This is a genomic window from Seongchinamella sediminis (assembly GCF_003457605.1).
Taxonomy (GTDB): Bacteria; Pseudomonadota; Gammaproteobacteria; order Pseudomonadales; family Halieaceae; genus Halioglobus; species Halioglobus sediminis.
Map to the genome: position 1 here is coordinate 1 of NZ_QRAN01000013.1, position 57,671 is coordinate 57,671.

49 protein-coding genes and 1 tRNA gene (1 of these 50 running past the window's edge) are annotated in these 57,671 nt (G+C 62.3%); 24 read left to right on the forward strand and 26 right to left on the reverse strand.

All coding sequences use genetic code 11. From position 1 onward, the window contains the following. Positions 1–185: 185 nt before the first annotated feature. Positions 186–707: a nuclear transport factor 2 family protein gene (locus tag DWB85_RS12480; protein WP_162846109.1), complete on the reverse strand. Its 522-nt coding sequence runs from the start codon at positions 705–707 to the stop codon at positions 186–188. A gap of 218 nt (positions 708–925) precedes the next feature. Here DWB85_RS12480 and DWB85_RS12485 point away from each other — a divergent pair, with 218 nt between their 5' ends. After that, on the forward strand, positions 926–1,936 hold the full coding sequence (locus DWB85_RS12485) for a COX15/CtaA family protein (RefSeq protein WP_162846110.1): 1,011 nt from the start codon (positions 926–928) through the stop codon (positions 1,934–1,936). Here the strand turns inward: DWB85_RS12485 and DWB85_RS12490 are convergent. The 15 genes from DWB85_RS12490 to DWB85_RS12550 all read right to left on the reverse strand — a co-directional run bounded on the left by DWB85_RS12490 (position 1,884) and on the right by DWB85_RS12550 (position 19,655). Further along, positions 1,884–2,426: a TlpA family protein disulfide reductase gene (locus tag DWB85_RS12490; RefSeq protein ID WP_117955122.1), complete on the reverse strand. Its 543-nt coding sequence runs from the start codon at positions 2,424–2,426 to the stop codon at positions 1,884–1,886. The two genes, DWB85_RS12485 and DWB85_RS12490, sit on opposite strands and share 53 nt — an antisense overlap. A 183-nt stretch (positions 2,427–2,609) precedes the next feature. Next, entirely contained in the window at positions 2,610–3,998 is a 1,389-nt protein-coding gene (locus tag DWB85_RS12495; RefSeq protein WP_162846111.1) for a heme-copper oxidase family protein, read from the reverse strand. Then, complete coding sequence (locus tag DWB85_RS19550) at positions 3,995–4,489, reverse strand: hypothetical protein (RefSeq protein ID WP_162846112.1); 495 nt, start codon at positions 4,487–4,489, stop codon at positions 3,995–3,997. Before DWB85_RS19550 ends, DWB85_RS12495 begins: the two co-directional genes overlap by 4 nt. After that, positions 4,482–6,008, reverse strand: coding sequence for a hydrogenase iron-sulfur subunit (locus DWB85_RS12500; RefSeq protein WP_133300616.1), 1,527 nt, complete (start codon positions 6,006–6,008; stop codon positions 4,482–4,484). Before DWB85_RS12500 ends, DWB85_RS19550 begins: the two co-directional genes overlap by 8 nt. 5 nt (positions 6,009–6,013) lie before the next feature. Then, positions 6,014–6,826 carry an SCO family protein gene (locus tag DWB85_RS12505; protein ID WP_117955128.1) on the reverse strand — a complete coding sequence of 271 codons (813 nt, stop codon included), beginning with the start codon at positions 6,824–6,826 and terminating at the stop codon, positions 6,014–6,016. 26 nt (positions 6,827–6,852) lie between these two features. After that, positions 6,853–8,547 (reverse strand): cbb3-type cytochrome c oxidase subunit I, encoded by a 1,695-nt coding sequence (locus tag DWB85_RS12510; protein WP_117955131.1) that lies wholly within the window; start codon positions 8,545–8,547, stop codon positions 6,853–6,855. 10 nt (positions 8,548–8,557) lie between these two features. Further along, the gene (locus DWB85_RS12515) at positions 8,558–9,100 is read right to left on the reverse strand and encodes a cupredoxin domain-containing protein (RefSeq protein ID WP_117955134.1); all 543 of its coding nucleotides are present in this window, start codon (positions 9,098–9,100) and stop codon (positions 8,558–8,560) included. Positions 9,101–9,133: 33 nt separating this feature from the next. Continuing rightward, the gene (locus DWB85_RS19555) at positions 9,134–9,289 is read right to left on the reverse strand and encodes a hypothetical protein (RefSeq protein ID WP_162846113.1); all 156 of its coding nucleotides are present in this window, start codon (positions 9,287–9,289) and stop codon (positions 9,134–9,136) included. A gap of 208 nt (positions 9,290–9,497) precedes the next feature. Then, on the reverse strand, positions 9,498–10,886 hold the full coding sequence (locus DWB85_RS12520; protein ID WP_117955136.1) for a DUF1329 domain-containing protein: 1,389 nt from the start codon (positions 10,884–10,886) through the stop codon (positions 9,498–9,500). 100 nt (positions 10,887–10,986) lie between these two features. Further along, positions 10,987–12,633: a DUF1302 domain-containing protein gene (locus DWB85_RS12525; protein WP_117955139.1), complete on the reverse strand. Its 1,647-nt coding sequence runs from the start codon at positions 12,631–12,633 to the stop codon at positions 10,987–10,989. Positions 12,634–12,680: 47 nt separating this feature from the next. Next, positions 12,681–15,071 (reverse strand): efflux RND transporter permease subunit, encoded by a 2,391-nt coding sequence (locus DWB85_RS12530; protein ID WP_117955141.1) that lies wholly within the window; start codon positions 15,069–15,071, stop codon positions 12,681–12,683. Next, positions 15,071–16,225, reverse strand: coding sequence for a WD40/YVTN/BNR-like repeat-containing protein (locus DWB85_RS12535; RefSeq protein ID WP_117955143.1), 1,155 nt, complete (start codon positions 16,223–16,225; stop codon positions 15,071–15,073). The genes DWB85_RS12530 and DWB85_RS12535 overlap by 1 nt, the downstream gene beginning before the upstream one ends. A gap of 406 nt (positions 16,226–16,631) precedes the next feature. Continuing rightward, a complete protein-coding gene (locus DWB85_RS12540; RefSeq protein WP_239017317.1) occupies positions 16,632–18,146 on the reverse strand; it encodes an MDR family MFS transporter in 1,515 nt (504 codons plus the stop codon). Beyond that, on the reverse strand, positions 18,143–19,216 hold the full coding sequence (locus DWB85_RS12545) for an HlyD family secretion protein (RefSeq protein WP_205422729.1): 1,074 nt from the start codon (positions 19,214–19,216) through the stop codon (positions 18,143–18,145). Before DWB85_RS12545 ends, DWB85_RS12540 begins: the two co-directional genes overlap by 4 nt. Next, positions 19,203–19,655 (reverse strand): MarR family winged helix-turn-helix transcriptional regulator, encoded by a 453-nt coding sequence (locus tag DWB85_RS12550; RefSeq protein WP_239017318.1) that lies wholly within the window; start codon positions 19,653–19,655, stop codon positions 19,203–19,205. Before DWB85_RS12550 ends, DWB85_RS12545 begins: the two co-directional genes overlap by 14 nt. 259 nt (positions 19,656–19,914) lie before the next feature. On the opposite strand from DWB85_RS12550, the gene DWB85_RS12555 reads away from it, so the two are divergent. The 4 genes from DWB85_RS12555 (at position 19,915) to DWB85_RS12570 (ending at position 26,177) form a co-directional block, all read left to right on the forward strand. Then, complete coding sequence (locus DWB85_RS12555; protein WP_117955148.1) at positions 19,915–22,458, forward strand: TonB-dependent receptor; 2,544 nt, start codon at positions 19,915–19,917, stop codon at positions 22,456–22,458. Between the two features lie 62 nt (positions 22,459–22,520). Next, positions 22,521–23,822 (forward strand): M20 metallopeptidase family protein, encoded by a 1,302-nt coding sequence (locus DWB85_RS12560; RefSeq protein WP_205422730.1) that lies wholly within the window; start codon positions 22,521–22,523, stop codon positions 23,820–23,822. Positions 23,823–23,909: 87 nt separating this feature from the next. Continuing rightward, complete coding sequence (locus DWB85_RS12565) at positions 23,910–24,119, forward strand: hypothetical protein (protein WP_117955150.1); 210 nt, start codon at positions 23,910–23,912, stop codon at positions 24,117–24,119. A 30-nt stretch (positions 24,120–24,149) separates the two neighbouring features. Then, entirely contained in the window at positions 24,150–26,177 is a 2,028-nt protein-coding gene (locus tag DWB85_RS12570; RefSeq protein ID WP_117955152.1) for an NAD(P)/FAD-dependent oxidoreductase, read from the forward strand. A gap of 79 nt (positions 26,178–26,256) precedes the next feature. On the opposite strand, the gene DWB85_RS12575 is transcribed toward DWB85_RS12570, so the two are convergent. Both DWB85_RS12575 and DWB85_RS12580 read right to left on the reverse strand, forming a co-directional pair. Continuing rightward, positions 26,257–27,213, reverse strand: a complete 957-nt coding sequence (locus DWB85_RS12575; protein WP_117955154.1) for an alpha/beta hydrolase — start codon at positions 27,211–27,213, stop codon at positions 26,257–26,259. Between the two features lie 60 nt (positions 27,214–27,273). Next, positions 27,274–28,134, reverse strand: a complete 861-nt coding sequence (locus DWB85_RS12580; protein WP_117955156.1) for an SDR family NAD(P)-dependent oxidoreductase — start codon at positions 28,132–28,134, stop codon at positions 27,274–27,276. A 118-nt stretch (positions 28,135–28,252) separates the two neighbouring features. On the opposite strand from DWB85_RS12580, the gene DWB85_RS12585 reads away from it, so the two are divergent. Next, positions 28,253–29,242, forward strand: a complete 990-nt coding sequence (locus DWB85_RS12585) for an AraC family transcriptional regulator (protein ID WP_133300617.1) — start codon at positions 28,253–28,255, stop codon at positions 29,240–29,242. 16 nt (positions 29,243–29,258) lie between these two features. Here DWB85_RS12585 and DWB85_RS12590 read toward each other — a convergent pair whose 3' ends face one another. Continuing rightward, positions 29,259–30,746 carry a flavin-containing monooxygenase gene (locus DWB85_RS12590; RefSeq protein ID WP_239017319.1) on the reverse strand — a complete coding sequence of 496 codons (1,488 nt, stop codon included), beginning with the start codon at positions 30,744–30,746 and terminating at the stop codon, positions 29,259–29,261. Between the two features lie 474 nt (positions 30,747–31,220). On the opposite strand from DWB85_RS12590, the gene DWB85_RS12595 reads away from it, so the two are divergent. Beyond that, positions 31,221–32,630 (forward strand): Fic family protein, encoded by a 1,410-nt coding sequence (locus DWB85_RS12595; RefSeq protein WP_117955162.1) that lies wholly within the window; start codon positions 31,221–31,223, stop codon positions 32,628–32,630. Positions 32,631–32,823: 193 nt separating this feature from the next. Here the strand turns inward: DWB85_RS12595 and DWB85_RS12600 are convergent. After that, positions 32,824–32,900: transfer RNA gene (locus DWB85_RS12600), tRNA-Met, on the reverse strand. A 309-nt stretch (positions 32,901–33,209) separates the two neighbouring features. Between DWB85_RS12600 and DWB85_RS12605 the strand changes: the two genes are divergently transcribed. From DWB85_RS12605 to murQ, 6 genes are all read left to right on the forward strand, one after another. Continuing rightward, positions 33,210–34,004: a methyltransferase gene (locus tag DWB85_RS12605; protein ID WP_117955348.1), complete on the forward strand. Its 795-nt coding sequence runs from the start codon at positions 33,210–33,212 to the stop codon at positions 34,002–34,004. 10 nt (positions 34,005–34,014) lie between these two features. Further along, positions 34,015–34,770, forward strand: coding sequence for an esterase/lipase family protein (locus DWB85_RS12610; RefSeq protein WP_162846114.1), 756 nt, complete (start codon positions 34,015–34,017; stop codon positions 34,768–34,770). Positions 34,771–34,827: 57 nt separating this feature from the next. Beyond that, a complete protein-coding gene (locus DWB85_RS12615; protein ID WP_117955167.1) occupies positions 34,828–35,649 on the forward strand; it encodes an HAD family hydrolase in 822 nt (273 codons plus the stop codon). 147 nt (positions 35,650–35,796) lie between these two features. After that, positions 35,797–36,633 (forward strand): TIGR03619 family F420-dependent LLM class oxidoreductase, encoded by an 837-nt coding sequence (locus DWB85_RS12620; RefSeq protein WP_117955169.1) that lies wholly within the window; start codon positions 35,797–35,799, stop codon positions 36,631–36,633. Between the two features lie 154 nt (positions 36,634–36,787). After that, complete coding sequence (locus DWB85_RS12625; protein WP_205422731.1) at positions 36,788–37,408, forward strand: M15 family metallopeptidase; 621 nt, start codon at positions 36,788–36,790, stop codon at positions 37,406–37,408. A 258-nt stretch (positions 37,409–37,666) separates the two neighbouring features. Continuing rightward, complete coding sequence (gene murQ / locus DWB85_RS12630; protein ID WP_117955174.1) at positions 37,667–38,560, forward strand: N-acetylmuramic acid 6-phosphate etherase; 894 nt, start codon at positions 37,667–37,669, stop codon at positions 38,558–38,560. Between the two features lie 227 nt (positions 38,561–38,787). Here murQ and DWB85_RS12635 read toward each other — a convergent pair whose 3' ends face one another. The 4 genes from DWB85_RS12635 to DWB85_RS12650 form a co-directional block, all read right to left on the reverse strand. Continuing rightward, positions 38,788–41,868 carry an efflux RND transporter permease subunit gene (locus DWB85_RS12635; RefSeq protein WP_117955176.1) on the reverse strand — a complete coding sequence of 1,027 codons (3,081 nt, stop codon included), beginning with the start codon at positions 41,866–41,868 and terminating at the stop codon, positions 38,788–38,790. 2 nt (positions 41,869–41,870) lie between these two features. Then, positions 41,871–42,998 (reverse strand): efflux RND transporter periplasmic adaptor subunit, encoded by a 1,128-nt coding sequence (locus DWB85_RS12640; RefSeq protein ID WP_162846115.1) that lies wholly within the window; start codon positions 42,996–42,998, stop codon positions 41,871–41,873. 255 nt (positions 42,999–43,253) lie between these two features. Then, entirely contained in the window at positions 43,254–44,099 is an 846-nt protein-coding gene (locus DWB85_RS12645) for a tetratricopeptide repeat protein (RefSeq protein ID WP_117955180.1), read from the reverse strand. Further along, a complete protein-coding gene (locus DWB85_RS12650; RefSeq protein ID WP_117955182.1) occupies positions 44,096–45,814 on the reverse strand; it encodes a purple acid phosphatase family protein in 1,719 nt (572 codons plus the stop codon). Before DWB85_RS12650 ends, DWB85_RS12645 begins: the two co-directional genes overlap by 4 nt. A gap of 232 nt (positions 45,815–46,046) precedes the next feature. On the opposite strand from DWB85_RS12650, the gene DWB85_RS12655 reads away from it, so the two are divergent. The 4 genes from DWB85_RS12655 (at position 46,047) to DWB85_RS12670 (ending at position 47,905) form a co-directional block, all read left to right on the forward strand. Further along, positions 46,047–46,820: a cyclase family protein gene (locus DWB85_RS12655; RefSeq protein WP_117955184.1), complete on the forward strand. Its 774-nt coding sequence runs from the start codon at positions 46,047–46,049 to the stop codon at positions 46,818–46,820. A gap of 106 nt (positions 46,821–46,926) precedes the next feature. Further along, on the forward strand, positions 46,927–47,142 hold the full coding sequence (locus DWB85_RS12660; protein ID WP_117955186.1) for a dodecin: 216 nt from the start codon (positions 46,927–46,929) through the stop codon (positions 47,140–47,142). A 3-nt stretch (positions 47,143–47,145) separates the two neighbouring features. Next, entirely contained in the window at positions 47,146–47,472 is a 327-nt protein-coding gene (locus DWB85_RS12665; protein ID WP_117955188.1) for a hypothetical protein, read from the forward strand. Between the two features lie 31 nt (positions 47,473–47,503). Beyond that, on the forward strand, positions 47,504–47,905 hold the full coding sequence (locus DWB85_RS12670; protein WP_117955191.1) for a VOC family protein: 402 nt from the start codon (positions 47,504–47,506) through the stop codon (positions 47,903–47,905). A gap of 51 nt (positions 47,906–47,956) precedes the next feature. Here DWB85_RS12670 and DWB85_RS12675 read toward each other — a convergent pair whose 3' ends face one another. Further along, positions 47,957–49,342: an APC family permease gene (locus DWB85_RS12675; RefSeq protein ID WP_239017320.1), complete on the reverse strand. Its 1,386-nt coding sequence runs from the start codon at positions 49,340–49,342 to the stop codon at positions 47,957–47,959. A gap of 106 nt (positions 49,343–49,448) precedes the next feature. Then, the gene (locus DWB85_RS12680) at positions 49,449–50,210 is read right to left on the reverse strand and encodes an enoyl-CoA hydratase/isomerase family protein (RefSeq protein ID WP_117955197.1); all 762 of its coding nucleotides are present in this window, start codon (positions 50,208–50,210) and stop codon (positions 49,449–49,451) included. Positions 50,211–50,413: 203 nt separating this feature from the next. Here DWB85_RS12680 and DWB85_RS12685 point away from each other — a divergent pair, with 203 nt between their 5' ends. The 7 genes from DWB85_RS12685 to DWB85_RS12715 all read left to right on the forward strand — a co-directional run. Beyond that, on the forward strand, positions 50,414–50,764 hold the full coding sequence (locus DWB85_RS12685; RefSeq protein WP_117955199.1) for a DUF3127 domain-containing protein: 351 nt from the start codon (positions 50,414–50,416) through the stop codon (positions 50,762–50,764). A gap of 45 nt (positions 50,765–50,809) precedes the next feature. After that, positions 50,810–51,694, forward strand: coding sequence for an HpcH/HpaI aldolase/citrate lyase family protein (locus tag DWB85_RS12690; RefSeq protein ID WP_117955201.1), 885 nt, complete (start codon positions 50,810–50,812; stop codon positions 51,692–51,694). Positions 51,695–51,804: 110 nt separating this feature from the next. Next, positions 51,805–52,209, forward strand: a complete 405-nt coding sequence (locus DWB85_RS12695) for a MerR family transcriptional regulator (RefSeq protein ID WP_117955204.1) — start codon at positions 51,805–51,807, stop codon at positions 52,207–52,209. 12 nt (positions 52,210–52,221) lie between these two features. Further along, entirely contained in the window at positions 52,222–53,391 is a 1,170-nt protein-coding gene (locus DWB85_RS12700; RefSeq protein WP_117955207.1) for an isovaleryl-CoA dehydrogenase, read from the forward strand. Between the two features lie 13 nt (positions 53,392–53,404). Further along, a complete protein-coding gene (locus tag DWB85_RS12705) occupies positions 53,405–55,015 on the forward strand; it encodes a carboxyl transferase domain-containing protein (protein ID WP_117955209.1) in 1,611 nt (536 codons plus the stop codon). 26 nt (positions 55,016–55,041) lie between these two features. Continuing rightward, positions 55,042–55,833: an enoyl-CoA hydratase/isomerase family protein gene (locus DWB85_RS12710; RefSeq protein WP_117955212.1), complete on the forward strand. Its 792-nt coding sequence runs from the start codon at positions 55,042–55,044 to the stop codon at positions 55,831–55,833. Between the two features lie 12 nt (positions 55,834–55,845). Continuing rightward, positions 55,846–57,671, forward strand: the 5' portion of a protein-coding gene (locus DWB85_RS12715) for an acetyl-CoA carboxylase biotin carboxylase subunit (protein WP_117955215.1). 196 nt of this gene lie beyond the right edge of the window; the window shows 1,826 of its 2,022 coding nt (coding positions 1–1,826); the start codon lies at positions 55,846–55,848; its stop codon lies beyond the right edge, outside the window.

Here is a 57,671-nt window from a genome sequence, read left to right on the forward strand (position 1 = left end):
GTGTGCCCGCAAGGCGTGAAATCAGATCAAATCAGCCTGTTAACTGCCTGCGATTCCGTAATCGGAAAATCTCCGCGGAGATTTGGCCGAATCTGATGACTCATGAAATATTCAGGCTAGCGCTTGTTGGACCGCCCGATCCCGGCAGCAACAGGGAGCGCGTTGGACGTTTGCCGAACCCGGCTTCAGGGCGCCTGCGGCAGCCAGGCCGCGTCCCCGAGCACTGCCTGCGCCGCTGGCTCCGAGACCAGGCGCGAGGTGCGTCGGGCGATATACCAGCGACCTGTCTGGCGACGCAACTCCCAGGCATTAATGCCCAGGCGCATCAATTGCGGTTGTCCATCGCTGCTGTGGTACAGGCGGGAATAACCCGTCGCCCGTGCCTGGTCGCCGTTGACCTCCACGGTGAGGGGGCCGACAGTGTGGGCGCAACCCGGCAGCAGCGATTGATGCAGCTCCGAGCCCAGCATGTCGCGGATTGCCTGGTGGCCGCGCAGGTCGAGGTCGCTATTCTCCCCGCTCTGCTCCCGCCCCGCCCGCGGCGCGGACACCACATAGACCGCGTCATGCAAGTGACAATCCAGGGCCGACTGCACATCGCCGCAGTCCACGGCCATACCGTACCGGGCAATCAGGTTGCGGATGGCCAGCTCATCCTCGGTGCGCTGCAGCCGTTGCTCCAGCGCCTCAATGCGCGCATCGGACATGATTTTTTCTCCTCCAGAATTGTAGCCCCTGTGCCACGGGGCTAAGTCAACGGAAACCCGGAAGGCCTGAGTCCCGGGCAAGCAGGGGGCCTGAATCCAGGTACCGCAGCGCAGTATATCGTGCGCTATCGGCATTGTGCGGTGTAATCCCGGCGAGCGTGCCAGTGGGCTCTTTTCCTGGCCCGGGAGGGGCAATTCGGATACTGTTGGGCCTGCGTTTGCAAGCATCCAGCCAACCGGAGGAATCCGCTATCTATCGCTCATTGATCAGCCTCTCCATTGTCCTCACGCTGCTCACCGTCGTCCTCAGCGCCTACATTCGCCTGGCGGAGGTGGGCATCGGCTGCGAGCCCTGGCCGGACTGCTACGCCAGGCTGGACCCGGCGGCCGAGCAACGCGGCATTACCGTGCTTTCGGAACAGGGCCGGGAGATGGCGCACTACGGGGCGCGGGTGGCGCACCGCTACATCGCCAGCGTGCTGGGGCTGTTCATCCTCGGTATCTTTATCAGCGCCTTGCGCCAGGGGCACAAGCGTTCCGCCTCGGTGTGGGTCCCCCTCGGCATATTCGCCATTACCGTGTTTCTCTCCCTGCTCGGCTATTACACCCCGACCCGCAGCAACCCGCTGATAACCATGGGCAACCTGCTCGGGGGCATGGTGCTGCTGGCCCTGTTGTGGTGGCTGCTGCAGCGGGAGGTGGAGGCACGGACCGGCGCAGGGGTGCCGGCGCGCCTGCGGCTGCCGGTGACAGCGGCGCTGGTGCTGGTGCTGGTGCAGATCACGCTCGGCGGCTGGAGCAGCGCCAACTATGCCTCGGGGAACTGCCCGGGACTGGTCTCCTGCCAGGGTGATCTGCTGGCCGCGGGTAATGTGGGGGATGCGTTCAACCCGCAGCGCACGATCACGCTGGATGCGACTGGCAAGGTGGTGGCGGAAGACGCCCTGGGCCTGATGAGCATGGCCCACCGCCTGACCGCGCTGCTGACGGCGGCCTACCTGGCGTGGCTGGTCAGGCGGCTGCGCCCGCAACCGCAGCTGCGGGCTACGCTGGTGTTCCTGTCGGTCTGTTCCATCGGCCAGATTCTGCTGGGGCTGGCCACCGTGCTCTCAGGTATCCCGCTGTGGCTGCTCACCCTGCACAACGCGCTGGCCGCGGGTCTGCTGCTGGCCTGCGTCAATCTGCTGCATCGCGCGACGCCCGCAGCAGCAGCTCCACCTCCGAGGTGACGGCGAGGGCGTCATCCTCGGTAAAGCCCAGCGCGGAGAAATGCACCCGGCCATCGCGGCCGACCAGATAGTGGCTGGGATAGCCGACTACCCGGTAGGCGGTGGCGACGGAACGATCCGCATCGCGAACCAGGGGGAATTCGATGCCGTGGTCGCGGGCAAATTGCCGCGCCGCCTCCGGGTCCTCGTCCACGTTGATGCCGATCACTTCGAAACCCTGATCGCGATGTTGCTCCCACAGTGACTGCAGGTGCGGCATCTCCAGCCGGCAGGGCACGCACCAGGAGGCCCAGAAGCTGAGATAGACGACATCACCCCGGTGTTCGCTGAGGGTCATCACGCCGTCGCCGGACAGCATGGGCAGCTCGAAATCCGTCGCCAGCGGCGCCTGGAAGCGCTGTTCACCGCAGCCGGCCAGGGTCGTTGTCAGTAGCGCCAGACCCAGCAGAACCTGCCAGTTTGCGCGCCTTGTGTTATCGTTTAGCGTCATGATCCTTTCCCGTTCACTTTGAGCCAGCCAGAAGAGAGCACTTCCGTGGAAATACTACTGTTCACTGCCGTCGGCATCGCCCTGTACCTTATCTGCGACCGATTGCTGGTGCTGATGGAGACCCTGCACGGTGAGCCCCTGCCGCAGCGGAATGTGGTGTTCTTCGTGCTGATACTGACGCTGTCACTGTCCACGTTCAGCCTGCTGCGCAGCTTTCTTCACCCCGGTCAGGGCACGCAGAACGATCACCAGGAACAGCAGTCCACCGATGGAAGAGATCAGGCCCCCGAGGCCCATGAGGCCCATCCCTAGCACCCGCTCGATCGAATCCAGCCCCTGCTCGGCGCCGGCGACCTTGCGCTGGACGCCGTAGCCTCCCGACCAGACCAGCCCGCCCACGTGCATCAACTGGCCCACGCTGTAGATCACCGGCTGCCAGATGGCGTGCTGGAGATTGCGCAGGGGGAAGCCCAGCTGCGGTAGCAGCACGTAGCAGACGCCCATCATCGCCAGGGTCACGCCGACGATCGAACCGTGGTAGTGGGCGGGAATGGTGACGTTGCTGCCGCTGATCAGGAAGCCGATCAGGCCGCCGATGCCAAACAGGAACAGGGAACACTGCAGGGCCGACCGGGCCAGCCACTCGCGCGGGTTGTCGCCGCCGTAGCGCAGCAGGGCCCAAAGCACCGCCAGCGCCAGCGGCAGGGTACCGAGGCTGCCGCCCCAGCGCATCAGCCAGGTAAACAGGCGCACGTGCTCCGCCGTGGTCGCGGGGTAGGCGAGATAGATCAGCGGGGAGACGAACACGCAGGCGAGGCCGACGAAGAGAATGACCAGCACCACGCGCGGGGTGATGGGCAGCTGCAGGCCGGCCTCCCGGCTCAGCCACAGCCAGCAGACCAGCATCAGCAGGGTGTAGGTGAACTGCAGCACGTGGCCCCCGCCCCAGAACAGCAGTTCGAAGAACGAGCGTCCCATGAGGTAGTCCGGCAGCTGCAGGTAGGACCAGACAAAACAGATCATTGCCACCGCGGCGGAGATGGCCGCGGCATTCAGGCCGAAGCGCAGGGCGCCGCGGGCGCTCATCCACGGCCCCACCGGCGCCATGAAGACCATGCTGTTGACCACCATCAGACTGAAGCCGATAGCGAAGGTGAACAGCCCGGCGAAGAACAGCGGGTGCTGCAGCACTGGCACGTAGTTGCTCATCAGGGGCTGGGCGTCGCGCACGAAGGGCGAGCAGACGATCACCAGGGCGCCGGCGCAGGCGGTGGCCAGTGCCAGCCAGGCCAGCCAGGCCCTGCCCGGTCGCTGGTTCAGGCTCCACAGGAAACCGCCGAAGGCCAGGCTCCAGACCAGCACCGACAGGTCCACATGGACGACCAGCGCCGAGTGAAAAAAGTCGATCCAGGGAATGATGTCGGAGATCCAGGGTGTGCGGGAGGCGACCAGTAGCAGCGAGAAAATACCCGCCCCCAGCAGCGCCAGCACGCACAGCCACAGCCAGCCAAGTGCCAGCAGGCGCCGCGAATCGGCGGGTACTTCCAGGCTGTAATCCTGCTCCCGGTTCACTGCAGTCGAAGCCCGTCCTTGAAGGTGGCCACCACCACCTGCGCGGGCTGCAACTGCAGCTCCCGCTGCAACTCCCAGGTCGGCCCGTCCACGGACACGTCGTCGTTCATGGTCAATTCGATGCGATGGGTGCCGGTGGGCAGGGTAAAGCGGCGGTACATGCTCGACACACCGTCGTTGTGCAGTCCCGACGGGGGCACTGACTCACGGTACAGGGTGCGGTCGTCCACCCGCAGCTCCAGCAGCAATGGCGAGCGCTCGCGCGGACAGATTTCCGGTGCCTTCATGTTGCGCGGCAGGTTGGCGTTGTCCGCGCCACTGACCGGCACGCACTCGCCGATCACCTTCCCCGCGTGGCGGATGGCGAGCTTGAATACGGCCTGGTCGGGCCCCAGGCTGCGGTAGCTCGGCTGCTGGGTCAGGTAGACGATGGGCAGGAAGAAGGCGGCATAGAGTAGTGCCTGCGCCGCGTAGTGGCGCAGATCAGCCATAGTAGGCCTCCTCTTCTTCGGCGTGGTGCAGGTAGGCCTGGAACTCCTCAACTTCGCGCCCCAGCTTCCCTGTGCCCTGGGCGCCGAGCCAGCGCACGCGCACGCGTTCGCGGGGCACCCGGGTGCGCAACACCGGCATGCGCTCCTGTTCAAAGCGCTGGTCCAGCCAGGTGTTGCCGAAGCGGTGGTGACAATCGCCTTCGCAGCAGCCGCTGATGATAACGCCGTCGGCCAGTTCCTTGCGCAGAACGTAATCGACAAACGCCGGCGGCACCAGTGCCGAACAGGGCATGCTGATCGAGGCCACCGAGTTGTTTGCCAGGCCCTCCACCAAACTGCCGTGGTCGCAGCCGTAGAGCATGATTTTTGGAGCGTCCCCGTCCAGCGATTGCAGCCGGTTCTCGGTCAGCGACAGCAGTTCCTTGATGTGCAGGCCCGGAATGCTGATGCCGGTAGTCAGTTCGTCCACATGGCGGAAAGGCGAGGAAGAAGGACACGCACCCGCGCAGATGCCGCAGCTCACGCAAAGATCGGCATTGACCACGGACTGCTTGTGGTTGGGCTTGTAGTCATGCTCCTTCATGGTGATGGCTTCGTAGGGGCAGTCTGCCAGACACCAGCCGCAACCGTTGCAGTTGTCCGGGTCCACCACAGCAACAGGGCCCTGCTCGGGTCGGCGGTAGGGCAGCCACGGCACCACGGTGAGCAGGGTGGACAGTCCCACCAGCACCACCCAGGCCAGGCCGGCGCCGCCGTTTTCGATCAACAGGTAGGGGTTGAGGAAAAACCAGTCCAGGCCCACCTCGGTAACGGCCAGGTCCAGGTTGGCCGGTTCCTGGCTCAGGGCCGGGCGCCACAGGGACACGGCGAGCATTGCCAGCAGGGTCCCCGCCGCCAGGCCACGGGCAGGATTGCTGCGCGGGGCGGTGACGCGCTTGATATGGATGAACATACCAATCAGCAGGGCCAGCGGGAAGCCGATGTGCAGGAACACCAGCAGCGAGAAGAACCGGTCCGAGAGGGTGGATTCATTGAGGAAATTGCTGGCCATGGGGTCCACCATGAAGGGCAGCGCGTCGAACCACTCGGCGGTGCGCACGGCGATCCACTGCGCCTGGGTATCCCATACCAGCCAGTAGCCGCCGATGGCGGAGGCGAACAGCAGCCACAGCAGCGGGATGCCGGACACCCAACTGAACCAGCGGGGACCACTGTAGCGATCCATCGCGAACTCGCGCAGCAGGTGCAGGGTGACGCACACGCCCATGGCGGCGGAGGCGTAGCGGTGGAAGCTGCGCATGACCCCCCCGAGATACCACTGCTCGTGAGTGATTCTCTCGATTGAGGCATAGGCGCCGATGATACTGGTTTCGAAGAACACGAACAGGTAGATGCCGGTGATCGCCACGATCCAGAAATAGAAAAAGGACAGGGCGCCGAGCTGGTACATGGGGTTCCAGTTTGGCGTAAACGCGGCGGAGAACAGGTCGTCCAGCCGGTTGAAGAGCGTTTTCAGCACGGATTTCACTGCTTGCCTGCTGCCAGGCTGCGCCGCCACTCGCGAATCAGGGCCCAGCCGAAGATGATGGAGACGAGTACACCCACAAAGGTACCGATAAAGACGGATATGTCGATATAGTAACGGTCGGTGGCGGGATCGTACACCGTGCAGAACAGGCGGATGCGGTTGCCCAGGTAGTCCAGGGCGGATTGCTCCCGCGGCCGGCCGAACACCAGGTCCTTGAGGGGCTCGATGAGGTGCGGCGTGGGAAACTCGATGCCGTAGATCTGCCGGTAGACGCGGCCATCTGCGTCGAGCACCGAGGCCTGGATGAGGTGGTCAAAGCCGCGTGAGGAGGGTGTGTAGATAAAGCCCAGTTGCTGCACCAGTGCCTCGACCTGCTGCTCGCTGCCGGCGAGGAAGTCCCAGCGGGGATCCTCCACAGCGTTGTCCTTGCGAAACTGGCGCATGCGGGCGGGGCTGTCGTTGGCGGTGTCGAAACCGACGGTCACCACGTTAAAACTGTCGTCGTCCAGCGCGTCGCGGGCCTTGGACACCACCTCGTCGAGATTGCGGGTGGTGGTGGGGCAGATATGGTGGCAACTGGTGAAAATCAGGCTGACCACCAGCGGCTTGCCGCGGTAGTCCTCCAGCTGCACCGGGCTGCCGTCAGCGGCCAGCAGTTCAATGCCGCTCACGGTGTTGCCGATGGCCGCCTGGCTGTAGGCCAGCGCCTCGTCTCGGCTGAACTGGCCGAGCTCGGACTCGGCCGTGGCCGTCATGGCGCACAGCGACAAAAGAAGGCCGGCGATTGCCGGCCGTAGATACATCTGCATAGTAAACCGCTCTGGGAAATAAGCCGTCAGGCGATACCCCAGGTCTCTGCCAGGTACTTCCAGTTGATGAAGTAGTACAGCGCGAAGCTGATGAAGAAGACCATTGCCAGTACCAGGGTGCCCGGAATGGCGAAGGCGCTGCCACCGTCCGCCGCGTACTCTTCGTCGGTAACGGGATCGGCGATCCACTGTTCGCTCATCTTCTGGTCGCCCAGCTTTTTGCCGAACAGCAGTGAGCCGACAATGATGACGCAGAAGGCCGCACCGCCGATCACGGCGACGATTACCGAGAGCCCGTTGAGCGCCAGCATGGTGTAGGCGGCCGCCGGGAACTCGTGGGTGATGCCCCCGGTTGCGGCAAAGCCGATATCCCAGTGGCGCCGCGGCACGCCCAGGGTGCCAGCGCCCATCAGGAACAGGGAGACGCCGCACATGCCGAGCCCGAAGAGGTAGGGTTGCCACTTCGCCAGGCCTTTCATGATGATCTCGCGGCGGAACAGCACCGGCACCAGCCAGTAGGTGAGTGCCATGAATGCCAGGGTCGTGCCTACCACCACGGTGGCGTGGAAGTGACCGGGCACATACAGCGTGTTGTGGATCAGCAGGTTGATCTGCTCAGCCCCCATAACCACCCCGGTGATGCCGCCCAGAAAGCCGAAGCCGACCAGGGAGATGAACATGCCGGAGAAGGTCGGGTTGCCCCAGGGCGCCTTGCGCAGCCAGGTAAAGAGCCCCGCGCGGTGTCCGCGAGCACGCTGGGCGGCCTCGATCGAGCCAGGCACGGTCAGGCCGTGGACCATGGAGGCCATCACCGCCAGGTACATGGCATAGCTGGTGTTAAACATCTTGAAGTTGGCGCTGACGCCAGGGTCCACCAGCAGGTGGTGGGCGCTGGCGATCTGCAGGAACAGGATGTACACCAGGAACGCGGTGCGGCTGACCTTCTCCGACAGGGGGCGGGCGCCGAACAGGATGGCAGCGATGGCATACCAGACCGCCACGTGGGCGGAGACGTTGATCTGCTGCGATGAGTGGCCGAAGGCCCACCAGATCAGGCGGTAGGCCAGGGCGTCGATCTCGCCCACCAGGCCCACACTCCACAGGAAGGTGGGGATCAGGATGATGGCGCCGCTGACGATGGTGAACACCGCGATAATGGCCGCGGTCATGCCGCCGAAGGTCACCAGCGGGATGGAGCCCTGGTAGGTGTTCTCGGCCTTGGCGACCACCAGGGTGCCGAAAAACACGAAACAACCGATCAGTGCGCCCACCGCGAACAGGATCAGGCTGAGGTAGAACAGCGGCGGCGCCTCCAGTGGCGCATAGGAGGTCATCATGACGCTGGCGTTACCCTGCAGCACCACCACGTTGTTCATGACCGCGCCGACCACCATCAGCACGAAGCCCAGCCAGGCCCAGCGCGGCGTCGCCAGGCGGCTGCCCAGCAGCACCGCCGAGGTGAAGTAGAGCACCGCGATTTCAAAGAAAATGATCCAGAAAATCAGCACGTTGAGGCCGTGTGCCGTCAGCACCATGTAGAAATCCTGGGCCCCCAGCAGGTGCACCGCCTGCCAGCGGGTCAGGCCTACCAGCAGGCCATAAACGCCGCCCACGAGCAGGAACACCACCGCCGCCACGGCGTTGGCCTTGATGAGGGATTCCGCCGGGCCGTGCAGCTTCAGGCCGGTGTCCGGGCAGGTTCTGAAAGTTGTATTTACCATTGTCCTTCCCCTAGTCCACCACGTGAATCTTGCCGATCATCAGGTGATGGCCGATACCGCAGTATTCGTTGCAGATGACCGAGTATTCGCCCGTCTCGTTGGGCGTCAGGCTGAACACGTGCTCGTAATTAGGCACCACCTGGATGTTGATGTTCGCCGGCTGCAGTGAGAAGCCGTGCTGCCAGTCCAGGGAGGAGAGGTGGAAACGGTAGGTTTCCCCCTTTTTCAACTCCAGGATCGGCCACCAGTCCCAGAGCCGGGCAATCAGGTAGACGTCGCTGCCGGCGGGCGGGGCCACGACCGGGGCATTGCGCGGCCCCTCCTTGCGCACCTCGTACTTCTCCACGAAGGCTTCCGTGGCCGCCTGGAAGGCCTTGGGCGTTGTCTTGTAGGTCTCGGTGCCGAGGTTCTGCTTACCGACCACGTGCCAGTAGGGCATCATGAAGGTCATCACCAGGCCCCAGATAAAAACCAGGGAAATCCACAGCAACTCGGACTTGTGTATGGGCTCGTTCCACCAGAGCTTTTTGGCGGGGGGCGACAGGCTGGACATCGGCAGTCCCTCTTTAAGAACAGTGAATTGTTATTAACGGGCGGGAATCGTGAAAATCTCTGCCAGTCCCCACACCAGGTAAAGCAATGACGGCGATGCGACGCCAATAAACAGCAGCAGGAAAGGGTTATCGAGAAGTTTCTGCATCATCGGCTCGGAGCCGTTGTCGCCTTGTTCCTGATCAGACATGGTTTGTTCCCCCTGGGGACAGTGGCGGTAAGCAAATACCCGACGAATTTTGTCGGTTGATGCTGAATGCTACTATTACAGTTCAGCGCAAGTCTTGATATCGGTCAAGTAAAATGGCGGCGATAGTCGATTTTGTGGCCGCTCAGGGACCCCGGAGCGCGGAAAAAAAACCCGCAGACAGGCTGCGGGGCTGGTATCGCGGTTGCTACTAGCGCTTGGCCATCTTGCGCAGGTTGGCGGGGGTGAAGTAGTCCTTGTCCAGGTAGTCGATCGAGTGATCGGTTTCCTTGCGGTCGATGGTGATGAAGTTGCTCACGTAGGCACCGGACGGCAGGTCGTGGAATACCTGGGTGTGCTTCTCGTAGCACTCACTGTCGTAATTGTAGTCCGACAGGAAGTAGCCCACACGCCACAGGTTGTCGCGACCGTCGAAGTTCTCGGACATCACCGGGTTCCAGGTGTCATCCTCGATATACCAGCGACGCTTCTTGTAGGCGTGGCGCTTGCCCTCCGCCAGGTCGCCCTGCACCACGTGCACGCGGCGCTTCTCGAAGCGCACGAAGTCCGGGTTCAGGTGGTGCAGGGTCAGGCGATCGTCCAGGGTGCCGTTGTGCTTGTTGTTGAACTGGTAGTTGTGGAACGGCACATAGATTTCCTGTAAACCCAGGTAGGTATAATTGAAGCGGTCGAAAGCGCCATTGAAGCCCTTGTGGTCATCGATGGTCTGCAGGCCGCCGGGGCCGTCCGGGTTGTCATAGCCGATGGCGGGCGCCTTGCGCACCCGGCGGGTTCCCGGGTCATAAGTCCAGGCATTGCGGCTGTTGGCCTTGAAGTCCATCGGGTCCTGGACCACTGTCATCTCGCCTTTTTTACGCGGTGGCGCAATGCGGGTGGAGAAGGTCCACACGATGCGGTCGCCCACGGTCTCTTCCGTCGTCCCCACTGGATTTTCGGGGTTGTTGAAGGGATTGGACTGGTAGAAATCCACCGCGTCGTGAGCACGCTCGCCGTTGGCAAACACGCCGTAGCCGTCATAGGCCACGTGGTAGGACTCGTAGCAGGCTGTGGTGCGCATATTCCACAGCAGGTGCTCGGGCTTGTCACCATGGATCGGGAAGGCGACGCCGCCGTTGTAATTCTTCAGCGTATCGACCCCGTTGGCGACCACGGTATTGGGCACGTTCCACTTGGTGCGCGCGGCGGTCACCTTGTCGACCTGGAAGTCCCGGTGCGTCGGGTAGACCACGATGCGGTAATCCGGATAGCGCTCGAACATCGCCTTCTGGCCCTCACCGAGGTGTTCGGCGTGCTCCTTGTAGTTGGCGGCGGTGATGGTGACCACCGGCTTGTCATCCTTGTAGGGATCGGGCCGGGTCTCGCCAGGCCCCGCGTAGTCCAGGCCGGGGGGCAGGCCCAGCCATTTGGGTTCCCAGGCAGGGATGGAGCCGTCGGCATTGCCTTCGATCTTGGCGCCGAAGGGGTGCAGTTCGGTGCCGAGCCTGTTGGCCTGCTCTTCCGAGAGTTGTGCGTGCGCGAATCCGGCGCTCAGGAATACTGACGCCAGGCCGGCCACGATGGGACGCTTGTGTTGCTGCATTATGACTTACCTCTTGCTGGGAGCTGCGGGTTAACTATAGACAATTTCATAGCTGTTGTAGTTCGCCGGTCGGTGCGGTATCGCGCTGACCGGCGAGCCGTTAAAAGCGGTACTTGATATCGAGCGCGAAGTTGTCGCGATCGCTCAATACCTTGTCAGCCGGGTCATCGTTGCCGAAGTACCAGTTGTACCTGGCGTCGAAGGTCCAGTTGCTCAGGTAGTTGGCGGTGACACCGAAGGAGGCGGTTTTCACACCCTCCTTCAGGCCATTGTTCAAAGCGATGCCGTTGCCATAGCCGTCCACGTCATGCTTGAAAGTGATCGGTACGTCGACGTCCATACCGCGAATCACCTGGAAATACTTCAGGCTCAGGCGGAACTGGTAGCCCCAGGCGTCGTCGGTGACCAGGACGCCGTTGCGGGCACCGGCCGCATCCTCGGACAGGGAGCCCTCGCCCAGGTTGTTGCCCTGGTAGATCACCTCGCCCAGCAGGGTGATCTGCTCCGACAGCCAGTCGAACGCCGTGTAAAGGTCGGTGAACCCGGCGATCACCTGGTAGTAGTGGCCGCGTGTGGTGTCAGACTGCACGAAGTGGACGTCGCCGTTGTCGTCGATATAGGTCGTCGGGGTGAGGTCGACAAAAGGCATGTTCTCGGAGTAGGCCACGTCGGCATATACCTGCGCTTCGGAGACGTTGGTGCTGAAGCTGGCGCCCCAGATCTTCACATCCTCGGCATAGGTCTCGTTTACCAGCGCCTGGAACCGGCTCAGATTGATATCCACGCGCGCGTTGGGGATATTGGAGTGGGACTCGGTATAGTAGAAATCGAAATTGGTACCGTTGTCGGTGATATACCGGAGTGCCACGCCGTACTGGCCATCGCTGTCACCGGGCTTTTCCTTGCCGCCAACCTTGCCATTGGCAGGTACGCCCGGGAAAAAGATCAGGTTCTCGGCACCGGGGCCGGTGATGTCACTGGAACTCAGGTAGCTGCCGACACCGGGCAGGGTGGACCCGTCCCAGCCCTCCTTGTAGTAGACCTCGGCACTGAGGTTGAAGTTGAAATCCCACTTCAAATCGATGGCGGGGGTGGGCAGGAACACGGTCTTGGCCTCTACCCCGGGTGCCAGCGCCACGGCGGAGTCGATCGGGTTCTGGATCGCGTTCACACCGGGATAGAAGGTGGCCTCACCCCAGCTGATCACCTGGTGGCCGGCGCGAATGGCGCCGCCCATGGTGTCGCCCACATCGAAGGCGTAGGTGACAAACGCATCCAGCAGGCGGATGCGCCGGCCGTGCTCCTCAATGGTGCCGCGGGCGAATTCGCCGCGTACCACGCTACCGCCTACCGGGATACCGCTGTTGAAGGAGAGATAGTTATCGCGACTCATGTCCGATGTGCCATCGGTATACACGTAGTCGTAGTGACCATCGGTGCGCACGAAGAAAGAGAAATCCTCGTACGAGCCGCCCAGTTCAAGGATGAAGCTGGCCTTGGACGAGGTCATGCTGCCCGCATCGAAGCTGTTGTTGCCGTCGTTGTCGTTGAGCACCGACTCCAGGTCCTTGTCGCGGGACTCGGTGCGCCACTGGGCGGAATAACCCATTGTGGTGTCGACGTTGAACAGCCAGTCACCCTGCTCGAATTGCAGTGCCTGGGCCGGCGCGCAGACCGCGACGGTGCCTGCCAGGGCGGCGCCGCGCAGGGCGACGACCAGTTTGTGTTGCTGTGTGTTGAGTTTCATTGTTAACCCCAATTTACCCTAGTTGAAAAAATATGTTTTACACGCTGCTAGGCAGGCGTTGACGACGAGGAACGATCTGCCTGGATGCCCAAGTCCTCATCTTCGGCTTCCGGCTTCACCAGCAGGTAGGCCAGCCCGGGCAGCAGCCACAGTGCGCCCACCATGTTCCACAGGAACATGAAGGTGAGCAGGATGCCCATATCCGCCTGGAACTTGATCGGCGACATGATCCAGGTGATCACGCCGACACCCAGGGCGATGCCGGTAAAGGCCACCGCGCGCCCGGTAGTGGACAGCGCCTGGTAATAGGCCTCCTGCATCGGCAGCCCCTGTTTCAGGTAGTAGGTGAGGCGGTTGTAGATGTAGATGCCATAGTCGACACCCACGCCCACACCCAGCGCCACTACCGGCAGCGTGGCCACCTTGATGCCGATGCCCAGGTAGGCCATCAGCGCCTGGCACAGGGCCGAGGTCAGGCCCAGCGGCACGATGATACAGACCACGGCCACCCAGCTGCGGAAGCTGAGGAAGACCAGGGCCGCCACCACCGAGTAGACCAGGATGAGAATCTGTTTCTGCGCCACCGCGATTTCCTGGTTGGTGGCCGCCTCGATACCGGCGTTGCCCGCCGCCAGGTTGAACTTCACCCGTTCGTTGCCGTAGTCCTGCTGGAAGCGCTGCACCGCGGCCACCACCGAGGCCAGCGTCTCCGCCTTGTGGTCATCCAGGTACAGGGCGACCAGGGCCAGCGAGCAATCGAGATTCATCAATTCCCGCGGCACGTTGGCGGCCGCGCCATCCAGCGCCCGCTGGTTGCGTGACAGGGTGCGCCAGCGCGGATTGCCTTCGTTGAGACCCATCGAGGACAGGCGGATAACGTCGGCCATGGACACCACGTTCTGCACGCCCGGCACGTTCTCCATGTACCAGTCGAACTTGTCGACCAGCGCCACGTTGTCGTACTTGGTGCAGGACTCCACCGGGGTTTCCACCATGACCACCATGATGTCCGTGCTCACCGCGTAATTACTGGTGATGAAGGCATTGTCCAGGTTGTAACGGGAGTCCGGACGCAATTCCGGCGCCCCGGCATCGAGATCGCCTATCTTCATGTACTGGCCGCCCCAGATACCGATACCATAGCCCACCGCAGCGATGCCCAGCGACGCGATGGCCACCTTGCGCGATGCGCAGCGCGACACCAGCGACCACAGCCTGTGCCGCTGTTGCGGGTCGATACGCATGTGGTCGATGCCATTCTTGCTCACGCCGATGTAGGACATGATCACCGGCAGCAGCACCAGGTTGGTGAAGATGATAGCGGCGACCCCGATACTGGCGGCGATTCCCAGTTCCTGGATCACCTGGATGTCAATCACCAGCAGGGTGATGAAACCCACCGCGTCACTGAGCAGCGCCGTCATACCCGCCATGTACAGGCTGGCGAAGGCCATGCGGGCTGCGAGCAGGCGGCTTCCCGCCACGTCCATATTGAGGGCGATAGCGTTGATGACCTGGACGCCGTGACTGACCCCCACCGCCAGGATCAGGAACGGTACCAGGATGGAATAGGCGTTGAGGCCGAAGCCGAGTACGTTGAGCAGGCCCAGCTGCCAGATTACCGCGAACACCGAGGTCAGCAGTGGGGCGACGGTGGCGCGCAGGCAGCGAGTGTAAATGAACAGCAGGACGAAGGTGATGGCCAGGGTGATGATGGCGAACAACAGGATCGCTCCCACCCCCTCCAGCAGGTCGCCGACAATCTTCGGGAAACCGATGATGTGGACGGTAATATTGTCGTTTTCATAACTCTGGCGGACTTTTTCTTCCAGCGCGCGGGAAAAGTCCAGGTAATCGAGCCGCTCCCCCGTGGTCGGCTCCACATCGTAGATGGGCACCTCGATAATGGTCGACTTGAAGTCATTCGCCACCATCTGGCCCACCACGCCGGAGCGCAGCAGGTTGATGCGCAATTGCTGCAGGGAGCGCTCGGAACCGTCGTAGTCCGGGGGCATGACCGAGCCGGCGTCGAAGCCCTCTTCGGTCACCATTACCCAGCGTACGTCCGGGCTCCAGATACTCTTCAGCCCGTTCTTGTTGACCCCGGGAATATAGAATATCTCGTCCGCAATCTGGCCCAGGGTAGACAGGTACTCATCGTTGAAAATATCACCTTCTTCCACGGCGACCGATACCTTGAGGCTTGTGCCCCCGGCACGCAGGTCCTTGAGGTGGGTGTTCATCTTCTGGACGAAGGGGTGTCCCTGGGGGATCAGTTTGGAGAAACTGGCGTCCGGCCGCAGGTGATAGGCCTGGAAACCCAGGTAGGCGGTAATCAGCAGAAACAGCACCAGGATCACCGGGCGCGCACCGAAAATCATGCGCTCCGGCAGGCGCGCTTCCTCAATCGCAGGGTAGTGAATGTTGTCGTCGGCCATTATTGTGCCCCCTCATCGGTTACCAGCAGACTTCCGCCGCCCTCACCGGCGACCAGGTAGCGGCCATCCGGGAGCCGCTCGACACCGTACAGGCCCCGCCGGGTGGGCTGCGGCAGCACAGTAAAGCTGTCGCCGTCATCGCGACTGCGCACGGCGGTACCGCCCTGCCCCACAAATACCAGGGTGCCGTCCGCGGCACCGTGGCCACCGTACAGGCTGGCGCGGGCTTTCGATTGCAAAGGCTCCCAGGATTCGCCCTGGTCGGTGGAGCGGTAGATGGTCCCCAGCAGGCCGTAGGCGAACACGCTGCCGCTGGCGGGGTTGATCAGCACGCCGAAGAAGCTGCCGTCGTAGCCGGTTTCCACGCTTTCCCAGGTCTGGCCGTGATTGAGCGAGCGAAACACCTTGCCCCACTCGGAGACGATGTATAACTGACTGCCGTCAGCGCTGCCGGCAATGCCGTTGAGGTGCAGCTCCTCGGAATTGTCCAACTCATGGGCCCAGTCCTGCCACTGGCGGCCGCCATTGGTGGTGTGGAGCAGGCTGCCGTAGCCACCGGAGGCCCAGCCGATCTGTTCGTCGAGGAACCAGACCGACATCAGCGGGGGAGCGTAAACCCGCGCATCGAGCTTCTCCAGTGCGTTATCCATGACCCAGCGGGCATCATCCAGCGCGGTGGCCAAATCCTCCTTTTCGTCGCCCTCGGCATTGCTCCACTGCTGCTCCAGCTCGGTGACGGCCTCTCTTGCCCGGCCGGCGCGCTGCTCGTTGATCTGTGCCTGGTCGATAAGGCCGGGACGCTGCACCTGCCAGTTGACGCCGCCGTCTTCACTCAGCAGCACATTGCCGTCGTGGCCCACGGCCCAGCCCATGTCGTCGTTGACAAAGTATACGCGTGTCAACATTTGCGAGGTCGGCACCCGGGCCTGCACCCATGTTGCGGCATCGTCCTCGGAATAGAGAATATGGCCGCGTTCACCGACGACCACCAGGCGATCACCCGCCACCGCGGCATCCAGCAGCAGCGAGCTTGCCGCCCCTTCCATTTCCATGGCGTATTCATCGGTGGTGGCGAGAGCCCCAGCATTCACCAGCGCCAGCGCGCCAGTCAATGCAAGTAAGCTGCCCGCCCACTTGCCTGGACGAATTATCATGTTATCTGTGCTCCTTCGGGCCAGTGTTGTTCTGTGTTTTAGCTACCAGCTTTACCGGGATGCGCCCGCGGTCGGGCGCTGTCATCACTCTATCGGGTCGAGCGCCAGGATATTCCTGCCGTTGCCAGGGCGAGGGAAACACCCTCGCCGGCGCTCACCATGGGTCAAATTATGCTCGCTATCGCCCGCGGCCAATAGAACAGTGACCTTCACATTAATACACAAATTCAATCAGGAACAAATGATGCCGGGCGCGAATACAGTACCTACCCTTTGATATAGACCAGTTTGGTACAACAAACCAGCTTTTCATAAACTCAAGGTCGTGAATGCAATGACTGCAGCTTTCAGGCGGCGCAGGAAACAGCATGGAGGGCCGGTTGGAGAAACCGGCCTGTAGCGGGGCTCAGGCGCGTGCCGGCTGCGGGTTGGCCGCTGGCTCCGGCTCAGCGCTGGGGTTGCGCAGCAGAAATACCAGCGGCATCGCCGCCAGCGTGATCCAGGTCAGTAGGTAGAAGTCATTGACGTAGGCGATTTCCGCCGCCTGCCGTGTGACCTCCTGCAGGATCACCCCCGGCAGGGTGGTGACGGCCTCCTCCGGGCTCACCTCGGCCAGCAGCCGACTGGAAACCTGCAGGCGCGCGCCCAGTTCCTGCTGGTTGACCCACAGGCTGCGGGTGAGTACGGACATGACGATCGACACACCGATACTGCTGCCCAGGTTGCGCGACAGGCTGTAGATGGCGGTGCCCTCATTGCGCAGGTGCGGCGCCAGGGTCGCATAGGCCAGGGTGGAAGTAGGCACGAACACCAGGCCCATACCCATGCCCTGGACCATGCCGGTCACCACCAGGTCGCGGGTGCCCACTTCGAGATTGAAGCCGGCCATCTGGTGCAGGGCCAGGCTGATCAGCCCCATGCCACAGATAATCACCAGCCGGGCGTCGAAGAAGCGCAGCAGGGTGCTGACCATCAGCATCGACAGGATGGTGCCGACGCCGCGCGGCATCAGGATCAGACCGGTGGTAGCCACCGGGTAGCCTTTCCACTGCTGCAGAAAAGGCGGCAGTAGCGTCATCGTCGCCAGCATCACCACGCCGACGACAAAAATGAAGATAACCCCGGCGACGTAGTTGCGGTCCTGGAACAGGCCGGGAGAGAGGAAGTGGCGCTCGCTGGTGCGGGCGTGGACGATGAACAGGAACAGGCCCAGCAGCGCGGCGATGGCGTAGAACTGCATTTCCAGCGCTTCGAACCAGTCGCTGTGCTCGCCGCGGTCCAGCAGCAGTTGCAGCGAGGCCACCGCCAGGGCCAGCAGGGCGAAGCCGAGGAGGTCGAAGCGCTCCCTGCGGCGCGGGGTTTCCGGCAGGAACAGGTAGATGCCGGCCAGCGACAGAATGCCGATCGGCAGGTTGATGTAGAACACCCAGCGCCAGTTGTAGTACTCGGTGAGCCAGCCGCCAAGGGTCGGGCCCAGAATGGGGCCCAGCATGATGCCGATACCGAAAATGCTCATCGCCGAGGCGTGCTTCTCCCGCGGGAAGGTGTCCAGCAGGGTGGCCTGGGACAGGGGCACCAGCGCCGCGCCGAAGACGCCCTGCAGCATCCGCCAGACGATCATTTCCGTCAGGCTGGACGCCTGGCCGCAGAGCATGGAGGCGAGGGTGAAGCCGGTCACCGACCAGAGGAATATCTGTCGCCGGCCGAAGCGCTGGGACAGGTAGCCCACCGGCAGCGTCATGATGGCCGACGCCACGATGTAGGAGGTGAGCACCCAGGTAATCTGGTCCAGGCTCGCCGACAGGCTGCCGCGCATATGGGGCAGGGCGACATTGGCGATGGTGGTGTCGAGCACCTGCATGATGGTGGCCAGCATGATGCTGACCGACACCATCACGGGATGGCCATGCTTGCTGATCACCTGGCGGCGAGAACCGCAGCCTGCCCCTCCCGGGGCGTGGAGCGTGTGGCCAACACGTCCCCGGCGGCGGTGTCGATCCTGACCTGGGCACTCATGCCGGCGCGCAGCAGGGGCGCGCCCGGCTCACCGCGCAGGCGCAGGTGAACGGGGATGCGCTGCACCACCTTGACCCAGTTGCCGCTGGCGTTCTGTGCCGGTATCAGCGCAAACTCGGAGCCGCTGGCGGGGCTGAGACTCTCGACCTCCGCCCGCCATTCACGGCCGGGGTAGGCGTCCACGGTCACCCGCGCCGGCTGACCCGGGCGCACGGCGGCCAGCTGGGTCTCCTTCAGGTTGGCCTCGACCCACACATCGGCGGTACCGATCATGCTGATCAGGGAGAACCCCGCGGGAGCCATCTCGCCCACCTGCGGCACCTCGTTGGCCACGATACCGTCCGCCGGTGCGACCAGGGTGGTGCGCGACAGCTTGTAGCGGGCATCGTCCAGTTGCGCCTGGGCCACCATGATGTCCGCCTGCTGCTCGACGGGCAGCTCCGGATCGCCGCCGAGCTCGGCTTTCAGCCGGGACAGCTTCTGCCGGTTGACGGCGATCTGGGAGCGGGCCGCGCTGAGCTGCTGGCGCGCCTCGTCCAGCTGTGACTCCGAAACCGCTACCGGTCCCATCTTTTCATTGCGGGCCAGTTTACGCTCGAAATAGCTGGCGTCTTCCCGTGCCTGCTGCAGTTGTGCCTCCGCCTCGGCATAGTCGGCGCGGCGCGCCAGAATGTCGTTACTGACCTGGGCCAGGTGCGCCTCCGCCTCCGCCACCGCAATGCGAAACGGGGTGTCATCCAGTTGCACCAGCACCTGGCCCTGGCTCACGGACTGATTGGGGCGCACCGGTACCGCCGCGATCCTGCCGGCCACGTCGGCGGACAGGGAATATTTGTTCGCCTTGACGTAGGCATTTTCTGTCACTACTGCGCCGCGCCCGCTCAATACACACCACAGGGCCACGGCGGTGGCCACCGCGATCCCGGCGCCGAAACCCAGCCGGCGCGGGGTGACCAGTGTTCTAGCTTTGCTCACCATTGTTCTCCTCGCCGCTGAGATTGGCCCTCATGCGGCTCAATAAATCCTGCAACAGCTGTTCTTCCTCCTGGCTGAAACCCGCCAGCGCCTCCGCCCGGGTCAGGTCCGCCATGCCCCGCAACTGCGCCAGGGCGGGCTCCGCTTCCGGCGTGAGATAAATACGGAAACAGCGCCGGTCGCTGTCGTCCCGGCGCCGTTCCACCAGCTTTTCCGCTTCCAGCAGGTCGATCTGCCGGGTCAGGCTGATCGGTGCAACGTCCATGCGCTCCGCCAGCGTGGCCTGCTTGAGGCCCTGCTCCCGGTTGAGGTGCCAGAGTACCTGCCAGCGGGCGCGGGTCAGGCCGAGCGTCTTGGCCCGGCGGTCGAAATTGCGTTTCATCAGCCGAGCGACGCTGTGCAGCTCGAAACTGAACTGGGCGGTGGCCTGTGGTTCCACGGTGCTACCCTGCCTTGTTAAGTCGCCGTATTATAAGCTTGCTTATTAACCTGTCAAGAGGGCCGCCTTACACCCCGCAAAGTCGGCAAAAATAAACATGAAAAGGCATGGCGTGCTGGCGATACCGCGTGTACCTTTGGGTGTGGGCATAAGTTCACTCGCGTTTAACTTGTGTCTGCTAACTGATAATAAACAAAGCTATTGATAACAGAATCGCCCCGGCACCACTCCGCGGTGAGAAAACTATCGAGAGGAACTCATGCACAAACTGCAAACACCCAGGCCAAATCCCATCGCACTTACCCTGTCATCCATCCTGTTGGCCTCCAGCATGCAGACATACGCCCAGGGCATGATGTTGGAGGAAGTGATTGTCACCGCCGAAAAACGTGAAGCGGGCGCTCAGGATACGCCGATCTCCCTGGTCGCGCTGAGCAGCAACGATCTGGATAACCGCGGCATTGCCACCGCGCAGGACCTGTTGAAGAATGTTGTCGGTCTCGGCGGCAATATCTCGCCGGGCTCACGCGGCACCACCGCTATTTCGATCCGGGGCGCCTCTTCAGGCGCGCCTGCCAACCTGTCCAACGACCCGGTAGTGGGCCAGTATGTGGACGGCATTTATATTGGCAAGATCGTCGGTTCTACGATGGACGTGGCCGAAATCGAACGGATTGAGGTACTGCGCGGGCCGCAGGGCACCCTGTACGGCCGCAACTCCACGGCGGGCGCCGTCAACGTCATCACGCGCAAGCCCAGCGGTGAGTTCGGTGTACGTGCCACGGGCAGCGTCGGCAACGAAGGCTACTATAGCGGCAAAATCGCCCTTGACCTGCCGGCTGTCGGTACCGTGGGCGAAGGCCTGGGTGAGTTGGCAATAAACCTTGGTGCCCATATGCGCAAGCGCGATGAATTGTACGGTCGCGTGGGCGGCAGTGGTGGTTTTGATGAACTCGACCGCCAGGCCTATCGCATCGCCTTGCAATGGACACCCTCCGATAACTTCTTTGCCGACTACAGTTACGATTATAGTGAGCTCGACGAAGCCGGCGCTGCCCAACCTGTTGTCGCCTTTAACCCCCTGGACGCGGCGGGCAATGTATCGCAGATAGCTGCGCTGCAGGGAATTCTGTCGCAGGCCCGGGGCTGGGCGGCCACCCCCGGCACCGACCCGCGCATCGGTTCCCGCTGGATTCCCTCACTGGAAAAGACCATTTCCGCCTACCAGGCAGCGGAAGCCGCAGGCGAGGGCAGGTCGTCTAATTCCAGCGCGGACTTTCTCCCCACGTCCGATAACACGGTGGATGGGCACGCCCTGACGCTGACCTGGGATGCCGGTGACCTGGGCGCCTTGGGCGATGTAACCTTCAAATCGCTTACTGGCTACCGTGAGGTAGAAACCTACGTGTTCGGCGACCTGGAGAGTATAGATAGTCGCCAGGATGCCAGCGGCGCGGGTGCCTACCCCTCATTGGTGCACCAGACCCTTGGCGCGCTCTACGGTGCCACCGGTGGCTTTGATCCCAAGATTCCCCAACTGCCTTTTGACGGACTGTGGAACGCCATAGATACCGTCGGCGCCTTCGACACCAAACAGGACACTCGCTCGGAATACGAACAGTTCTCCCAGGAGTTCCAGATGATTGGCGCCACCGACCGCATGGACTACGCGCTGGGGCTGTATTACTTTGAGGACGAGGCCAACTACCGTCGCGACGCGATTTTCCTGGCACCGCTGGGTGGCGTTGGTTCGCAGGATTATGACCTGGAAAGTGAGGCCCTGGCCATTTATGGCCAGACAACCTGGCGGCCGCAGGTTCTCGATGATCGCCTGGCCCTGACCTTGGGGCTGCGCTATACCGAGGAGACCAAGGACGTATTCTGGGATTATGGCGAAAACGTTAGCCCCTTCGGCGTGACCCCGGCTCGCTCCCAGCGAGACGACCAGAACTTCTATAACGGCAGTGGCAACTTCACTATCGCCTACGATGCCACCGATGAAATGAATATCTACCTGCGCTACGCCACCGGGTATCGCAGTGGCAACTTCAACGGTGAGGTGTTCGGCAACATGTTCGACGAGGAAACCATCGAACAGTGGGAAATCGGCCTGAAGAGCGACTGGTGGGACAACCGCCTGCGTATCAACGGGGCGATCTATACCTATGTGTACGAGGACCTGCAGGTCAGCCAGATCAAGGCCAGCGCCACCGGTGCGCAAACCAGCCTGACCAGCAATGCCGGTGAGGCCGACCGCTGGGGCGGTGAAATTGAAATCACCGTAGTGCCGTTCGAGAATATGATCGCCAGCCTGGGCTACAGCTATGTGCACGGTGACTTTGAAGAGTTTCCCGACACCTGTACTTTCAACCCGGATGGTTCGCCAATCGCCTGTCTTGATGGAGCGAAAGCCGCGCTGCGCGGCACCTCCCCCTCCAACCAGCTGAACGTCTCGCTCGACTACACCTTTGCCTATACTTCATACGGCGAAATCACCGGCTTCCTCCAGGCCAACTGGGCGGATGAGTGGGCGGAGTCTGCACTGTGGACTGGAGCGGTGGGCGACACCCCGGTTAATTACCCACACCAGATGATGGATCAGCGTACGCTGGTCACGGCACGCCTCAGTCTGGAGCAGATACCGGTTGGCGATGGCATGATGCGCGTCTCGCTGTGGGGTAACAACCTCCTCGATGATGACTACCCCACCTTCAGCATCAACTTTGGCGGCGCATTGGGCCTCATCACCGAGCAGTACGGTGAGCCACGTACCTACGGCCTGGAGCTCAACTACGAGTACTGAGTGCCGGAGGACCTGAGTAGAAGGCGGTTCCCTTGGGGGCCGCCTTCGATAAGGAGTTATTCATGCCTCATATCCTGCGCCTGGTTATCGCCAGCCTCGGCCTGTTAACCCTCACCGCCCAGTCCGCAGCGCTGACCGACGCGCAGCTGCTGGCTCACTACCGACACCTCCACAGCCACCCCGAACTGTCCCTGCAGGAAGAGCAGACTGCCCGCTACCTGGCCCGGGAATTGTCCAGCATGGGCTACGCTGTCAGCACGGGCATCGGTGGCCACGGTCTGGTGGCGAAACTCGAGAATGGCGACGGCCCGACCCTGATGTACCGCGCCGACATGGACGGCCTGCCGATTCCGGAGAATACCGGCCTGCCCTTTGCCAGCGAAGCCACCGGCATTATTCCCTCCGGTGACGAGGTGGCGGTGATGCACGGCTGCGGTCACGATGTACACATGACCGTGCTGTTGGGGGTGGCCAGCCAGATGATGGCCCGCCGCGACGAGTGGCAGGGCACCCTGTTGCTGGTGGGCCAGCCGGCCGAGGAACTCGGCGCCGGTGCCCTGGCCATGCTGGAGGACGGCCTGTACCCGCGTTTCGGCGTGCCCGATGCCAATCTCGCCCTGCACGTCAGCGCTACCCTGCCCGCAGGGCAGTTCGGTTATGTCAGCGGTTACGCCCTGGCCAACGTCGACGAGGTGGATATCAGCGTGTACGGCAGAGGCGGTCATGGTGCCTACCCGCACACCACCACCGACCCGGTGCTGATGGCGGCGCAGATCGTGCTGGGTCTGCAGACAATCGTCAGTCGCGAATTGTCACCGCTGGACTCCGCGGTGATCACGGTTGGCTCCATCCACGGCGGCACCAAGCACAACATCATTTCCGACGAGGTGAAAATGCAGCTCACCGTGCGCAGTTATTCAGACGCCACCCGCGCCATGCTGCTCAGGCGGATCGAAGAGATCAGCCATGGCGTTGCGCGCACGGCCGGTATGGCGGAGGATCGCCTGCCCCTGGTTACGGTAACGGATGAGTACACCCCGGCCGTGTACAACGACCCGGCCCTGGTCGGTACCGTGGCCGGTCTGGTGCGGCAAGCGCTGGGCGAGTCGGCCATGGTGGAACTTGATCCGGTCATGGGCGGCGAGGACTTTTCCCGCTATGGCCGTACCGAAGAACAGGTGCCGGGCAATATCGTATGGCTGGGTACCGTCAGTCCCGCCAACATGGCAGCGGCCGAAGCGGGCCAGCTCACCTTGCCCAGCCTGCACTCGGCGAAATTTGCCCCCGATGCCGAACCAACCATTGCTGCCGGCGTCAGCGGGATGACCGCGGCCCTGCTGGGCTTGTTCAAGGTAAGGCCCTAGCAGGTGCTTCCGGCGCCCTTGTTCACAAGCGGCGCGGGCTAGCAATAGTTAGCCCGCGGGCGCGTGTATCTTGCACGGGCGCCGGAGATGAGTGAACTGGAAAAGCTGTTCTATCGGGCAAGAATTGCCACCGAATACCCGGACTATCGCGGCAATATGCAAGCGCTGGCTATTATTCACTGCGGCGAGGCCGGTGCGAAATCGTTCAACATTGCCTGCTCAGCCGGTTGGCACCGACTATTTACCCTGTTACTGATGCGTGTCATTGCACAGGTGCTGCACAGTAGCACTCTATAGGAAGGGAGGTAGTAAAGTGGCAGGTGGGTTATGGACAAGGTCAAAACCCAGCTTGAAAATGGCGACACTGTTGTCATTGTAGGTGGCGGCCCGGCGGGCTCCTTCACCGCCCTGCACCTACTTGAAAGGGCGCAACGCCGGCACCTGGAGTTGAATGTCCTCGTCTTTGAAAGACGTCTCGGAATCCGGGACCAACGAGTCGCCTACAGCGGTTGCCCGCAATGCGCAGGCGGGGTGTCACCGAGGCTGCACGATGCCCTGGAAGCCCTGCAGATTCGACTACCACCGGCGGTGATCCAGGCTCCGATCAACACCATCATACTGCAGGGTCGATGGAAGCACCTGCCTCTGAAGGTGCCAGATGACAGGACCATGTTGTCAGTCTATCGAGGCACGCTCCCGCGTGACCGCGGCCCTGGTCCTCGCCACAAGGCCTTTGACGCACTGCTGCTCGAGATTGTCGAGCGTCGTGGCGCGACAATAGTCAGCGACGGAATAAAAGGGGTCGCCCGCGACCACGAAGGCAAACCGGTACTGGCCTTCCAGGAGAAAGGGCGGGAGCGTACTGTCGTTGCCGACTTTGTGGTGTTTGCTACCGGGGTCAACCCTGGTGCTGCTGCACAGGGGCGCCAGCGGGACGGTACTACGCTTTTTATCAAGCTCTGTCCGGGGTACCAGCCCCCGGGACTCAGGAAAGCGCTTATATTTGAACTACTGGGACCCGGGGGCGGGATCGACCCGGGAGTTGGGGAACTGCATTACATCGAGAGTACCGAAGCGGGCCTCGACCTGGTGATGTGTTCCATACTGCCCAAGGCGGAACACCTGACAGTCAGCCTCATCGGTCGCAGCGTTGATCGCGCCGTGAGCCACCAGGACAACCTCGAGGTCATACGCCGCTTTCTCGCCGTGCCCCGCATTCGGCGATCGCTGCCTGCAGACTGCTCACTGACAATCCGCTGTGCTTGCAATCCCTGCATCGTGGTGGGATCGGCTCGACATCCGACCGGCGAGCGAGTCGCGGCCGTGGGGGACCTGGTCACCTGCCGGCAGTACAAGGACGGCATTCTCTCCGCTCACTCGATGGCTCGTTCACTGGCAGCCACACTTGTCGATGAAGGACTCGACCGGAAGAGCCTGAGAAGGGGCTACGGGCGCACGCTGAACCGGTTCAGGAGAGACAATCACTACGCGAGGATAATATTTGCCCTGTATCGTATCTTCTTCTGCAGTCGCTTTCTCAGTCGCGTGCTGTACCAGACCTACTCGAGTGAGCAGAAGCGCAAACCCCATCACCAGCGTCACTTCGAGAGAATCCTCTGGGCAATTTCCAGCGGGGACGAAAGTTACCGGCGTATCCTCGGCCGGATGCTGGCCCCTCGCACGCTGTGGCAGATATTCAGTTACGGCCTGCTGGTCACTTTGCGCGCCAGCTTCTGGGAAGCTGTATTCGATCTGCGCTGGCGCGGCCTTGGGCGCTTTCCCGTGGTCGTAGATCGGGAACAGAAGGCAGCTCGGCTTGCCGCCTTGCCTGATCTGCAGGCGGGCCGCCACACCTACCTGTACAGCATCGAAGTCAAGCGGACGCCGATGCAATTGATGCCTGTCCTCGAACGCTTCGGCGAGCCCGACAGACCCTTTCTGAGACCGCGAATGGTTAATATTCAGCGGCGCCAGGGAAGCTTCCACAGGGGAGATGCCATAGTCGATTACCGGATATTCGGCGGACTCCTGCGCTTTGCCATCGTCCAGGTACCAGCCCAGGATACCAAAACCCTGAACTTCAAGGTTCACGGTGGCTTTGCCGACCAGGGCAATTTCCTGTTCCAGATCGAGCCACTGACAGGAGGCCGTTCGAGACTCTCGGTTCTACTTAGCTACAACTACCCGATGGGCAAAAGCCTGCCGCAAAAGGCGTTCTGGCGAACCTTTTCGCTGCTGTTTCCCGAGGCCATCCACGAAATCATCTGGAATCACGCCCTGTGCGAGCTGAAGCAGGCGGCCGAACAGATAGACCCGGACATCATCACCCGCGTGCCGGCCCGCCTCACGAGCTGACGGGAACCCACGACACGAGCCGATAGAGCCGAACCTGAGAGAAGTGGTAGCCAGGGCCCGAATAACGGGCCTGTAGCCGCTACTGGAGAAAATTCTTCAGCGCTTTGAGCCGCCGCGCCATGTATTTTCTTGTCCTGTCGCAATCGACGGCGTCGTAACCGTGCACAGTATGTTCAGTCTCTACAAGCTGGACCGGCACCCCGTCCGCTTGCAGGGCCCTGGCGTAATCACAGGCCTCGTCGTGCAGGGGGTCGAACTGGGCCACTTCGATATAAGCCGACGGCAGTCCCTGCAGACTTTCGCGATGGGCCGGAGAGGCGTAGCGAGGAATGCCCGCTCCCCCAGTTCCCCTCGGCTGGGCGCCCTGACCCAGGTACAAATCCCACATCAACCTGTTGCCATCGCGGGTCCACAGTGGGGTATCGGTAAAGCTGTTCGCCGATGCGGTTTTGGCTTCGCAGTCGGTTACCGGATAGATCAACAGCTGCGCCCTGATGTTAATTGCCTCGCCCCTGTGTCGGTTGCGATCCTGGGTCATGTGGGTACAGGAGGCCGCCAGGCAACCACCGGCACTGTCGCCGGCGACAAGGAGTCGCTCTTTATCAATGCCGAGAGCCGCCGCATTGTCGTGCACCCATTCCAGCGCACTCTGGCAGTCATCCTGGGCCGCGGGAAATGGAGCCTGGGTAGAGAGACGATAATCCACCAGGAAAACCCGGCACTGGCCTGTTCTGGCATAACGCTGGGCGTTGTCCAGGTGCAGCCCGGCGTAGGTGAGGAAAAATGCACCGCCATGCAGGTAGACAATTGCCGGGGCCTTTCTGCCCGCCTCGCAACTGGCGATTTCCAGCACCCGGATCGAGTTTGCGTCCACACCCGTTACACGATGTTTACGCACCTCGATATCATCATCCCAGCGATGATTGATCCGCATCACCCTGAGCACCATGCTGATCGCGCGCAGCCACCAGCGATTGTGGACGTAGCGGATGTTGGGAAACCCGAGGTAGGCAGGATCAATATCGTATTGGCTCATGGGGAGTTTCGCTGTGTTTACGACCAGGGGGAATTGCCTGCCATAAGGTTTGCCCCGGTATCACTCCAGGTTGAATGCACTGTTGGCATCAAGCTGCGGGGTAGCCAGGCAGCTGAGGCTGTGGCCACGCTGCTGCGCCATCGCCCGGGTCAGCTCCGGGTGTGTCGACACCCAGAACTGGCCATCCTGCAACTGGTGGAAAATCGTCTCTGCCGCCTCTTCTGGGCCCATACCATTGCGGTCCAGCAGTTCCACCATCTGCCGGTGGTGTTCCGCCACCGCCGGATCGGTGGCCTCGTCCAGGGCAGCGAAAATTTTTGTCTTGACCGGTCCCGGCAATACCGCCGATACCTGGATGCTGGCCTGCTTCATCGCCAGTTCCAGCTGCAAACATTCGCTGAACGCCAGTACCGCGTGCTTGCTCATCACGTAAGATGCCTGCAAGGGGGCAATGCTGATTCCGGCGATTGAGGAAAGGTTGGCCACAATAGCCGGCTCAGCGCTCGCTATCATCCTGGGCAGGAACGCCCGCACGCCGTGCACCACGCCGTGAATGTTCACCCCGAGGAGTTGCTCCCATTGCGAAGCGGGAAGTTCCCAGCTGAAACCCAGCAGTTCGATGCCGGCATTATTGACCAGCAGGTTGACCTGGCCATATTGCCCGTAAGCCCGGTCAGCCAGTGCGTCGAGCGCCTCTGGCTTGCTGACATCGGTCGCTACCGACAACACGTCGCCACCCAGGGCGGCCAGTTCGGCACTGGCCCGATCCAGGGCCGCCCGGCTGATGTCGGCCAGCACCACTTTCATACCCAGCTCCTGCACTGCGTAACGCGCCATCGCCGCGCCGATCCCTGAGGCGGCGCCGGTGATCACCGCCACGCCGCCGACCAGTTTCACGTTCTCCACCGCTACAAACTCCATTACCAGCAAACTCTGTTTGAGACCGGACAGCTTAACGGACCGACCCCGGACGCGCTGGTTTTATTTGTCCACTGTGCCTATACTTTTTGTTCATTCGCGCCTGGTCCCCGAACTGCCTGTGACGACACCCGCGCCGGTCAATGCCTTCGCTCCCATGGTGGAGTTGATAGAAAACGAACTCCAGGCGGAGGGGATCCCCTCGCCGCCCGGCGCCAGGGCGCGCACCAGCAGCGGCTTCTACCAGTGGTATCTCGCGGCCCTCCAACTGCTCGAGAGTCGTGCCGCGGGCGCGGAAGCAAACCCACCGATGGATCGCCAGGCGGTGGAAATCATGTGCCGCACGGCGCTGACAGCCGGTTTCCTGGCTGAAGCCATGCAGCTTATTGTGAACTTCTCCAAGATACATTCCGGGGCAGGGCACTTATCATTGAATCGAAGCGGGGAACGCTGCCGGTTTACCCTCGACGCCAGGCGCAGGCAGCGCACCACACTGGCCAGCCTGGTGGACATCTCCGGCCTGTTTGCCTTCAAACAGCTGTTTCAGTGGCTTACCGGGGGCCGCGCCGCGGCCACCCGGGTGGGCATCGGTGCCATATCACGGGCCGACCTGCTGCCGTTTATCCGCCTGTTCGATGCCCCGGTTCTGGCCGAGGGGCAGGTCACCTATCTCGAGTACGACTGTAGCCAGCTGGACCTGCCGGTGGTGGCGAGGAAAGGAGAATTTTCCGGGTTTTTCGCCTATTTTCCCTGCGCGGTATTCGAGACCGCCAATGCCTCTCCCGCGCGCCAGACGGCGGCCCTGATCAGCGCTGCCGTGCAACAAGCCCAGGCGGTACCCAACCAGCCGCAGGTCGCCGCCAGCCTGGGCTACCCGCTCTCAACCTTCCGCCGCCGACTGGCCGAGGAAGGCACCAGCTTTCGGGAGGTTCGTGACCGCTGCCTGCGCGAGGCCGCCGAGGATTTGCTGCAGCGCCGTATATCTGTCGCGCAAACGGCATTGCAACTGGGATTCCAGGATAGCGACAGTTTCCGCAAGGCCTTTCGCCGCTGGACCGGCAAGACGCCTTCGGCCTGGTGCCGGGGAACGGAGAGTGCAGCCGGGGACTGAGCGTGCAGCGGGGCGCTCAGGCAACAGCCGGGGACGAATCACCGGTGCCCCACTCAAAGGCCTCCCAGCGAGGCGTTTTCATTTCCGCAACGAATCGACTGTAACTCCAGGGCCAACTGGCTGGCACGCCCTCTGCATCGAGATACCAGCTCTGGCAGCCCCCGGTATACCAGATGGTGGTCTTGGCGGCGGCGACGCGCGCCCGGTCAAAATCCTCCATAGCAGTCACAGAGGGGCAGAGTTCGGGGCACTCTCCCGTATAAATTTTATCAATCAGTTGCTCGATATAAGCCCACTGGTGTTCGGCGATATCGATCAGCGAGAAGTTGCCAACCGGGCCATTGGGGCCGTTCAGCATGAAGAAGTTGGGCATGTCGGGCATTGAGATAGCGAGATAGGCCACAGGCCGGGTGGCCCACAGGGTTTCCAGGTCCATACCGTTGCGCCCGGTTATCTTCATCGGCCGCATGAACTGATCGGCCTGAAAGCCGGTCGCCAGGGCGATGACGTCCAGTTCGTGCAGAACCCCGTCGGCGGTGCGAATTCCGCCGGCTTCAAAGCAGTCGATGTCCGCTCGTACCAGGTGCGCGCAGTCGCGTTGGATGGCTTGATAATAGTCGGGGGAGAAAATCAATCGCTTGCACAGTGGCTCGTGGTCCGGTCGCAGCTGTTCGCGCAGTGCCGGGTCGGGGATACTTTGCTCAAGGTTATCCCGGCAGGCCTGGCTCATGGTCCTGGAGCCCTCCGATGCAGGGTCCGTCAGAGCATCGGTGTAGGCCTCGACGGCGGCGGCGTAGCCCTCAAAATCCATGGCCTCGCTCAGGGCATCCGGGTCGGCGCGAAACAGGGCCCGCTCCTGTTCCGAGTAGTGGCCGTTTTCCACCGGCATGATCCACTGCGGTGTGCGCACGAAGTGGGACACGTCGATACCCCGGTCACTGAGCGCGGAGACAATCTGGACACCGGTGGAACCCATACCGATCACGCCGACGCGCTTGCCCTCAAGGTCCACATCGTGGTCCCAGCGCGCAGTGTGAAACATGGCCCCCTTGAACTGATCCATGCCCCTGAATCCGGGATAGCTCGGAACGTGTAACACCCCCGTAGCGGCAATCACGACATCGGCGATATCACTGCGGCCACCCTCCAGTTCCAGATGCCAGCGGCCATTGCGAAAATCCGCCCGCTCGACCCCGGTATTGAATTCGATCAGCTCGTAGAGCCGGTATTTCCGGGCCACCTGCTCGAAATAGGCCTGGATTTCCCCACCGGGAGAGAGGTGACGGCTCCAATCCGGGTTGCGCTCAAAGGTGTAAGTGTAATGGTGTGAGGGCACATCGCATGTCAGACCCGGGTAGCTGTTCGCACGCCAGGTGCCGCCTACCCGATCGGCCTTTTCATACAGGGTGACATTATGAAAGCCCGACTCCTGCAGCTTGATGCCCGCGAGCATCCCGGCCATGCCCGCGCCAATGACCACTACCCGAAAATCCTGTTTGTTCACTCATTCTGCTCCTCGCCGAATTATTGCGGGTAAGTGTACAAATCCGGCGAGCAGGCCTGCTGTCTTTATTGTTCATGCGGGCAGATTATAAGCTCATGCACACGCCCCGGAGATCCCCGAGCTGCCAAGCTTATGAATAATAGAGAAAAAATACTAAAGAAGTGTTGGCTGCGGGTGGGCTTGACGATACGGCGTCCCGGCCACCGACCCAGCATTATGAAATCGTGCTGGATAATCTTAACCAATTGATTTTATTGGCTTAAATCGACCGGGCTGGCGCACCAGCACCCACAGCGCATTCTGCACCACAGTGCACGACAGATCACAGCAGGTCCCGCAAATCTCCCGCAAGTGGTGCACCGACCCCCTATAGCTCGGTACGCCAATCGCGACGCTTTATTTGTCGCAATAGCTTGATCGCGACAGATAAATGCGTTTATATGTCGCAATTGAAGAAAATGCGACATAACGCCTATGCCCAAACAAGTCTCAGAAGAGGAACTTGAAGCCATTCGGAGAGCCGTTGGCGGCTTTCCAGAGGGCGCCTCTATTGACGAGATAAGCGATGCTATAGAGCCAAAGATCCACCGCAGAACACTGCAACGGCGGCTGGCCGTACTGGTGGAAAGGAAGCAACTCCTTCTCGAAGGGGGAGGGCGTGGTAGTCGATACAAAGTTCCAGCTATACGTACTGATGTAAACATTGAGGTAGGTGGAACACAGCTTAGTTTGACGAGCGGAATCCCCGAGGCCGAGATCTATACTCCAATCTCAGAGGTCGGCGCAGAGATTAAACGACTTGTGAGGCAACCCATTCAGCATAGGCGCCCTGTGGGCTACAACCGGGACTTTATCCGAACTTATCAGCCCAATCGCACTTTCTACCTGCCAGGGGAAGTGCGTAAACATTTACTGGAGATCGGTCAATCCCAAGCGGGTGTACTCGCAGCGGGAACCTATGCCTTGCAAATCTACAACAGGCTGTTGATCGATCTGACGTGGAATTCCAGTCGTCTTGAGGGAAACACCTATTCCCTACTTGAAACTGAACGGCTCATCGAATTGGGTGATAGCGCCGAGGGCAGGGATGCGCTGGAAACCCAGATGATCCTGAACCATAAAGCAGCCATTGAATTACTCGTGCAGTCAGCGGCGGATACGGGGTTTAACCGATACACCATATGTAACCTCCACGCGCTGCTTTCAGAAAACCTGCTGCCAGATCCTGCTGCCTGCGGCCGCTTGAGGCAGCACTCGGTCGGCATTGGTGCAAGCGTGTTTCAACCGCTGCAAGGCGGCGCGTTGATAAATGAATGTTTTGATGAGGTGTTATACAAGGCAGACGCAATCAAAGATCCTTTCGAGCAGGCATTCTTCGCCATGGTGCAGTTGCCTTATCTGCAAGCTTTTGACGACGTGAACAAACGCGTATCTCGCCTGGCAGCAAACATTCCTTTCATTCGAGAAAACCTGAGTCCTCTCTCTTTTGTCGATGTACCTGAGAAAGCCTACAGTGACGGCTTGCTAGGCATCTATGAGCTCAACCGCACTGAATTGTTGGCTGATGTTTTCGTTTGGGCCTATGAGAGATCTTGCGCCCGCTATTCTGCGGCCCGTCAATCACTCGGTGATCCCGACCCGTTTCGGTTGCGTTACCGGGAATTCATCGCTCAGCTGGTCTCCAATATCGTCCGTTCCGCTCTAAACAAGCGCGAGGCGGTTTCAGCTATAAAGCAGTTCATAGGACGAGAAATTGTGGAGCAAGACAGAGCGCGCTTCATGGAAATGGTGGAGACGGAACTGACTGGTTTGCATGAGGGAAATATCGCCAGATATAGATTGAAACCCTCAGAGTTTGAAATCTGGTTAAAGAGATGGAGTTGAAGTATAGATACCGTCTTCTTCCAAGGATTGGCTGACCCACTGTGGGTGGGACGGTATTATCAATCGGGTACGGATGAATGCTCGTCCCCTGTTAATTGGGTAGAGCCAACCCACTGCGGGTGGGATGGCATAATGAATCGGGTTTAATGAATATCGGCCCATCCCCCCTTAATGGGGAAGAGCCCGGAATAGGTGGTAGCTACGGGTGGACTTGAACCACCGACCCCAGCATTATGAATGCTGTGCTCTAACCAGCTGAGCTACGTAGCCACTTCAGCAATGGGACCGGGGTCCCGAAGAGGCGCGCATTTTCCGGAATTTGGGGGGGCAAGTCAAGCCTGCCCGGGCATTGTTTTCGCCGGCCGCAGAGCGCGCAGCCCAGCCCCATCGCCTGGCGAGCCCCCCCCGGTTCTAGCGAGTAAACGGGGACCGCAGCGCCCCCTGGGGTCGCACTATCTAAACCACGCCTCCCGGGAGAGGGCATTTTTCCGCCGCATTGATCCAGCCAGCCCTCTACCCCCGTAACAGCTCGTCGATTTGATCACTTATCGCCGCTGCAACAACGGCAAGGAGAACAGTATGGAATGGCTGATGTCGGCCGAGGGCTATCGCATGGTCCTGATCGGGAGTTTTATTTACGCCGGGGTCATCCTGGTGGGCGCATTCATGTCCAGGGCCCCCTACGGCCGCTTCGGCGCCGAGGGGGTGGGGCTGTCGCTGTCACCGCGGCTGGGCTGGTTCCTCATGGAGCTGCCCGCCACCCTCAGCTTCCTGTGGTTCTACCTGCACGGGCAGAACGCCACGGAGCTGGTGCCGATGATCTTCCTCGGCGTATGGCTGGTGCATTATGGCAATCGCGGTTTCGTGTTTCCCCTGTTGATGCGCGTGGCGAAGGGCGCCAAAGGCACCTTTGGCCTGCTGGTGGTGGTCGCCGGCTGGCTGGTGACCACGCTGCACGGCTACCTCAATGCGGTATTCATCTCGCACCTGTCCACCCACCTGACCCCCGAGTGGCTATCTGACCCGCGTTTCCTCATCGGCATGGCGATCTATGCCTTTGGTTTCATTATGAATGTGCACTCCGACGCCATCATTCGCAACCTGCGCAGCCGCCGGGAAGTGGAGAGCGGCGAACGGGTGTACCGGATTCCCACTGGCGGCCTGTTCCGCTATGTCACCAATCCCAGTTACTTCACCGAGCTGCTGTCTTTTACCGGCTTCGCCATCGCCACCTGGTCGCCGGGCGCCCTGTTCGTGCTGCTGGTGAGCGCGGCCAACCTGGTGCCCCGTGCTTTCCAGGTGCATCAGTGGTATCGCGACAAGTTCAGTGACTACCCCGCGGATCGCAAGGTCCTGATCCCTTACCTGCTGTAGGAGAATGAATGTGAACAAGGTACCCACTCCACCGCCCATTGGCCTTGCCCTGTCCGAATTTGGCCGCGCCGGCGCCGAGGGCCTGCGATTGGCGACCGGGCTGCGGCGGCTGGTCCGCGAGCACGCCGGCGGCGATGGCCACCCGGTACTGGTCATGCCCGGCTACGGCGCTGCTGACGGCTCCACGGGAGTCCTGCGCCACTTCCTGCAGCGCATTGGCTACCGCCCCTTCGCCCTGGGCTTGGGGCGTAATGTGGAAGGCCTGGAGAACCGTATCCAGAGCGTGGACGACGCCACCCGCTTCCGCGAGCGCATGGTGGAGGAGGCGGTGGAACGCATCCGCGACATCCACCGGGAAACGGGCGAGCAAGTCAGCCTGGTGGGCTGGAGCATGGGCGGCTTGTATGCACTGGATGCATCGCGCCTGGTGCCGGAACTGACGCGCCGGGTGATTACCCTGGGCTCGCCGTTCGGCGACCCGCGGGGCACCAGCCTGTTCATGCTCATGCGCCGCCTCAGCGGCAGCACTGTGCCCCTGGAGATGCAGGATTTCGACAGCTGGCTGGACAAGGCCGCCGAGCCGGCGGTGCCCACTCGGGTGATCTACAGCGAACGCGACGGCATTGTCGGCGCCCAGATTGCGCGGCTGCCGGATTCGCCCTACACCGAGCACGTGCAGGTCGATTCCAGCCACATGGCCTTCGCCCTCAACCCGAGCGCCCTGGCGGCAGTGGCCGAAAGCCTGGCAATGCAGCCGGTGCATTGAGGCGATCACGGCGCAGGCAGTGTATGATCCCGCCCTGGGAAGGAACTGACTGCGCCTATGGATCTTATCGTCTTCGACCTCGACGGCACGCTTCTCAACCGGGAGTCGCGGCTGTCTGATTACACCCGCGACACCTTGCGCATGCTGGGTGAGCAGGGCATTGCCTATACCGTCGCAACCGGCCGCACCCTGCACGCCAGCAGGGACCTGCTGCGCGACAACGGCTTTGCGCTGCCGCACGTCTACAAGAACGGCGTGGTCATCTGGAACCCGGGCGATGCGGCTTACAGTCATCGCTATCTGCTCACCACTTACGAGGTGCGTCACATTCTGGAGGCCTTCCTCTCCCGTGGCGTCACCCCGTTTCTGTTTACCCTGGAACCGGACGGCCGTCACGCCGTATATCACCCGCCGCTGCAGACCCAGGAAGAGCATCGCCTGGCCCGCATGATCAGCAGCGATCGCGGCCTGCCGGTACTGCCGGCGGCGTCGCTTCCCGGCGACGCGGAACTGACCAATATCAGCGCGCTGGGGCCGCGGTCGGCTATCGAGGCGGTTACTGCCCTGGTGGCGGACGACGAGCACCTGGTGGCCTACATGGGCAACGCGATTGAGGGCAATGACCTGTACTGGGTTGACGTGCACCACAGCGCCGGCAGCAAGGGCAGCGCGGTGGCCGTGCTCAAGGAGGAGCTCGCGGTGACCAATGTCGTCTGTTTCGGCGACAGCGACAACGACCTGTCCATGTTCGCCACCGCTGACGAATGCTACGCCCCGGCCAATGCCAAAGAGGCGGTGCGAGCTGCGGCTACTACGGTCATCGGCCACCACGACGAGGACGGCATTGCCCGCTTCCTGCGCGAGCGCTTTCGGCTGTAGCGGCGGCGACTGTCCCGGACTGGCTGGCCAGCTAGACCGGGATAGAGATTCTACCGCCCAGCGGGCGCGCAGCGCTTGCCCTGTGATGGGCCTGCGCTAGAATCCTGCCTCACTAGCTGACAGATTTGCGGCAGAGGGAGAGGGACGATGGAGTACTGGCTGGCCTGGTTTCACGAAACCAACAACGGCGTCGAGGTGAAGGAAATTGCCCGCGCGGCAGAGCAACTGGGATACGCCGGTATCGCCCTGTCCGATCACGTGGCGCTGCCCAGGGAGCAGCAGAGCCGTCATCCGCTGCGCGGTATTCCCTACGACCCCGCGATCCCCAATATTGAGCCCATCACCACTGCCGCCACCATGGCCGCGGTCACCGAATCCCTGCGCTTCATGACCTATGCCTACGTGATGGGCATGCGCGACCCGTTTACCGTGGCTAAGCAGGTCGGTGCCCTGGCCGACCTCAGCGGCAACCGCTTCGCCCTGGGCATGACCCCGGGCTGGAATCGCGACGAGATCGCCCTGCTTGGCCACGATCCGGCCACTCGCGGCAAGCGCTTCGTGGAATCCATCGATGTGATCAAGGGGCTGTGGAGCCACGACCTGTTTACTTACCACGGCGAGCAGTACCACTTCGATGAGGTGGGCCTGAGCCCGCGCCCGGCACAGGCGCCGCCGATTTTCGTCGGCGGCAATTCCCCTGCCGCCATCCGGCGCGCCGCTGACAACGCGGGCTGGATCGGCATGAATCACCCGGTAGAGGAACTGCGTCCGCTGCTGGCGCAGCTCGACGAGTTGTCTGAGGGCCGGGCGCAGACGTACGTGATCGCCTCCCAGGCGCTGTCCGACGCTTACGTGGGGCAATTGACCGAGATGGGTGTGCGCGGCGTGGTGTTGATGCCGTGGCCACTGGACGTGCCTGCCGCAGTGCCGCTGGCTGACAAGATCAGCGCAATGGAGGCTGTCGCCACCTACTGGCGCAATTGACCGCTACCACCCCGGCCCCGTGGCAGCTGCCTGACGGCAAGTTCATGCCGTTCGGGGTGAGGTGTGCGAGCTTATCGGAGAGACCGACCACAACACTGAGAGGCCCTCGATGCTGAAAGCCCTGTTTTTTCCGCTTTTTTTAAGCTGCTTCGGCATGTCCGCCCTGGCGGGCGAAGCGCTGGTGAATATCAAGGACTACGCCCCGCAGATAAGCACGGAGATACGTTACGCCGGCAGCGATAATTTCGTCGGCGAAGCGGTGGACGGTTACACGGCGCCGAATTGCCTGCTGACGCCACCGGCCGCCGAGGCCCTGGCGGCGGCCCAGGAGGAGTTTGCGCGCTTTGGGCTGGCTATTCTCATTTACGATTGCTATCGGCCGCAACGGGCCGTCGATCACTTCATGCGCTGGGTTGCAGATCCTGGCAACAAACAGGGCAGGCAGGCCTATTACCCCAAGCTGGCGAAGGGGGAACTGGTGCCCGAGGGCTATATCGCTGCTAAATCCGGCCATTCCCGCGGCAGCACCGTAGACCTTACCCTGTACTTCACCGACAGTGGCCAGTTGCTCGATATGGGTACACCCTGGGATTTCTTCGACCCCCTTTCCAATACCGAAAATGCGGACATACGCGCGCCGGCCCGCGCCAACCGCCTGCTGCTGCGCAGTGTCATGGCGCAGCACGGTTTCCGCAACTATCCTGGCGAGTGGTGGCACTTTACCCTGGTGGATGAGCCCTTTCCCGAGCGTTATTTCGACGTGCCCGTGCGCTGACGGCCGATTCATCGGAGTCACCGATAGTTATCAACTTCTTATAGCGGCATGCTTCGTTACACTGGGGGGCAAGACTGCAACAGTGCCCGCATGAGCATCGACCTCTGTTACCCGTACGCCAGTGAGCAACTGGCCGTTTTTCGTCGCCGCGAGCTCGCTATAATAGAAGTGGCACGGGCCATTGATAATGTCACCCAGAGGGGGTCAGTTGGCGCCGGTGCCACCCGTGTGCAGTGCAGAGGACAGCAGGGAGCAGCCATGGATCTGGACCTGACGACGGAATCGCGCAACCCGAACTCGACCTTGCTGGACCAGCTCTCGACGCGGGAACTGGTCCGCCTGTTCAACCGGGAGGACAGTCTGGTGGCAAACGCTGTTGCCGACCAGGAAGCGGCGATAGCAGACGCGGTCGACGTGATCGCAGAACGCATGCAGCGGGGAGGGCGCCTGGTCTACATTGGAGCGGGCACCTCAGGCCGGCTGGGGGTCCTTGACGCGGCGGAATGCCCGCCTACCTTCAACACCCGGCCCGGGCAGGTCATCGGCCTGATTGCCGGCGGAGACGCGGCCATGCTGCACGCTGTTGAGGGGGCGGAAGATTCGCCACATCTGGTCCGGCAGCAGCTGGCAGAGATTGGCCTGGGCGAGCAGGACGCCGTAGTCGGTATCGCCGCGAGCGGCCGCACACCCTATGTACTGGGTGGGCTGGCCTACGCGCGCGGTGTCAGCGCCGCAACCGTCGGCCTCACCTGCAATGCCGGGGCGGAGATCGAGGCTCACGCTGACATCACCATCGCCCCGGTTGTCGGTCCCGAAGTGCTGGCCGGGTCCACCCGGCTCAAGGCCGGTACCGCCACCAAGATGGTACTCAATACCCTGAGCACCGGGGTGATGGTGCGGCTGGGTAAAACCTACGGCAATCTGATGGTCGACCTGCGAGCGACCAACAGCAAGCTCGCCTATCGCAGCCTGGTGATACTTCGTGAGATCACTGGAGTGGATGAAGAGCGGGCCCATGCCTTGCTCGACCGCTGTGGTGGCGAGCTGAAGACGGCGATCGTCAGCGAATTACTCAACCTGCCCGCTGCTGCCGCCCGCGAGCGAATCGCCAGCTGCGAAGGCAACCTGCGCCGGGCCCTGGAGTTGCTGTGAACCCGCGTACTCTCGTCGTGGACGGGGGTGGCCCAAAAACCGAAGTTCGTCCTGCCGTCGTCGGGGGCAGTTTCAGTGGGGCATTTTTGTGAAATACCTCGCGCACAGCCGAACCAGCTTCGCGGGCCACGCGCTTGAACATGGCCTGCAGTCCGAAAACGCCTTTTCCCGTGGTGACCGTTGATCTGTAGTTTGGTAGAGGGTGATTGTCGCTGATCGAGGGGCCTCTAGGACTGGCGCGCCGCCACATCCCGTCCCAGGTACATATATACCGCGGGCAGCACGTAGAGGGTGAACAGGGTGCCGATGGTCATGCCGGAGGCGATCACCAGGCCCATGGAGAAGCGCGCCGAGGCCCCGGGGCCGGTGGCGATCAGCAGCGGCACCATGGCCAGCACCAGGGCGGCGGTAGTCATCAACACCGGGCGCAGGCGCACCGAGGCGGCTTCCTCGATGGCCTCGCGCTTGGCCATGCCCTCGTCCTGCAGCCGGTTGGCGAACTCAACGATCAGGATGCCATGCTTGGAGATCACTCCGATCAGGGTGACCAGGCCTACCTGGGTGTAAATGTTCAGGGTGGCCCCGGTGACCTGGAACATGGCCAGTGCGTTCAGGCACAGCAGCGCACCGCTGATTGACATCGGTACCGTCACCAGCATGATTATCGGGTCGCGGAATGACTCGAACTGCGCCGCCAGTACCAGGTAGATCAGCAGCAGGGCGAAGAAGAAGGTCGCTACCAGCGAGCTGCCCTCGGTCTTGAACTGACGGCTCAGGCCGGCGTAATCCACGCTGTACTCGCGACTCAGTACCTCGTCGGCGATGCCCTCCAGGGTGGCCAGCGCCTCGCCCAGGTCGATCCCTGGCCGTGGTATGCCGCTGAGGGTGACCGCGTTTAACTGCTGAAAGCCGCTTAGCGAGCGCGGCACGACGCTGGTTTCCAGGGTCACCAGGGTGCTCAGGGGGATGAGCTTGCCGCTGCGGGTCCGAGTATAGTAGTTGCGCAGGTCCCCGGTGGTCAGGCGCTGCTGGCGCTGCACCTGGGGGATGACCTTGTAGGAGCGGTCGTTCATCGAGAAGCGGTTGACGTAGCTGCCTGACAGCAGGGCACTGAGGTCCGCGCTCAGGGTCTGCATGTCCACGCCCAGCAGGGCCGCCTTGTTGCGGTCGATGAGCACCTCCTGCTGGGGTTTATCGATCTTCAGATCCTGGTCGATAAAAATGAACTTGCGACTCTCCCGGGCGCGCTTGAGTACCTCCTGCGCGCTGTCGTTGAGAATGGAGTACTCCAGCGTGGTGTTGATCACGAACTCCACCGGCATCACCCCCCCAACCGGCAGCGGCGGCGGGTTGATGGCGTTTACCTGCAGTCCGGCGATGGCCTGGGTGCGGGGCTGGATGGTTTGCTCCAGCACCTGCGTGGAGCTGCGCTGGCGCTCGCTCCAGGGCTTGAAGATGAAGCCGCCATACGCGCCGTTGGTGCTGCCGGAGCCACCGGGGCCGGTGCCATTGAACAGGAAATTGACGTCGATTTCTGCGGTCTCGCGGGTTATCTGGCCTATCTCGTGGGTGTAGGTCTCCATGTACTCGAGGGTGACATGGGGGTCGGCCTCGGCGATGTAGAAAATCAGCCCCAGGTCTTCCGGCGGCGCCAGTTCCGAGGGTGAGCGCAGGAACAGAAAGTAGCAGGAGGCGAGGATCACCGCACCGAAGACGATCATGCCGGCGCGATCATCCATGACCCGGTTCAGGTCCCGCTGGTACACCCGGCGCAGGGCCTCGAAGCGCTGGTCCAGCCAGTGCTCCAGTCTGTTGTCGTTGCTGCCGGCATCGCGGCTGAGCATTCTGGCGCACATCATTGGCGACAGGGTGAGGGCCACCAGCCCGGAGATCAGCACCGCGCCGGCCAGGGTAAAGGCGAACTCGGTGAACAGGGTGCCGGTAAGCCCGCCGATAAAGCCAATGGGCAGGTACACCGCCACCAGGGTGGTGGTCATGGCCACGATGGGCCAGGCCAGTTCGCGGGCGCCCTTCAGGGCGGCGTCCACCGGGGCCATGCCCTCCTCGATGTGGCGGTGGATGTTCTCCAGCACGATGATGGCGTCGTCCACCACGATACCAATGGCCAGTACGATGGCCAGCAGGGTCAGCAGGTTGATGGAAAAACCCATCAGCTGCATGAGGAACAGCCCGCCGATCAGTGACAGCGGCACTGCGACCGCGGGAATCAGCACTGAGCGCATGGAGCCCAGGAACAGGAAGATCACCACAATCACGATCACCATGGCTTCGACGATGGTGGCTTGCACGTCGTTGATGGCGTTTTCAATGTAGACCGTCGCGTCGTAGTTGATAGCGCTGTCGATACCCTCGGGCAGGCGGGGCTCGATGACGTTGTAGTAGACATCGCGCACGCCGGCAATAACCTCCAGCGCGTTGGCATCGGTGGCCACGTCTACCTGGATGAATACCGCTTCCTTGTCGATGAACATGGAGGAACTGTCGTAGCTCTCGTTACCCAGTTCCACTGCGGCGACGTCCCCCAGGCGAACAATGGCGCCGTCCTTCTCCCGCAGCACCAGCTGTTCGAAGCCTTCAATGGTACTGATGTCCGTGTTGGCCTTGAGGTTGACGGTGACCATGCTGCCCTTGGAGCCGCCCACGGCCGACAGCACGTTGTTGGCCTCCAGCGCGGCGCGAACTTCGCCGGCGGTCACGTCCAGGGCGCGCATGCGCTCCTGGTCAAGCCAGATGCGCATGGCAAACACCGCCGAGGATTCCGCCGTGGCGCGCTGCACACCGGGCAGGGTGGTCAGCTTGGGTTCCACCTCGCGAATGACGTAGTCCGCCACGCGGTTGATAGGCAACTCGTCGCTGGTAAAGGAGATGTACATGTTGCCCACCTGCTCGCCCACGGCGAGGGTGATTACCGGGTTCTCCGACTGCCGCGGCAACTCGTTGCGCAGCTTGTTGACCTTGGTCACCACCTGGGTCAGCACCTCGTCCGGGTCAGCGCCGGTGCGCACATGGGCGGTGATGGTGCTGATCCCCCGGTTGGAACTGGAAGTGATGTAGTCGATGTCCTCTGCTGTGGCGATCTCCTGCTCCAGCGGCGTGGTGATGAAGCCCTTGATCAGTTCGGCGTCGGCACCGGTGTAGACAGTGGACACGGTGACGATGGCGTTTTCGATCAGCGGGTACTCGCGTACGTTGAGTTCACTGGCGGCGCGCAGGCCCAGTACCACCAGGAACAGGCTGATCACGGTGGCCAGCACCGGTTTGTGGATGAAGATGTCGGTGAATTTCATGGTCAGCCATTATCCGGGCGGGGGGTGAGGCTGCTGGCCGGTTGGACCGAGTTGTCGATCTCCACCGGCGTGCCGGTGTCCAGCTTCAACAGGCCACTGGTAGCGATCCGCTCACCGGGTTGCAGGCCTTTCTCGATGGCCACCATGTCGCCGCGCACCGGGCCCAGGGTGACAAAACGCTGGGACACGGTCAGGCCCTCTCCGGCGGATTTGATGACATAGACGGAGTTGCCGTAGGGGCGGTAGGCGATGGCGGTTTGCGGTACCACCACGCGCTTCATCTCGCCACCCAGGGGCAGGTTCAGGCTGGCGAACATGCCTGGACGCAGCAGATCGTCGCGGTTGACCAGGGTCGCCTGCAGGGCGAAGTTGCGGGTCTCCGGGTCTACCACCGGGGCAATGGCGGTCACCACGCCGTCGAATGCTTCGCCGCCCAGGGCCTGCAACGTCGCCTGCACGGGCATGCCGGTAGCCACCTGCCGGCTGTACTGTTCGGGCAGGGTGAAGTTCACATAGAGTTTGGCCAGCGACTGCAGTTCGATAAAGGTGTCGCCGGCCTGGACATAGTCACCCACGTTGTAGCGGCGGATACCCAGGCGCCCGGAGTAGGGCGCACGCAGGGTCTTTTGCTCGATGCGGGCCTTCTGCGCCTCGAACCGGGCCCGGGCCTGGTCGACCTGGCTGGCGCGCTGGTCGAGCTCCGACTTGGATATATTGCGCTGGGCGGCCAGGCTGTTGGCCCGCCGCAGCTCTATCTGGGCCAGCTCGCTGGCCGCTTCCAGGGCCGCCAGTTCGGCGCGGTCCGGAGCCGAGTCCAGGGTCATGATAATGTCGCCCTTGCTGACTTCGGCGCCATTATCGAAAAAAATCTCCTGCACCGTGCCGGGCACTTCGGTGGCCAGCTCCGCACCCTGTATAGAGGCCAGCGTGCCCACTGAGCTCACTGCGGACTGCCAGCGGGCGGTCCCCGCCTCGCTGGCGGTAATGATAGCGGTGGGCACGGGCATATTGTCCATGGATTCGTTCATTTTCATCCGCCCGAACCACTGCATGCCCAGCAGACCGCCGAAGATGAGCAGCGTGGCCAGCAGTATGGCCCACATGCGTTTTCCGAATAGCACTTTGTTCATAGACCTTGCACTTGCCGCTGATGGAAACAGGAAAAGGAAGACGCGCGACCATTCCATGGACACCCCTGGAGGATGTTATGCGTCAGGGAGTGAATAATACGCTGCCCGGTGGCGGCGGGAAACCGTGGACAGCCGGAAAAATTTGTGCGCACAGCGAGGCTTGACCCGAAAGGGCACGCCAGCACTGGCGTGCCTGGATGCCAGGCCCAGGCCCGCGCCAGCAGTTATTCCCGGGAGGTTAAACGTCGGGAGAGCTCAGGAACGCTTGCTTGCGTCGCAGGCCGCCGCGGCAGTGCCGGCCACGGTGATGCGCTCGGCCAGCGCTTCCCGGGCCGGCGTCTTGCGCAGGGAATCCAGCTGCTGCCGGGCGCGGTGGAAGAGTTGTTCGGCCTCGGCGGTTTCGCCGCCGGCCTGTTTCAGTTCGGCCATCGATACCGTCCAGGATGGTGAGTCCCCGAGCATGGGGTACAGGGTCTGCAGTCGCTGGATGGCAAGGTCACAGCGACCGCGGGTGACTTCGAGCGCGACCGCGCGTTGCTGCAGTTGGGGTGTGAGCCCGATTTTTTCCGTGCCCTCGTCAATGATGGCCAGGGCCCTGGCAATGCCCTCATCGCCGCCCTGGGACAGCATGTCGGCCGCGGAGATGTAGTGCCCGGGATTGGGTTGCGGCTGCAGCGCGAATACCCGGCGGAAGTCTGCCAGCGAGGCGCTGTAGTCGCCCATGTCACGCAGCAGCCGGGCCCGGTATTCCAGGCCGGCGCTGTGGTTGGGGAAGCGGGCAAGGTAGCGGTCGAAACTGGCGCGGGCGGCGGCAAAGTCGCCGCGCCGGTAGTGCACTACGCCGAGGTCAAAATCGGCCAGCACCGGGTCGCCCAGTGCCTGGGCGCGTTGGAAGTCTGCCAGCGCCCTGTCGAACTCGCCGTTGTTGGAGTAGGCGACGCCCCGCCTGAGATAGAGAGAGGGGTCTCCCGGCCGGTGCTCAAGCTCGTGGCTGTAGTGGTCGATCGCCGAACCGGCTCCCGGGTGGGATATCGCCGGCGTGGCTGCCGCTGCCAACATTGCCAGCAAGCCGGTGACGATGCGTGCTTTGATCGGGGTCACCGCTGGATCACGAACTCGTCGAGCACATCACCATGGGTGTCGATAAAGCGCGCCCTCAGGCTGCTGCGGCCAGCATCAACAACCACCGAACCCAGCACGGCGAGTCCGCGCAGGCCCTCCCGGCAACCGGCGTCATGTTGGCACCGGCTGCTGGCGAGCGGCTGTATCACGTGGGCGGGGTGGCGCAACCACTCGTCGTCAGCGGTGATACCGAGCTGATCGCCACCCTTGTCTGCCTTGCCTGAGCTGCCGGCCACGGTGTACACGACCCGGTCGTCGAGGTTGCCGCTGGTCGGGCTTTTTTGCCGGTAGGTTTCACCGTCCGCGGGTCGACCGGTAGCGGGGCGGCCCGCTACTGTTTCCGCATGCCGTAAGGGGTCGAAGGTGTCCGAGGTGCCGGTGTGGCCCTGCAGATAGTAGGAGCGTTCATAGGAGTGGGCGTGGCCGCTGTAGACCAGGTCTACCCCGTATTGTTCGAATACCGGCGTGAACTCGTTGCGCATATCCCACTCGGGGCGGTCGATAGTGGCGCCGGCGGAGCTGCCCCCGACATCGTCGGAATCATGATTGGCGCCCTTGGTGTAGGGTGGGTGGTGAAAAATGACGATGGTCCAGTCCCGGGTATTGGCTGACAGATCCTCAATCAGCCAGCGCTTCATGGTGTCGCGGGCGGTGGCATCCCTGGCGCTGAGCTGGCTGTCCAGGCTGACCACGTGCACGTTGGCGTAGTCCACCGAGTAATACTGCTCGGTACCGCTGGGCACCCCGCCCATCTCGCCGCGAGTAGGCAGGCTGAAGATGTCCAGATAGGGCATGCTGGTGCCGTCGGGTTCGGCGCTTCTACCATTTGAGCTGTAGCTGGCAGGATCGGACGAGGTGCTGGTGCCGGCAGTGGCCATCGGGTGCAGGTCCCCGGGGGGGTCGAAATTGTCGCCGCAGTTCTCCCTGGCTACATGCATCAGTTCGCACATCAGGTAGCCAGGCAACAGCATATTCGCCACGCCCATTTCGTGATTGCCAATGGTGGGCAGGGTCTGGGTGCGCTTGATGATATCTGCGTAGAGGTCAAAGAAGGCAAGCTGCCACTGCGCGTCCGTGCCCGCCTCATAGGCGTTGTCCCCCAGCAGCAGGAACAGGTCCAGGTCCTCACCTCCCTGGGCCGCCGCATAGCGCTGGTAGCCCTTGAGTACGGCTGCGGCCTGGCCGGGGTACTTGCCGCCGGGGCGTTTTTCGCTGACCCCCTCTGAGGGGGTGCCGGAATCACCGACGATAAGAATGTGGGTGTTGCCGTCGACGGGAGCGCTGTCCGCCACCGGGGCAGTGCGGAATGACTGGCCCGGCGCCGCCGTGCCTGCGCCGCCGATGGAGTAGTAATAGGTGGTCTCGGGTTCGAGACCCTCCAGCACCGCTTCCCTATGGCCCAGGCCGGTCTCACTTGCCCTGGTCAGGGAACTCAGTGGCAGGGCATTACTGTCCTTGCCGAAACACAGCTGATCCGCGCTCGCACCGCCGCTGGCATTGCCGCGCCATTTGATGATTGCGCGATCGCTACCCAGCTGCTGCAGAAACAGCCGTTCCGGGCTGACCTCCGTGCCGTTGCAGTTCGCTGTGACCCGGTCGCCGGGTGTGCTGCAGGCGGCCAGGGTGATGGTTGCCACTGCCAGTCCGAGGTGGACCAGGCGGCGAGGGCTCGCGGTAAAGCCAGAACGCTTCATAAACGGTATCTCATGCCGATTTGCTCAAGTGCCTGCTATTGTAAGCGCGTTGGGCCCGGATAATCCACGCGTGGCGGGGATTAGGTATCGCCAGGGCTGGAATCGCCGCATCTGGTTTAATTCATCGTCGATGCGGCGCTATTCCTGGTGCGCAGACAGGTGGAAATTCTGCGCCCGGGATCCCCATGATGCTAGACTTGCGGGCTGATCGTAACGCCAGCGAGCCCGCCAGATGAAGGTAATCGACCTGTCCAAACCCATTCAATACAATGCCGGCGATCCGTCGTTCATGAAGGTCAAGATCAAGCACAAACCGCACCGCCACGCGCGCTGGCTGGTCCGCTTTCTGGGCCTGCCATTCAGGCTGATGCCGAAAGATTTTGTCGGCTGGGCGGACGACACGATTACCAGGATGGGGGTGCACAGTACCACCCATATCGATGCCCCCTGGCACTATGGGCCAAGCTCCGGCGAAGGTGACCAGCAGCACCCGGCCAGGACGGTCGACGAGATCCCCCTGGACGAGTGCATCGGCCCGGGTGTGGTGATTGATATGTCGCACAAGCCGGACGGCGAGGTGATTACCGCGGCGGATATGGAAGACGCAGTTGCCCAGTCCGGTGCGTCTGTAGAGCCTGGCGTCATTGTTCTCATCCGCACCGATCGCGACCAGTACCTGGGAACGAAAGAATACTGGAAAAAAGGTACCGGTATGAGCGCCGAGGCCACCGAATGGCTGATAGACCGGGGCTGCACGGTCATGGGTATCGACCAGTGGGGATGGGACCTGCCGTTTCACTACCAGATCAGCCAGTCGAAGCGGGAGCAGCGCGACGACCTGTTCTGGGAAGGCCATCGGGTCGGCCAGCGCAGGCCTTACTGGCAGATGGAGCAACTGGTAAACCTGGCGGCCCTGCCCAGCCATGGGTTCAAGGTGGCGGTGTTGCCGTTGAAACTGGTTGGCGCCTCGGCGGCTCCGGCCCGTGTGGTGGCCATGGTGGAGTAGCTTGCCTGGTACTCACTCCAGGTCGGACGCCTGGCGCGGATGTTGAGGCTGCCCGGCAATGGTCTACACTCAGGGTGATTGAACAGCACAGAGGAGTGAAGACAGTATGTCAGACCATCATACATACAAGAAGATTGAAGTCGTTGGATCGTCGAGAGACAGCATTGATGATGCGATCAGGAACGCGATCAAACAGAGCGCCAAATCTGTTAACAACCTCGAATGGTTCGAGGTCGTCGAGACCCGGGGCCATATCGTCGACGGCGATATCGGGCACTTCCAGGTGGTATTGAAATTGGGTTTTAAAATAGAGAGCAGTTGATCATTGAACAGAATCGACGAATTGATAGAGCGCTGGGATCGGGATGCCTCTGGTGAATTGGCACCGGAGCAGTATCGTGTCTGTATCCCGATAGAGGACGCGGCAAAAATCGAAGCACTGGCGGAGATGTACCCGAGACGCAGTCGCGAGCAGATCATTGCGGACCTGTTGCTGGCCGCGCTGGATGAGGTCGTCGCCAGGTTTCCCTACGTTGAGGGCGAGCGCGTGATCGCCCGGGACGAGGAGGGAGACCCCGTGTTCGAAGATATTGGCCGGACACCGCAGTTCCTGGCGCTGGTGCACAAACATGTGCAGGAGGCCGGGGGCTAGTGTGCGCAAAGTCGCTGGAGGGCGCGGCTCGATGATAGCTGTGCTGGGGCTGGACCACGTTGTCCTGCGCACTTCGCGCATGGATGAAATGCTGCATTTTTATGGCACTGTCCTCGGCTGTGAGCTGGAAAGGGAGCTGCCGCCTGAGCTCGGCCTGAAGCAGCTGCGGGCGGGCAGTGCCCTGATCGACCTTGTGGACGTGGACAGCGAGCTGGGTCGAGCCGGCGGCGGGCCACCCTCGGGCGCCAACAACATGGACCATTTCTGCCTGCAGATACAAGCCCGGGAAGAAGAGGAGCTTCTGCGCTATCTGCGCTCACAGGGCGTGTCGACGGGAACCTTTGAGCGCCGTTACGGCGCCCAGGGCTTCGGTAATTCACTTTACCTGCGCGACCCCGAGGGCAATGTCGTGGAGCTTCGCAATCGGCTGTAAGGTCGCAAGCTGCGATCAGCAGGGAGGAAAATCCCGCCGATACGGGGATGTTTAACCCCGGCGGCGTTCATGCTCCGCATAGCGCATCGCCACCTCCCCCAGCAGGATGCAAGTGACTGAGCCGATCACCACCGGCCAGTCAAAACCGCTGCCGGGCACGTACATGAACAGCAGCGCAGTGATGGCCAGCAGGAACATGCACAAGCCGCTCATCCCCAGGGCGGCGCTGTCGCCCCCGGCAACCTTGAACGGGCGACTGCGTTCCCCGTCGATCTGGCGGGCGCGGTAGAACGCCGCCACCACGGCGATGTAAGGCAGGATGAACAGCACCGCACTGGCGGCAAACAGGGACCAGAACAGGTCCTCGTTACTGCCGGCAACCGCGCCGTAAGCCAGCAGCACACCGGTACAGACCAGACCCATGAGCAGGGTGGCGCCCACGGGCGAGCCGTTGTGGGGGCTCTCCAGGGCGAACAGCCTGGGCAATTCCCCATCGGCTGCGGATTCTGCCGCGGCGCGGTTGGCGCCGATGGCCCAGGTGGTGCCGTTGGAAAAGAAGGTGAACAGGGCGAATACGCCCAGTGTCATGGCCGCCAGCTGGCCCAACTGCGACTCGCCGAACAACAGCCGCAGGGTGTCAACCAGCCCTTCCACCAGGTTGATATCACCGGCGGGAATCACCGCGAGAATGGCGAAGGTGCCGAGAATATAGCTGAGAAAGATAATCAACCCGGAGCTCAGGATAGAGCGCGGGATATCGCGCTGGGGATTTTTCATCTCCTCGCTGGCGGAGGACATCAGCTCAAAGCCGAGCATGCCGTAAATGATGGTGGACACATACTGGGTGCTGCTGCCCCACTCGGGCACAAAGGCCTGCAGGCTGAAGTCGTTGGCGAGCTGGATACCGGGTTGCAGGGCGTAAACCACGCCGCCGACAACAATGGCGGCGAAGGTGAGGGTTTTCAGGGTGGCGCCCGCATTGGGTATCCACTTGCCGATTCTCAGCGACAGGCAGGTAATGATGACCACCAGCCAGGTAATGCCTATGGCCATGGTGATCTGGGTGCTGAAGGCCAGGTCCGGGAAAAACATCTGGGCGAACACGCCCGAGAACAGGATAAAGATCGACGCGTTCCAGAGTGCGGTGTTGAGCCAGTAACACCAGGTGGCGCGGGTGCCCCAGCGGCTGCCGAAGGCATGCCTGATCCAGCTGTAAATTCCGCCCTGCTCCGGGTAGGTGGTGCCCAGTTCGGCGGAGATGAGGCCGTAGGGAATAAAAAATATCACCCCCATGATCAACCACCAGCTGATGCTGGACACGCCGATGGAAGCCGAGGCGGCGAGGGTGTCCAGCAGCAGGATTGCCGAGACAGTGAACAGCGTCATGTCCCTGACGCCCATGGTTTTTATGTGATGCGATCCGCTGTGGCTGTTCAAGTTATTATTCCCCGCCCTGTTCGCTGCTCGTCTACATCCTCTGGATTATGGCGCTCTCCGATGCCGCGGGCCATCACCTGATGGTGTTAGTGTGAACAGGCCCTGGTTACAGCTTGCTCTTGATATAAGCCTCCCGCGCGCGGTTGCACTCCGGGTCCACCAGCCCGGCGATCAGGCTGTCGGCATCCGACCAGGACCGGTCAAGGCCCACCATGGTGGCGGTGACTGCATCCGTATGGCGTTTGGTGGCCAGCACCGGGAAGGCCGGTTTGGCCGCCACCTGCTGTGCCAGCTCTTGCACCGCGTTTGCCAGCCCTTCGGCGCTGGCCAGGCGATTGAGAAAGCCCGCCGCCTGGGCCTCGGCGGCATCAAAGGGCCGGCAGGTGATGACCAGCTCCTTGGTCAGGGCAGGGCCGATCTCGCGCACCAGCCGCGGTATGCCGCCCCAGGCCAGGGGAATGCCCAGGTCCACTTCGGGAATCGAAAACCGGGCGTCGTCGGCGGCCAGGCGCAGGTCGCAGGCCGCTGCCAGCACCAGTCCGCCACCGACGCACCAGCCGTGCACCTGGGCGATGGTGATTGCCCGCATGCTTTCCACGGCATCGGCCATCACTCTGCCGGCGTCCGCCGCCGCGCGCAGGCCGGCTTCGTCCAGTCGCGGGAATCCCTGCAGATCGGCGCCGGCGCTGAAGGCCCGGCCCCGGCCAGCAACGATCACCACCTTCACCTGCTCCTGGGTATCGAAATAGCGGGCGGCACTGGCCAGTTCATTGAGCAACTCAGTGGACAGCGCATTGAGCCGCTCCGGGCGGTTCAGCCAGATTCTTCCTATAGGTCCTTCCGCGGTAACTTCGAGGGTAGCGTACATATGACATCTCCGTTGTGTAGGTTCTGGCGCCATCCTAGTTTATCAACATCACGAAAGGCCAGTGTCGCGATCAATACCCGGCGTGGCCTGTGTTCCCGGCCCGGCGCCGGTATTTTTTCCTGATTGTGGTTGTCGCCGCTCACCTGGCCGGTATAGTTGTGTTCTCTTGTAATTCAGCAGACATTCCCGGTGGATCAAATAGCGTGGCATACGAACTCAGCGGCAAAATCAAACTCATTCAGGAACCCAAGACCTTCGACAGCGGGTTTAGCAAACGGGAAATGGTCGTCACCGTGGACGATGGCCGCTATCCCCAGGACATCAATCTTGAATTCGTGCAGGACAAGGTGAGCCTGCTGGACAATCTCCAGGCAGGGCAGGAGGTGACGGTTTCCTTCGATATTCGGGGGCGCGAATACAACGGCAGGTACTTCAATAACCTGCAGGGCTGGAAGGTGGTTGCCGCAGATGCCGGTGCCAATGCCGAGTCACCCTCGGCCGTGCCCTTCGACGACGCCGGCGACCGCTTTGAAGAGCCGGATATCCCCTTTTAGTCGCGCTTGTGGACTAACACTGCGCCTTGCCCCGGTTATTTCGCCATGAACAAGCACACTAGTTTCCGGCCCCGCCGGTCCCTGCTCTACATGCCCGGCGCCAATACGCGGGCGCTGGAAAAAGCCCGGACGCTGCCCGCAGACATGCTGGTGTTCGATCTTGAGGATGCGGTGGCACCGGACGCCAAGGTCGCCGCCCGGGAGAGCGTTGCCGCCGCGCTGCGTTCCGGGGCTTTTGGCTATCGCGAACTGCTGGTGCGGATCAACGCCCTGGAGAGCGAATGGGGGCGGGCGGACATGGACGCGGCACTGGCAGCCGCCCCGGATGGCATCCTGCTGCCCAAGGTCGCCACCGCCGCCCAGGTACGGGCAGCAGACCAGCTGCTGCGGGCCGCCGGTTCCGACGCCGCCCTGTGGGCCATGATAGAGACTCCGCTGGCGATTCTGAACATCGCCGCTATCGCGGCGACGGCGCAGGAAACCCGGCTGGCCGGGTTTGTGGTGGGCACCAATGACCTGGCCAAGGAACTCAACGCGGAGACAGACCCCGGGCGCAGCGCGTTCCAGGTGCATCTGGCGCTGACCCTGGCCGCAGCGCGGGCCCACGGCCTGGTGGCGATTGACGGCGTTTATAACGACTTTCGCGATGCCGATGGCCTGGCGGCGGAGTGTGAGCAGGGCAGGCTGCTGGGCTTTGACGGCAAGAGCCTGATCCACCCGGCACAACTGGAAACCGCCAACCGCGTGTTCGCCCCCACGCCGCAGGCGGTCAGCCGGGCCCAGGCCATCGTTGACGCTTTCGCCCGGGCGGAGAACGCCGGCAAGGGAGTGATAGAACTCGACGGCAGGATGGTGGAGCTGTTGCACCGGGAGCAGGCCGAACAGGTGATTGCCATTGCCCGGGCGATAGACGAGACAGGCGGGTCCTAGACGAGGCGACCGGCGCCCGGCTGTGCTGTCCCCGAGGCAGGCTCGCTCAAGTATTGACGTTAACGTAAACTTGCCCTATATTTTCGGCCACGCTGTAGTGGAGCGACCCCGTGGGCGAAGACAAGACCTATACTATTTCCGACCTGGCCCGGGAGTTCGAGGTGACCACCCGGACGATCAGGTTTTATGAGGAAAAGGGCCTGCTCAGCCCCACACGCCAGGGCCAGCACCGCATCTTCGATAAAAAGGATCACGCGCGGCTGGAGCTGATCCTGCGCGGCAAGCGGGCCGGCCTGTCCCTTCAGGAGAGCCGGGAGATCATCGAGATGTACGATCCGGCCGGCGACAACTACGAGCAATACCAGTTTCTGCTCAACAAGGTCGATGAGCGCCAGGCCCAGCTGGAATCCCAGCTGGAAGACATCAAGCAGTTAATCGAGGGTCTGGAAGAGGTGCGCCAGCGCTGTACCCGGGCCCTCAATGACATCGCCCGGCCACGGGCAGCCAGGCAGTAAACGGAGGAACCCATGTCTGTAAGCTATCCCACCCTCAATTTTGGTCTCGGCGAAGAGCTGGACATGTTGCGCGACGCGGTGCGCGCGTTCTGCGATGCGGAACTGGCGCCACGCGCCGCCGAAATCGACGCAAGCAACGAATTTCCCATGGACATGTGGCGCAAGTTTGGCGATATGGGCCTGCTTGGCATCACCGTCAAGGAGGAGTATGGCGGCTCCGACATCGGTTACCTCGGTCACGTGGTGGCGATGGAGGAAATTTCCCGGGCCTCGGCTTCCGTCGGCCTGTCCTATGGCGCCCACTCTAACCTGTGCGTCAACCAGATCCACAAGAACGGCAGTGAGGCCCAGAAGCAGAAATACCTGCCGAAATTATGCAGCGGCGAGCATATCGGTGCCCTGGCCATGTCCGAACCGAACGCCGGTTCCGACGTGGTCAGTATGAAACTCCGGGCCGAGAAGCGCGGTGACAGCTACGTCCTCAACGGCAACAAGATGTGGATTACCAACGGCCCCGACGCCCACACCTATGTCATTTACGCCAAGACCGATCCCGCGGGTGGCTCCCGCGGCATTACCGCGTTTATCGTCGAGCGCGATTTCCCGGGCTTTTCCCGCCACCAGAAGCTGGACAAGCTGGGCATGCGCGGCTCCAACACCTGCGAACTGGTGTTCGAGGACTGCGAGGTGCCGGCGGAAAACATCCTCGGAGAAGAAGGAAGTGGCGTGGCGGTGCTGATGTCCGGCCTCGACTACGAACGCACCGTGCTGTCCGGCGGCCCGGTGGGCATCATGATGGCCTGCCTGGACCAGGTGATTCCCTACATCCACGATCGCAAGCAGTTTGGCCAGTCTATTGGCGAGTTCCAGTTGATCCAGGGCAAGGTGGCGGATATGTACACTCACCTGAGCGCGTCCCGGGCGTTGCTGTATGCCGTGGCCCGGGCCTGCGACCGCGGTGAGGAAAGCCGCAAGGACGCCGCGGCGGTCATTCTGTTCACCGCGGAAAAGGCGACCCAGATGGCCCTGGACGCTATCCAGTTGCTGGGCGGCAACGGTTACATCAACGAGTTTCCCACCGGGCGCCTGCTGCGCGACGCCAAACTGTATGAGATCGGTGCCGGCACCTCGGAGGTGCGCCGCATGCTGATTGGCCGCGAGTTGTTCAACGACACCAAGTAGGGAGCGCGCAACCATGCCCGTGATCAAATCGAAAGTGAACGTGCGCGCGGCGGAATACGCGGAAAACGCGGCGCACATGCAGGCCCAGGTGGACGACCTGAGGGCAAAACTGGAGGCGATAAAGCAGGGCGGCGGCGAAAAGTCCTGCGCCCGCCATGTCAGCCGCGGCAAGCTGTTGCCCCGGGACAGGGTAGCCGGCCTGCTGGATCCGGGCTCGCCCTTCCTGGAGTTATCGCAGTTGGCGGGGTACGAGCTGTATGGTGATGACGTGGTCAACGCCGGTGGTGTCATTGCCGGTATCGGCAGGGTACAGGGCCAGGAGTGTGTCATCGTCGCCAACGATGCCACCATCAAGGGCGGCACCTATTACCCCATCACCGTAAAAAAGCACCTGCGGGCGCAAACCATCGCCGAGGAAAACAACCTGCCCTGTATCTACCTGGTGGATTCAGGGGGCGCGAACCTGCCGCACCAGGATGAGATCTTCCCCGACCGGGACCACTTCGGCCACATTTTTTTCAACCAGGCGCAGATGTCTTCCAAGGGTATTCCGCAGATAGCGGTGGTCATGGGCTCCTGTACCGCCGGCGGCGCCTACATCCCCGCGATGGCGGACGAATCGATCATCGTCAAGGAGCAGGGCACCGTATTCCTCGGCGGACCGCCGCTGGTCAAGGCGGCAACCGGTGAGGATGTCAGCGCAGAAGAACTGGGCGGCGGCGATGTGCATACTCGCATCTCCGGTGTGGCGGACCACCTGGCCCAGAACGATCACCACGCCCTGCAGCTGGCGCGGCAGTCGGTGGGCCGGCTGAACCGGGTCAAGAGGGTGACGCTGGACGTGGCGCAAGCGGTTCCGCCACTGTACGAGGCGAGTGAGATTTACGGCCTTATCCCCAGGGATGCCCGTCAGCCCTACGATGTTCGCGAGGTCATCGCGCGTATCGTCGACGGCTCCGAGCTGGATGAATTCAAGGCCCTTTACGGCACCACCCTGGTCTGCGGTTTTGCCCGTATTCATGGCTATCCGGTGGGCATTGTCGCCAACAACGGCATCCTCTTTGGTGAGTCCGCGGAGAAGGGAGCACACTTCGTGGAGCTCTGTGCCCAGCGCAAGATTCCGCTGGTCTTCCTGCAGAACATCACCGGCTTCATGGTCGGCAAACAGTATGAACACGGCGGTATCGCCAAGCATGGCGCCAAAATGGTAACGGCCGTTGCCACCGCCGCCGTGCCCAAGTTCACCGTGTTGATCGGCGGTTCCTTTGGCGCCGGCAACTACGGCATGTGCGGCCGGGCCTATGACCCGCGCTTCCTGTTCATGTGGCCCAACGCGCGAATTTCGGTCATGGGCGGCGAGCAGGCGGCGGGCGTGTTGTCGCGAATCAAGCGTGACCAGATCGAGGGCCAGGGCGGGGAGTGGTCGGAGCAGGAGGAAGCGGCCTTCAAGCAGCCCATCATCGACAGCTACGAACACCAGGGCCATCCCTACTATGCCTCAGCCCGGCTGTGGGACGACGGCGTGATCGATCCGGCAGAGACCCGCACCGTACTGGGCCTGGCGATATCCGCCAGCCTCAACCAGGCGATCGGGGAAACCAGGTTCGGCGTGTTCCGGATGTAGTGGCACAGGCCAGGAGGAAGCAATTTATGAGCACAGAATTTGTCAGCACGACCATCGATGATCGCGGCGTTGCCACGGTCACGCTGGATAACCCGGATAAACACAACGCCTTTGACGATGCCATTATCGCCCAGTTGACCGCCGCTTTTTCGGCGCTGGATGCCAACCCGGGAGTCAGAGTGGTGGTACTGGCTTCCAGTGGCCGCAACTTTTCCGCCGGCGGCGACCTCAACTGGATGCAGCGCATGGCCACCTACTCCCGCGAGGAGAACCTGGCGGACTCCCGGGCCCTGGCCGAAATGCTGCGCACACTGAACTTTATGTCCAAGCCCACGATTGCCCGGGTCCAGGGCGTAGCCTTTGGCGGCGCGGTAGGGCTGGTGAGCTGCTGCGACATGGCGGTGGCCAGTGCCACCGCCCAGTTCAGCCTGAGCGAGGTGAAGATCGGGCTGATGCCGGCGACGATCAGCCCCTATGTGGTGGCGGCCATCGGCGCCCGTGCCGCCCGCCGGTACTTCGCCACCGCCGAGCGCTTTAGTGCGAAACAGGCACAGGCAATGGGCCTGATCTCAGAGGTGGTGGCCGACGACAGCGAGCTCGATACAGCCCTGGAGATTCTGGTCACTGCGCTGCTGGGCAACAGTCCGAACGCGGTCGCCGCCTCCAAGCAGTTACTGTTCGATGTGGCGGGCAGGCCGGTGGATGCCGAACTGATAGAAATGACCTGCCAGCGCATCGCCGACATTCGCGCGTCGGCACAGGGGCAGGAAGGGCTCTCGGCCTTTCTTGAAAAACGCAAGCCAGGCTGGATTCAGTAAACGGGTAGAGGCATGTCTGAACATCACTTCGAAAAAGTCCTCATCGCCAACCGCGGGGAAATTGCCTGCAGGGTAATACGCACCGCGCGCAAAATGGGTATTCGCACCGTGGCGGTGTACAGCGATGCAGACAGGAATGCATTGCATGTGAGCATGGCCGACGAGGCGGTGCACATCGGTGCCGCGCCCTCGCGCGACTCCTACCTCGTCTATGAACGGGTGTTAGACGCGGCGCGGACAACCGGGGCCCAGGCCATTCACCCCGGCTATGGTTTCCTGTCGGAAAACGCCGGGTTCTGCCGGGCCTGCCGCGACAACGGCATTGTCTTTATCGGCCCGCCGGTGGCGGCGATTGAAGCCATGGGTTCCAAGTCCGCCGCCAAGCAGATCATGGAGGCCGCGGGGGTGCCGCTGGTGCCCGGCTACCACGGCGACGACCAGGACCGTGCCACCCTCCGGTTTGCCGCCGACGATATGGGCTACCCGGTACTGCTCAAGGCAGTCGCCGGTGGCGGCGGCAAGGGGATGCGCCAGGTCTGGTCGGCGGGGGAGTTCGACGACGCTCTTGACGCCGCCCGCCGCGAGGCCATGAACGGCTTTGGCAACGACGACATGCTGGTGGAGAAGTACCTGACCCAGCCCCGTCACGTCGAGATCCAGGTGTTCTGCGACAGCCACGGTAATGGCGTGTACCTGTTCGAGCGCGATTGCTCGGTGCAGCGGCGCCACCAGAAAGTGATTGAAGAGGCGCCCGCCCCGGGCATGACCGAAGAACTGCGGGCAGCCATGGGTGAGGCGGCATTGCGGGCGGCCAGGGCCATTGACTACCAGGGCGCGGGCACGGTGGAGTTCCTGCTGGACAGCGATGGTTCGTTCTACTTTATGGAAATGAACACCCGGCTGCAGGTGGAGCACCCGGTCACCGAGATGATTACCGGCCAGGACCTGGTCGAGTGGCAGCTGCGGGTGGCGGCGGGGGAGGCCCTGCCGGCGACCCAGGACGAGCTGATCCTCAGCGGTCACGCCTTCGAGGCGCGTATTTACGCCGAGGACCCGGACAACGATTTCCTGCCGGTGACCGGCACCCTGTCCTTCCTGCAGCCGCCGGAAACCTCCGCGCATGTGAGGGTGGACACGGGGGTACTGCAGGGGGACGAGGTCAGCGTCTACTACGACCCGATGATTGCCAAGCTGATCGTCTGGGACGAAAGCCGCGACAAGGCCCTGCAGCGATTGACTCGGGCCCTGCGGGAGTACCGGATCAGCGGCATGACCACCAACCTGGATTTCCTCTACAACCTGGCCAGCAGTGCGCCCTTCAGGGCGGCAGACCTGGATACCGGCTTCATAGAGAAACACCACAGCGAGATATTTCACGACAGCGAGGCGGAACTGGAGCAGGAAATCCCGCTGGCGGCCCTGTACCTGGTGCTGCAACAGGAGCGGGCCGCCCAGCGGGCAAGGCTGGCCTCGGGTGATGCCAGTTCGCCCTGGTTTGATGCCGGTGCCTGGCGCCTCAACGAGCCCGGCGTCCACCGCTTCGAACTGGCCATGCATGACAACCACTACCCGGTGTGGGTCGAACAAAGCGGCTGCGCCGACGGCACCCGTTACCGCATCGGTTTCGGCGACAAGACCATCCAGGCCCAGGGCAACCTGGAAGGCAGCGAACTCAGTGCCAACCTCGACGGCTACCTGCTGCGCGCCTCGGTGGCCGAGCACGACGGCAGTTTCAGCCTGTATACCAAGGACAGCGCCCTGGGTTTCAGCCTGGTAACGCCGGACCTGGGCGAGGTCGACGATGGCGCCAGCGGCGGCGGCCTCACCGCGCCCATGAA

Coding starts and splice junctions, on each gene's coding strand:
- DWB85_RS12480 (WP_162846109.1), bottom strand. CDS start 707: ATGTCCGATGCGCGCATTGAGGCGCTGGAGCAACGGCTGCAGCGCACC.
- DWB85_RS12490 (WP_117955122.1), bottom strand. CDS start 2,426: ATGACGCTAAACGATAACACAAGGCGCGCAAACTGGCAGGTTCTGCTG.
- DWB85_RS19550 (WP_162846112.1), bottom strand. CDS start 4,489: ATGGCTGATCTGCGCCACTACGCGGCGCAGGCACTACTCTATGCCGCC.
- DWB85_RS12505 (WP_117955128.1), bottom strand. CDS start 6,826: ATGCAGATGTATCTACGGCCGGCAATCGCCGGCCTTCTTTTGTCGCTG.
- DWB85_RS12510 (WP_117955131.1), bottom strand. CDS start 8,547: ATGGTAAATACAACTTTCAGAACCTGCCCGGACACCGGCCTGAAGCTG.
- DWB85_RS12515 (WP_117955134.1), bottom strand. CDS start 9,100: ATGTCCAGCCTGTCGCCCCCCGCCAAAAAGCTCTGGTGGAACGAGCCC.
- DWB85_RS19555 (WP_162846113.1), bottom strand. CDS start 9,289: ATGTCTGATCAGGAACAAGGCGACAACGGCTCCGAGCCGATGATGCAG.
- DWB85_RS12520 (WP_117955136.1), bottom strand. CDS start 10,886: ATGCAGCAACACAAGCGTCCCATCGTGGCCGGCCTGGCGTCAGTATTC.
- DWB85_RS12525 (WP_117955139.1), bottom strand. CDS start 12,633: ATGAAACTCAACACACAGCAACACAAACTGGTCGTCGCCCTGCGCGGC.
- DWB85_RS12530 (WP_117955141.1), bottom strand. CDS start 15,071: ATGGCCGACGACAACATTCACTACCCTGCGATTGAGGAAGCGCGCCTG.
- DWB85_RS12535 (WP_117955143.1), bottom strand. CDS start 16,225: ATGATAATTCGTCCAGGCAAGTGGGCGGGCAGCTTACTTGCATTGACT.
- DWB85_RS12555 (WP_117955148.1), top strand. CDS start 19,915: ATGCACAAACTGCAAACACCCAGGCCAAATCCCATCGCACTTACCCTG.
- DWB85_RS12560 (WP_205422730.1), top strand. CDS start 22,521: ATGCCTCATATCCTGCGCCTGGTTATCGCCAGCCTCGGCCTGTTAACC.
- DWB85_RS12565 (WP_117955150.1), top strand. CDS start 23,910: ATGAGTGAACTGGAAAAGCTGTTCTATCGGGCAAGAATTGCCACCGAA.
- DWB85_RS12570 (WP_117955152.1), top strand. CDS start 24,150: ATGGACAAGGTCAAAACCCAGCTTGAAAATGGCGACACTGTTGTCATT.
- DWB85_RS12575 (WP_117955154.1), bottom strand. CDS start 27,213: ATGAGCCAATACGATATTGATCCTGCCTACCTCGGGTTTCCCAACATC.
- DWB85_RS12580 (WP_117955156.1), bottom strand. CDS start 28,134: ATGGAGTTTGTAGCGGTGGAGAACGTGAAACTGGTCGGCGGCGTGGCG.
- DWB85_RS12595 (WP_117955162.1), top strand. CDS start 31,221: ATGCCCAAACAAGTCTCAGAAGAGGAACTTGAAGCCATTCGGAGAGCC.
- DWB85_RS12605 (WP_117955348.1), top strand. CDS start 33,210: ATGGAATGGCTGATGTCGGCCGAGGGCTATCGCATGGTCCTGATCGGG.
- DWB85_RS12615 (WP_117955167.1), top strand. CDS start 34,828: ATGGATCTTATCGTCTTCGACCTCGACGGCACGCTTCTCAACCGGGAG.
- DWB85_RS12620 (WP_117955169.1), top strand. CDS start 35,797: ATGGAGTACTGGCTGGCCTGGTTTCACGAAACCAACAACGGCGTCGAG.
- DWB85_RS12625 (WP_205422731.1), top strand. CDS start 36,788: ATGTCCGCCCTGGCGGGCGAAGCGCTGGTGAATATCAAGGACTACGCC.
- murQ (WP_117955174.1), top strand. CDS start 37,667: ATGGATCTGGACCTGACGACGGAATCGCGCAACCCGAACTCGACCTTG.
- DWB85_RS12635 (WP_117955176.1), bottom strand. CDS start 41,868: ATGAAATTCACCGACATCTTCATCCACAAACCGGTGCTGGCCACCGTG.
- DWB85_RS12640 (WP_162846115.1), bottom strand. CDS start 42,998: ATGAACAAAGTGCTATTCGGAAAACGCATGTGGGCCATACTGCTGGCC.
- DWB85_RS12650 (WP_117955182.1), bottom strand. CDS start 45,814: ATGAAGCGTTCTGGCTTTACCGCGAGCCCTCGCCGCCTGGTCCACCTC.
- DWB85_RS12655 (WP_117955184.1), top strand. CDS start 46,047: ATGAAGGTAATCGACCTGTCCAAACCCATTCAATACAATGCCGGCGAT.
- DWB85_RS12660 (WP_117955186.1), top strand. CDS start 46,927: ATGTCAGACCATCATACATACAAGAAGATTGAAGTCGTTGGATCGTCG.
- DWB85_RS12670 (WP_117955191.1), top strand. CDS start 47,504: ATGATAGCTGTGCTGGGGCTGGACCACGTTGTCCTGCGCACTTCGCGC.
- DWB85_RS12680 (WP_117955197.1), bottom strand. CDS start 50,210: ATGTACGCTACCCTCGAAGTTACCGCGGAAGGACCTATAGGAAGAATC.
- DWB85_RS12690 (WP_117955201.1), top strand. CDS start 50,810: ATGAACAAGCACACTAGTTTCCGGCCCCGCCGGTCCCTGCTCTACATG.
- DWB85_RS12700 (WP_117955207.1), top strand. CDS start 52,222: ATGTCTGTAAGCTATCCCACCCTCAATTTTGGTCTCGGCGAAGAGCTG.
- DWB85_RS12705 (WP_117955209.1), top strand. CDS start 53,405: ATGCCCGTGATCAAATCGAAAGTGAACGTGCGCGCGGCGGAATACGCG.
- DWB85_RS12710 (WP_117955212.1), top strand. CDS start 55,042: ATGAGCACAGAATTTGTCAGCACGACCATCGATGATCGCGGCGTTGCC.